Consider the following 44,707-nt stretch of genomic DNA (forward strand, 5'->3'; position numbering starts at 1 on the left):
CCACCGCCGCCGGCAACGACTGAGCAAGACCACCGACGACGCGAGGGTCAGAACTCAACCGACCAAACTGGGTCACGGTTCAACCGCCGCCGACACACGGGGCGGCTCTGCCTGCAGCACCGGGGAGCGGCAGAGGAACGCGAAGGGCGGCTCCACACGCTGCGGCCAGAGCGCCGATCGCCTACGTGCCCGCTCGATTCACCGGGACGGCCATCTGGATCACCGGCTCAGCAGCGCCGGCCCATGGTTCCGCGCGTCCCCACGCTTCGAGTCCCCCGCTGGGGGCACCCCTTGTGAGGTGCCTAAAGACCCCGCCACCAGCGCGTTCGTTGGGTGCGGGGTCTTGTGGTTTGTGCAGGCGGATGCGGTCGGAAGCAGTATGCCAGTGATCACGTTGTAATAGCGTGTTGATCTTGAAGGGCTTCGCGCAGGTCAGTGGGCATTCGGCGACCGCCTGAGCGTAGTCCTCCGGACCCACATCGCCGACGCGTTGATCTCCTACCAGAGACTCCCGTGATCAGCCATGCTGCATAGCCACTGCGGCGAACAGAACGGCGGCCGCGCCAAGAATGAGCAGGTGCAGAGATCCTGCGATCCACAGTCGCAGCCCCATCAGCCCGCCGCCCACCACCACCGCTACGCAGCCGTTGATCCATGCCCCACGGCGCGCAGCATGAGCAGTACGGATGCCGGGGGATCCGAAGTCATCACCCGAGAACATCACATGCATTCCGAGCCAGACGATGAGCATCGCCGACACCGGAAGAAGGGCGACCGCGAGCCCAAGATCCAACCACACCGAACGCCGCTGCATGCCAGTCAGCGTGCCGGCAGCGCAGCAGATGCGCCTGAGTACAGGTACTCATCCTGGCCACCAACCGACACACCCTCGCGACCAGCCAGTGATCACACGCGGTCGCCCGCACGCAAGTGAACATACGAGAGCCCGCCGGACCGGATGGCGTCCCGCGTGATGGTGTAGCCGATCACCGTGTGGGTGTGCGCGGACGGGTGCCCGGGGCGTGCATCCGGTGACGGTCTCCGCTCCCTGCGCATAAGGCAGGCCACCGTGCAAATCTCGCTGGTGAACGGCCAGTTCAGCCCTGGAGGTGCCCGATGGCATTGTCCCAGTCTGACCTACAACGCCTGCTGGAGTCACTACGCACGGCGGACGGTATCGAGCTCGTCCGCAACGTCGCCGAGCGCATGCTGCAGGAGCTGATCGAGGCCGAGCTCAGCGGCCGGATCAGCGCCCAGTGGAACGAGCACACCGACACCCGCACCGCCTTCCGCAACGGTCACCGGGAGAAGACCCTGGCCACCCAGGCCGGAGACCTGGACCTGGCGATACCGAAGCTGCGCAGCGGCAGCTTCTTCCCCAGCCTGCTGGAACGGCGGCGCCGCATCGACCAGGCCCTGTATGCGGTCATCATGGAGGCATACGTGCACGGGGTATCCACCCGCTCGGTCGACGACCTGGTCAAGGCGCTCGGAGCGGACAGCGGCATCTCCAAGAGCGAGGTCTCGCGGATCTGCAGTGACCTGGACGAACAGCTCACGGTCTCCCGCGGCCGGCCCCTGGATCACAGCCGCTTCCCCTACCTCTACGTGGACGCCACCTACTGCAAGGTCCGCGTGAGCCATCCGCACCATCTTCATCCAGCCCACCGCCGAAGCCGTCCATCACCAGCTCGATGCGGTGGCCGACATGCTCGGGCAGCAGTTCCCCAAGGTCAGGCAGATGCTCCTGGACGCCAAGGAGGACCTGACCGCCTTCGCCGCCTTCCCCATCTCCCACTGGAAAAAGATCCAGTCCTCAGAAGACGTTAAGTCCGTTTCCTGTAGAGGGCTTCCGGGCTGGGTGAGGATGCTTGGGCTGCCGAGTCAGCCGGGTGTCGGCGGCGGTTGAACTCGGCCGTCGTCGAGACCGAGTCGGGAGCGGGTGACGTTCACCGTGGAATCAGCTTCGCGGCCAGGGCCGAGTCGCTTACGCGGCACCCTGCCTTCCCTGCGACCTCGACGGATCGACAGCTGTGAACGTGGAGAAACGGCAAGTCAAAGGACTGCTCAGCTACCCAAGGCTTGCCACTCCGGCGCCAGCACCGACCAGACCTCGGCGTCGTGGCGGATGTCGCGGTAGAGGTAGGTTTCGCGCAGGACGCCCTCACGGGTCATGCCGAGTCGCTTCGCCACGTTGATGCTGGGCGTGTTGTTCGGCGACACCAGCCACTGCACGCGGTGGATGCCGCGTTCGTTGAATGCCCAGTCGATGATTAGCCGTGCGGCACGTCCGACCAGGCCCCGGCCTGTGGCGGCAGGCTCCAGCCAGCAGCCTGCCTCGCAGGTGCCGGCGGCGGCGTCGAATTTCGGGAAGGAGACGCCACCCACGAGGGTGCCGTCGAGCCAGATACCGTACAGTCGGCCGGTGTCGGAGGCTGCCTTGTCGGCGTAAAGCTGGAGATAGCTGCGGGCGGAGTCCAGGTCTGCGGCGAGGTCGGGCAGCTCCATGTGCGCACCGATGAAGTCACGGCCCCGCTCCATGTGCGCGAGGAACTCCTCGGCCCGCCACGGCTCCAAAGGCCGCAGCTCGGCCCCGTCCCCCAGGGAAATCGCGAACATAGCCATCCTTCAAGGTGCGCTTATCCGACCGTTGGATCTTCGCACGCCCACCCGCTACGGACGGCGGCGGGGGCTTGCTGCGTCATAGGGGGTGTTGCGTCCGTTTCTGGTAGCGGCCTCGTCCGGGTTGGGTGAGGAAGCCTTGTCGGACGAGGCGTCCGAGGCGGCTGCGGGTGACGTTGACGGTCGCCTCGTCGGTGGGCATGCCGAGGAGTTCGTGCAGCTCGCGGGCTCGGAATGCCCGGCCGGGGTGCTGGTTGAAGGCGTTCACGATGGCCCGGTAGGCGGTGTTCGTCTCGGGCGGATCGGGCTCGGTCCCGGGCGGGATGCGTTCGGCGATGATCTTCCGGGTGGTGGCCAGGTCTGCGAGTCGTGCTTCGGTCTCGGCCAGGGCGGCAATCAAGTGGTCGATCTGGTCGTGTAGTTCACCGGCCCGGGCCGTGGTTTCGTCGTGCTGGTCCTGAAGGTCTGCCAGGAGCTCGCTGATGTTCACGCGGCCAGCCCGAGGGTGTCGCGCCAGGTGGGGGCGGGTGTGGTGAGGCGGCGGGCCATGTTCGCGATGGAAGCCCAGTAGACGCGCGAGGCGGAGGTGTCGGGTCGGTGGTCGTACTCGCGGGCGAGGCGGCGGTGCAGCATCAAGGTGCCGTTGACCTGCTCCACGATCCACCTCTTCGGTTGCGGGACGAAGCCTTTGCCCTGGTCTGCGGGGTTGCGGCGGACGACCTCGACGTCGATGTCCAGCAGGGCGCCGTGGATAAGAACCTCGTCCTTGAAGCCCTGGTCCACCAGGGCCTTCTCCAGACGCATCCCGCACCGCTCGGCCGCCTGATCGAGCAGGGCGGTGCCGGCGGCGTTGTCATGGGCGGAGGCGGCCAGCACCACGACGCCGATGACCAGCCCCAGCACGTCCACGGCCAGTCCCCGCTTGCGCCCCGACACCTTCTTGTTGGCGTCCAGTCCCGTCGTGGTCTTCGGGACACCCGCGGCCGCGCGGACGGACTGGGTGTCGATGATCACCAGGGACGGGTCCTCTAATCGCCGGGCTCTCTCCCGCACCTGGCAGCGCAGGAGTTCCTGGATCCGCTGGTCGAGCCCGTCCTCGCGCCACAGGCCGAAGTAGTAGAACACCGCCGACCAGGCCGGGAAGTCATGGGGCAGATAACGCCACTGGCAGCCCGTCCGGTTCTGATAGAAGATCGCGTTCACTACCTCCCGCAGATCGCAGGACCCGGGATCTCCGGTCGCTGACCGCGCCACCCTCTCCTGCTTCCAGGCCGTGATCATCGGCTCGATCAACGCCCATTGCCCGTCCGCTAAGTCGCTCGGGTACGGCTCTCGCTTCATGCCCCGCATCTCAACATGGACATGCCCAGCAGGCGCCCGGTATGACGCTCAGTACCACGATCGAGCGATCACGAACCGAGGAAGATCGGACTTAACGTCCACTCAAATCCCCTGGAGCGGATCAACCGCGAGATCAAGCGCCGCACCGATGTCGTGCAGGTCTTCCCCAACCCGGCCGCCCTCGAACGACTGGTCACCGCCGTGCTCAGCGATATGCACGACGAATGGATCGCCTTCCCCCGCCGCTACCTCTCCGAGGGCAGCATGACGGCCATCTACGCCGCCGAACACATCGGCCACACCACCCCTGCACTTCCCAACACCCCGAACACTACGGACGATTGATCGCCTACACCATCACAGGGGACGTGACCCCGGACCGTGTTCCGGCCAACACCATGCTCACGCATCAGGTCAGCCCACGACGGCAGTACCTCGGCGTTCTCGTCCGCCCCGATCCGCTCCCGTAGCTTCTCTGAGATGACCAGGTAGGTTCAGCGCGGACTGGCCTCCGACACTCGGACTCCTCTCACTGCCGCCACTCCCCGCTGCCAAGAGTGCCAAGAGTGCCACGAGGTGCGCGGGCCAGCGCCGGGGCAGATGGTGTCCCAGCCGTCCGACTGTCCCAGCAATGGGGGTGACCTGCGGAGAGGGGTGGGACAGCAGGACCTACCACTGTCCCACCTGTCCGGCCTGCACGAGGCCCCCCAGAATGTTTCAGCCCATCGAGTACTCAATAATTCCGCAGGTAGCCTTTGATCAATTCGATGTCCAAACGATCCTTGCACCGACCGGATCGCACCTTCCAGTCAAAAACATCCCGAAGAGAGCAGAACGGAATTCCCTCTATAATTTCCGCATCTGCGATCAATTCGTCCGGGCTCTTACCATCTGGAAGCCACCGGTCGAAGACCTCAATAGAACCCTCAAACAGCAGCACCATCTGCCCGTGCCCTGACGGAGCCAACACGGGGTCGGCGAGGTCAAGGGCCAGCTTCCAGGCAGCTCCTCGGGCTACGACGTCGAGATCTCCGACGTCCTCGCGGAGCCCATGGGCCAGTAGGGGGCCACTGCCAGCAACAACGAAGTCGGAGAGAGGCAACTGGAGCGAGCGCAGCTTCTCAATGAGGGGATGCTTGTTCAGCTCCAACGCGCCTCCTACAGGACGGACAGCCCGATCGCCGCGCGAACAGCCATACCCATGGCCAACGATGCGATGACGCTTGCTAGCGTACCGAGCAGGAAGTACTCAGACGCGTACCTGCCGTGGTCGCTAGAGGGTCCGCGTGCGAGAGACTTGGCCGTCAAGGCAAGCGCTGCGGCGTCAGGCTGACCAGCGGCCAGAAACGCAAACAGAAGAGCTCGCTCCAGAATGCCGATGCTTCGGCTGCCCGTCATGAACTCTTCAGCTAGCTGGCGTTGTGGATCGGTGCTCTGAAGAGTGTTGACTTGGCGGCGCACAGGCAATGTTGCGGCCATCGCGAGCGGGCCACCCGCGAACACAGCGACAAGACCACCTGCCAGCACGACAGTTGCCCTGTCGCTCAGCAACAGCTTCTCGCTCACCATGGTCGTCGTTGCGCCGGCGACCCACACGGCAACAACCGACGCAGCCCCGAACATCGCCACACCGATACGTGCGGGCGTCGGTACTGAACCGAACAGGCTTGGGATCGTGATTGACAACCCAGCTGAAGGTACGCCAGAAGAGTTGTAGAGGAACACCACCGAGGCAGCGAGTAAGACCGCTGCAAGCAGCGCCAGCCAGGCCTTTCCCTGACTCCAGTAAGGCCCGATGACGTACCCGCCAGAGATCGCGGTGACGAAGACCATGCTCCATGGCCGCGAGCGCTGCCACCCGAGACCCCAAGGAACCAGCACCGCTGCAGACAGCCCAAAGAAAACCCGAGCAGCTTCCACGTCCCCCGCCTTAACTCCCCTGCCCTACAGGCAACTTCCTCCGCCCCGAGCCCAGCATTTTATCCGTTGCTCATCGGCTCTTCGGCCTGTAACCATCACGCGCCCACCCTGGCACGCAGGCCAGGCATCGCAATCGGGGAAACAGACGCCTTCGGCAACATGTCCCACGTGTCCGACTGCCCGGTAAGAGCGCTGACCTGCCCAAACAGATGGGACAGCGAGATTCGCCAGCGCCCCACCTGTCCGATCTGGGGACAGGGCTGCAACACCCCCGGGGTGTTGCAGCCCTGTCATGTCGTCGCCCTCGTCGGGCCTTGGCAGCCGGAGGTGACCCCCGCCCCCTTCCCTGCTTGCGTGTGAGCGGCGTGTGAGCGAGACGAATTCACACCGCCCCCGAGGCTCCTTTTAGGTCAGGGCCATACTCAGGCATGTCATGAGCATGCTCTCAGGAGCCGGGTGCGCAGGTTCGAATCCTGCCCCCGGACGCCTGCGCGACCGTGGGCAGGTCCGTGCCCGCCGAGGTCAGTCGAGGAGCAGGGGGTTGGGCAGGTCGGCCGCGGGATGCATGCGCAGGAGGGTGTGGAGGACGCCGGCGAGACCGGACATGAGGCTGGGTGAGAACGCCTCGCGGGCCAGACCGCCGACCGGGCCCCGCTGTTCGAGGCCGGTGAGGATCTCCGCGTCGAGATCCGGCCGGTCGCCGGAGTCCAGGGACTTGAGGAACTCCCACAGACCGAGGTCGCCGTGGCACAGGGTGTGGCTCCAGCCGAAGCCCTCCGCGGCACAGGCGCGCGCGGCGCGCCCGGCCATGTCGAGGTGGGCGGGGTCGCCCGCGCGCCGGTACAGGTCGAGCATGCCGACGCCGACCCCCGCGCTGCCGTGGCACCAGCTGGTGAAGAAGTCCTCCTCCGCGCCGACCCGCGCGTCGAGCCAGTTGCCGTGCCCGGGCTGCCAGAGGGACTCCTGGTAGGCGAAGGCCCGTTCGGCGAGGTGGCTCCAGGCGCGGCGGTCGGCGGCGGTACCCGCGTCGCTGAGGGCGAGCCTCGCCAGGGCCCAGCCGATGCCGGTGGCGCCGTGGGCGAAGCCGCCGATGCCCTCGGGGTTGAGCCGGGTCGTCCACCGGGCGCCGCTCGAGTCCTGGGTGGCCAGCCCGACCAGTCGGCGTCCGATGTGCGCGGCGGCACCGAGCCAGCGGTCCTGCCCGGTCGCGGCGGCGAGGCCGAGCAGCGGGACGACGGCGCCAGCGGCTCCGTTGAGCAGGTCCACCTCGATGTCGTCCTCGACGAGCGGGCCCCGGTCCAGCAGCACGGCGCGTCCGGCCGCACGTTCCAGCATCCGGTCCTCACCGAGCACCCGGTGCAGCGCCAGCCAGGTCCACACCTGGGACGCGGCACCGCTGAACGCCCCGGCGGACGGCGTCGGCGTCAGGTCCTCGGTGCCGATCAGCACCCGCAGCGCGCCGTCGAAGGTCTCGGTGACGCCGGGCACTTCGTCGGCCCGGCCGGCCCGCACCTCGGTCAGGTACTCCGCGAGGGTCAGCGCCACCCCGCCCTGCCCGGTGTAGAGGTCGGCGGGCAGCACCCTGATGGACCATCCGGCCGGGGTGAACACCGGGCTGATCCAGGTGGCCGTGCCGTCGTCGCCGCGTACCGCCCCGTCGCACAGCCGCCGGACCATCCGCGCGGCCAGGGCCCGGCGGCGCCGCTCCCGGTCACGGGCGTGCGGGTCCCGGGCGGGGGCCTGGACGCGCGCGGGCAGCGAACGCTCGTTGAGGTAGGCGCCCACCAGGGCGTCCTGGATCACCGCCTCCTCCAGCGGCAGCTCGGCCGTACGCCAGTCCTCGACGGTGTCGCGTACGGCGGCCCGGTCCACGGTGAAGGTGAACATGGGTACGTCGCCGGCCAGCAGGTCCGCGATCTCGGCGTCGACGGCCGCGCGGTCGGTGGGCGCGCCGGGCAGCACCTCGGCGTTGCGCCGCAGGATGTCCCGGGCCCGGTCGACGGCCGCGGGCTCGTCGTGCAGCGACGCCGGGTGCCACAGCATCCGGCCGATGTCGACGTACGCCTGGGTCGGGCGCAGGATCCGGCGCGCCCGGACGCCTTCGAAGCGGCGCAGCAGCCGGTACGGGTCCTCGCCGGGCCGGCGCAGGTGGGCGGTCATCTCCCGGAAGCCGGTCAGGACGCGGTCCCAGTAGGCGCTCAGCACCGGGGCGGCGCTGGGGTGGTTGCGCGCGGCGGGCATCGCGACCAGGTCCACCTGGAAGCGGGCCGCCGCGGTGCCGCCGTCCGCGATCACCGGGTTCGGGATCATCGGCTGCTGACCGGGCAGTGCCCCGACCCCGGAGATGTCCACCCCGCCGAGCGCGAAGCCGGTGCCGCGTACGGGCAGCAGGCCGGTCCGCAGTACGGTGCGGCGGATGGCCGTCGCCGCCACGTCCACCGCGTCGCCCCTGTTGCTGGGCGGGAAGGGGGCGGGGGCGTCGAAGAGGGTCTCGGCGTCCACGATCACCGGCACCGGACCGGCCGCGATCATGTTCTCGGCGTGCATGTCGGTACCGCCGATGAAGCGGAGAACGGCCAGCCAGTGTCCGACGCCGCGGTAGAACGCGGCGAGTTCGGCCTCGTCGGCGCAGTACCGGTGGTGGATGAACTCGGCCCAGCCGTAGCCCTCGCGCGCCAGGGTCCGCGGCACCCGGATCCGCTCGTCCGGCGCCGGGGCCCCGGGGAAGTCCGCGAACAGCTCGTCCAGCAGGTCGCCGAGTGCCAGGTCGGCCCCGGAGGGCCGGGGTTTGTACATGACGCTTCCGGAGACGAAGTCGACCCGGCTGACGGTCAGGCCGCCACGGTGGCTGTCGCCCGCGCCGAAGGTGACGGCACGTATCTCCCCGGCGGCTCCCCCCAGCAGCGGCCGGAGCAGCGACCGGTCCGCGGCCAACCGTTGCGCGAAGCCCGCCGTCGCCGCCAGCCACAGCCGCGCCACCGACGCGACCCGCGGACCGAGCGTCGGGTACCGGCCGGCCAGCCGGTCGAGGTAGCCCTCCTCGGCGGCCTGCTCGATGAACGCGGCCCAGGTGTCCGTACCGGCCGCGGTCACCGAGCTCCCGGGGGGCCGGACGCCGCCCGCCGCCAGGCGCAGCGCGTGGAGCTCGATCAGGAACAGGCGGGACAGCTTCGCGTGCAGGGACCTGACCAGGGCGGTGTGGCCCGCTTCCAGCACCACGTCCCGTTCCTCCCGGCCCAGGGCGCTGATGCCGGCCAGTCGCCGGGCCAGCTCCTCCCGCCATGGGCGGGCGACGGTGCGTACGGGTGGGGTGAACCACTCCGTGTCGTGCCCGTTCTCCAGCCTCGATCCGCTCACCGTCCGCCTTTCCCGTGCCGCTGTCCCGCGCCTTCAGGGCGCCCGGAGGGAGCGTGGGGAGCCATTTCGCCGGCCCGGACGGCACGGCCGTTCCCGGGTACGCGGGCGTCATGGCCCGGCGGTGGTTCCCCACACTCCTGCTGGTCGAACTCGAAGAGACCCCGCCCGGCGCGGGCACTCAGTGCCCAGCCACCCGCACCGGGGCTGTCGGCCCGCCGTGGACGGTCAGCAGCAGAAGCTGCCGTGCGAACCACTCGGGCTGGAGCAGAAGCCGTAGAGCGAGTCGCTCGGGTCGGTCAGCGCGGCCTCGGCCGCCGTGCCGCCGACGTAGAGAGGGCCGGCGGGGTTGGACTGGCCGTACGCGCTCTCGGCGCCCGACAGCCAGGCTTCGATCACGGTGGAGTGGGAGACACGGGTCTGGGGCATGGGTGGCCTCCGGACGTAGGGGGTTCGGGCGGATTGCCCAGCCCTGAGTATCGCGGTCCGTGACCACACGTCAGATGACCGATTCGGCCACGTTCCTGTGGGCTTCCTGGGACGCCGCGCCACTCGCGGGCCGGATGGGAGGGTGTGGGGGCGCACGACGACGCCTGCCGCGGGGGGCTCCGGCGCGCGGTCGGGCGGTGACGCGGCGCGTGGTGGACGCCCCGCCCCAGCGTTCGGCGTACCCCTCCGAGTCCTGCCAACCCGCCACCGTGTGCCAACGCTCTACCGGTTCAGCCGGACCATCGTCTGGACCAACGGCTGCCCGCCACCGCCCAGCGGTTCCACCCGTCCCCATGCCCCGAGTCCCCCGCCACGGGCATCGTGTCGACCGCGGGAGCGAAGCAGTGCCTGAAGTGAGCGGGCGAGTACCGGGGGGTCTTGCCCTGACCATGGCATTGGTGGCTCTGGGTTCGCCGAGCGCCTGGGCCAGTGCCCCGTCTGACGGCAGTCGGGAAGGCGACACGACTGCGTCGGGCGACCGCGAGGGCGACACGCTGTCGGCGACGGTCGGCACTGTCGTGCCTCGTATGTCCCCGCGTCGCTGCGTGCAGTACATCAATTCCGCCGTATCGGGTGCCGACTGCTGACGGATCTGGACGGGGGGACGCGAGCGTTTCCGGAGCAGCGGTTCTTCGGGTCCGCGAAGAACCCCGCCCCACCGCCTTCCGGTCTTCAGGGCCGCTTGGGGCCGTGCTCGGTCACGATGACTTTACCGGACGGCGCGACGACGAAAACGTTCCCCAACTTGGCCTTGGCCTGTTCGGGCATTTGGTTGACGGCGTTCTGGACCACGTTCTGAATATCAGCGTCAGTAATGGTGCCCTGCTGCATTCCCTGCTTCAGTACCGGGACGTTCATGGCGTCTGCCACGACGTGCACCAGTCCCTTTGCCGTGTTGTACGTGCTGACCTTGTCCTTGATGCTTTTGGCGAGCTTATTCTGGAATTCCGACAGGGTCTTGCCTGAGGTGACGCGGACATGGTCGCCCACGTCACCGCTGTCGGTGAACTCGTAGTCAGGTTGCGCGCCGCCCACACTCTTGTCCCCGGCCCTTAGGGTGCTGTAACCCAGCTCATGGAGCCGTTTGGCGTTTATGGGCTCGAGAACCTCGGTGAGGATGGTCGTGGGCAGGCTCGACTCAAGCCTGTCCCTGACCTCCTTCGAGAGGTGTGCGTCCGGCGGGAAGGCCTCCTTCATGCGCTGCAACTTCTCGTAGGCGTCGGCAGCCGAGAATTTCGGTGACGCAAGGGTGTCGATCAGGCCCTGCGCAAGCGTCTGGAACTCTCCTTCTTGCCCTCTGTGATGGGCGAGCCAGCTCTTGACGCTATCGTTCTGGAGGCTGAAGATGCCCTTTCCCTGGTTCAGGTCATTAACAGCCTTCGCGAAATTGTTCGTCCACTTGGCTCCGGCCTCGGCTGTCAGCCCGGCAGGGGATGCCACTGGGGGCGGAGGCGAAACCGGGACGGCTTCCGGTGCGGGTCCGCCGGCCTTTCCGGCGGCCAGGTTGCCGTGGGTCCCCATGATCCGGTCGAACATGGAACGGTCCAGCCCGCCTGGCGCTTCCTCGCCGCCTCTGTGCTCCGGGGGCGTTTCGCCCTGGAACACGATGTCCGGCGGCCGGGTCATCGACTGCGGGCGCAGCGCCTTCGTGAAATGTTCGACCTGCGGGTCGACGGCGGCGGCGGACGGCTCGACTTGCGGTGGATCGGTGGACTCGGCCGCGCCGGTTACCGTCGCCTGTTGCGGCTCTGCGTTCACGTCGCCCGCCGAACCGGCCTGGTCGTCGGGTTGCTGGGGGATCACTGCGGAGTTCGCAGAGTCCGTCGGCCCGATCTTCTCCGGGGCTACCCCGGGGGCTGTGAAGTGCTCCGCGAGGTCGTTGGTCGGGGCCGAGGGCTGCACCGCCGACGGTACGTCCGGCCCAGTCGTGGGCTGCTGGGCGGGCTCCGCCGTCTCGGCGTGCTCCGAGGCAGCGGTATCGGGACCATGCGGGGTGGCGGGGGCGGCGCTGAAGCCTGCCGCCTGCGGTTCGGAACCGTCGTTGCCAAGGGGCGGGGTCGGTGACGTGCTCTCCGGCTCCTTCCCGACCGGTGGAGCGGCCGGGTTGTCGGCGGATCCGCCCTCGTTGGCTGCCGTGTTCCCCGGCCCGTCCGGCGCGGTAGCGGCGGACGGCGCCGAGGTGGCGGCGCCCTGGTTGTGCGGCGGCTCTGCCGGGGCGGCGGTCGCCGGATCGTCGGGGAGCGGCACGGGAGACACCGGGTCGGCTGCCGTGGGCTCTGGCGGGAGGTTGTCGGCGACATACGTCGCAAAGCCTTCGACGACCTTCTCCGGGGAGACGGAACGCTGTCCGCCACCGGTGACCTGTTTGAAGTAGTCCTGGATGCCGCGGATCTGCTTTCGGATCGCGGGGAGATCGCCCTTGATGGTGAACGAGACCGCCGGACCGACATTCGATCCCGCCATGGCCACCTGCAACTTGAACATCCCACTGGCTGTCTCGGTGTTCTTCGGTAGCACAGTGCTCATCAGGTGTTCGAACGAGGTGATCGACGAGAAGTCTGCGGGCAGCCCGTACTCGGAAGAGTGCTTGGCGTCGGCGAAGAACTTGATCTTCCCGTCGAAGAAGCCGCCGAGTGGAATGGTGACGAAACCGGCCAATTGCGCGGTGTAGACATGGGCGTCCGACAGCAGCGTGCCAGCTGACGGCTCCTGGGCAGAACGCTGGGTCAGGACTTGCTTGTGCAGGAGGTTTCCGTCCCTGTCCCGCACCGTCCAGGTCAGTTTCTCCCGGACGTCGGCGGGACCGCCGAGGTTCGGCGCCGAGATCTTCTGGCCTTCGTCGAACCGTACGGTGACCGAGTATGATCCCCTGCCGTTCGGGAATAGCCCTTCGAGAATGGTGTGGTTGCCATTCCCGGGGGTGAGCACCGGGCCGTCAAAATTGACCAACGAGTCAGCCGGATCGGACTTCACTGCGTCGCTCACCGTGACGGTCAGGACCTCCGCCTTGACTACCCTGCCGTCCTCCGCGTGCCTGGCGGTGTACCTGTCCAAGGAACGCTCAAATTGCGTATTACTCACCCCGGCCAGCACACTCAGCAGGTGTTCGACTGACTTCGGCCGCAAGTCGGGGACCGACAGGCTCAGATCGAAGAGCTTGGGGCTTCGGGTCACCGAGTGCCCTGCCGCCTCCGCCTTGTCCACGAACTGCTCGACCTGAGACTTCAGACTGGCCGGCCCAGAGGCCTTTGCCGGGACGCCGGTGCCCTGCTGCCAGGCCTCAGGGGCCGCTGACGCCAGATGCTGCTCGAACTCGTCAGCGCTGAGTCCCTGACCCGCCCCTGACTTCGGGAAGACCCGGCCGCTCTGGTCCTGCAAGGCCTGTTCGGCGGCGGCCAGCGGAGTCTCCGGGTCCTGGCCGATCCGCGCCTCCTGTTGCTTCTGCTGCTCGCGGTGTTCACCGCGCATTTGCTCCAAAGCCCTGATCCGGGCCGTGAGCTGGGCCGTCTCGCGGTCGGTTATTCCGAGTGCCTCGCCGATCGTCTGGGCAAAGTTCTGGACGACGTTCTTCTTCTGCGCGGCGACCCGCTGATCGACCTCGTTGGGCACCGCCGCGGTGCCGGTCAGCTTGTCCTGCAGATCACGGGCCGCGCTGCCGAGCTGGTCGACGAGCCGGTTTCCGGCCGGATTGCCCTCACGGATCTGGTCGTTGGCCATACCTTGCAGGGCCAGGTTCTTACGGTGGTTCGCCAGGTCCTCCTGTGCTTGAACCTGGAGCTTGATCAGGTAGGACTCCCTGCTGACATCCTGGACCGTCTTCATATGCTCTTCGAGCGTGATCGCGGTGGCCATCGCCTCGATATCGCGAGGGTCGGTCCCCATCTGGTCCAACAGCTCGCGTACGCGCTGCGTGAAAGGGCTCTCCTCCGACGTCCTGACCTGCGCCACGACCTGTGCCATGGCGTCGAGTTCTTCTTGTGCCTGCCTTGCGATGTAGGCGGCGTTTTCCTTTTCGCTTGGGTTCTTTGCCGTGCGGACCTCCTCAAGCGCCTCTGCGAGAGTTTCGAGTCGCTGCTCCTGGTAGTTGTCCAGGCTTTTGGCGAAGTCGAGCGCTTTCTTGATGCGTGACACCGTGAACCGGGCGTCCGGGGCAGGTGCGGTTGGCTCGGCTGCAGTTGGCGCGGACGCCGTCGGCTCGGGTGCCGCGTGTGCGGCCGATGCCGCGTGTTCGGACGGTGCCACGGGCTCGGACGGTGCCACGGGCTCGGGTGCCGTCAGCTCGGGTGCCGCAGGCTCGGACGGCACTTGCACAGCTGCGGGCTGTTCCGGCGCCGTCTGCGCAGCCGGTGCCGCTTGGTGCTCGGGAGCCGTCGGCTCGGGCGGTGCCTGGGTGGCCGACGCCGCCGCCTCGACCGGAACCGCCTCGACGGGCGACTGCTGGACCGGGGCGGGTTCCAGAACGGGCTCCGGTGCGGACTGCTGGGCGCCGGTCACCTCCTCAGGCGGTCCTGGGGGCCGGCTACCGGCCTCCGGTACGCTGTCGGGCCCCTCCGGACCGCTGGGCTGCACGGGCGTGGGTTCGGATCCGGAAGTGTCACCGGACACCGGCCCGGCTGCCCCATCCTCAGAACTTCTGTCATTCCCCTCGGCCAGAGTGGTGTCTGGCGGCGTTTCCGCCGTGGGCTCATCCGGACGGTTACCGCCCGCCCACTTGTTGGCCGGGTTGCTCCTGAGGGACCGGTGCAAGCTCAGGGGATCGTCGAAGAACGAGTCGTGTCCCAGGCCTCCCCTGTTCTGGTCGCCGCCGTGGAAGGAAGGCGGCGTGCCTTCGTTTCTGATGTCCGGTACGTAGCCTTTCCACTGCGGGTCGATCCTTACGTGGCCGCCACCCCCGGACGACGGTTGGAGGGCTTGGGGAGCATGCGGAGTCTCGGGGGGCGCCATCGCCGCCGAGGCCTCCGCGCCGACCAGCTCTGCGACCGGCCGGCCTGCCGTTTCGCCGTTCAGGGCGGCGCGGAACAGATCGGCGGCGCTGGGTTCGTGGGGGACGTCGCTGTTCTGCGGGATCGTCGTCACGGCCCCGGGCGTCGTCGTGGGGGCGGCAGCTGGTTCGGACGGCGGTGCCTCGACGGGCGCGCTGCTGACGTTTTCGGCTTCCAGGCCTGCGGCCGACTGCTCGTTTGTGCCCCCGGCCAGGGCGAGCGGGGTCTGAGTGCCGTCCGGCAGGGTGAGCACGGGACCGGGCTCGGCACCCTCGCCCACCAGGCCGATCCAGCCGGACTCGACCACGTTCCAGCCGTCGGGGCGGAAGACCGTCCCGTCCGCCTCGACGCGCATCGAGACGTTGCCGAACCGGTCACGGTAGAGGGTCGTGCCGTCCACGGATTCCTTCGTGCCCCAGAACCGCAGCGGACCCCCGGCCTCCTCACGCTGGTAATACGTCGTCAGGGTCGGGCTGGACGGGACGACTGCCGCGATCACCTGCTGGTCGACAGGCGCGTCCACGCGGATGCCGCGCGCGTCGAACTGGGCCTGCTGGTTGCCGTAGTCCGGCATCGAGTACAGCCTCGTCCCTTCCGGCAAGAGGGCATCCGCGACCGGACCGTCCAGGCTGCGGAACGTGCCGAGCAGGCCGTGCGCCGTGCCGGGGCTCGCGAGCGAGGTCCGGTCGACGGGGATGAGCGTGGGCTTCTGTGTGTCAGCGACGATGAGCGACGCCTGGCCGTTTCCCCCGAAGTGGATCTGTTGGCCGTCGGGCGTGGTGAAGGTCGCCGAGATCCGCTGGAACGCGCTGGATGCCGGCTGGCCTTCGACGCCCGGACCGGCGGCCTGCACCGCGTAGCGTTCGACGATGTTGGGGAAGTTCGGGGTGGACGACTCGACGGTCATGGTGGTGCCCGACAGGTCGATCGTGCCCGGAGGCAGCGGTCCTCGGCCTGACCCCTGGGGCACCAGGCCGGTCTCTCCGGTGTGCGTGGGCTCGGAAACGGACGGGCCCTCCGTCCAGCCGCCGCCAGTGGTGCTCTGCGCCGCCGGTTCGGCGGGCCCCTGGGCATGCTGTGGCAGCGTCTGCTCCGGCTGGGTGCTGCCGTCGCGGACTGGGACGGCCGTTCCGTCACTCTTGATCAGGTACGCGTCGCCGCGGGTGCCGTCCGAATTCACCTGGTGCAGGACGCCGTCTTCCAGGGTGCCCTGCAGCACCGTGTCAGGGACGAGCGGATTTTTCGCGTTCTCCCTGGTGATAGCGACGTTGACGGGGCCTACGGAATTCTCGGCCTGGCCCGGCGTGGTCGTTGCGTCGGGTTCCGGCTGGGGCCGCGCTTCCGGCTGGGGTGTGCCGGGGCCGGCCGCATCGGTGACCGGAAGGACGCTCACGGGACCCGCCGCCACATCGGCGGGACCGCCGCTGGGCGTATCCGTGCCGGCGCCGGCGGGAGCGGCTTCCGGCTGGTGTCCGCCGGGCAGGGCCTCGGTGATGAGGCCCATGCCCAGGCCGAAGACCAGGCCGCCCTTGACGCCCTCCCACATCACGTCGCCGAGCGACTTGCCCTGGTTGGCGCTTGGGTCGTGCACAGCGTTGAAGCCGTACTGGAGGGCGTTGAACGCCGTGCCGGACACGATGCCGTTCGCGGTGCCGTAGGCTGTGCGCCCGGCTTTGTTCGCCGGGTTCTGCAGACTCTCGGCCACTGCCGGAGCCCACTGGCCGAGCGCCTTGCCGGCACCCCAGCCGACGCCTTCCGCGAAGAGGCCGAAGGCCAACCCGCTGCCGGCTTCATTGAGCACACGCTGCCCGTTGAACCCCTTGCCGTCGTTGTGGCCGTTGACGAGCTGGATGGTCTGTGTGATCGCGTCCGGCAGCGCGGCGAGCGCCACCGCGAAGAACAGTCTCCGCAGGATCGCGCCGATGCCCTCACGGGCGAGGAAAACGGCGAGCGCGCCCTCGGCCATGCTCTCGCCGCCGGTGACCACGGCGAGGGCGATGTCGATGGTGAGCTGGATGGCGAGCAGGGTGAGTTCGATGATGACCGACCACTTGGCGAACTCGGCCTGGTTCGAGGCCTCCAGCGCCAGAGCGGCGGTCTGGCGCGCCTGCTGGTACATCTCGTCGAGGTAGGAGTTCGGGCCGGTCCACTTGCCCCAGTGGTCGTTGAACGCCTGGAGGGAGACGCTCTGGACCGAGTAGTTGAGCATCTCGGCGGAGATGTTGCCGGCGTCGCCGATGGCGCGGATCCCGATCATCGCGTCGGTCCACGCCTGGCCCGCCAGGCGGCCGAGTTCCTCGTCGAACTCGGGCCACTCCATGCCGACCAGGCCGAGCGCCCATCTCAGCTCGGCGGGAAGTTCCATGCCCATCGGCTGCTCCCGGTCCTCAGCGCGCCCCGTCGATCTCGGACCTGAGCTGGGTGGCGTCCGTCTCCTCCGACTGGACCTGATCGTCGTATGTGCCGGCCCAGCCGCTCACGGCGTCCGAGATCCCCGGCAGACCCTCGTAGCCGACGACACCGGCCTGGCCCATCCAGGTCGTGACGGCGGGGAGGTACTTCTGCTCGAACGTCTTGCCCGTGGAGTCGCCGCCCCAGAAGTCCCCAAGCGGGGCCAGGTCGCTCGCAAGCTTGTTGCCCACAACCGCGGCTGCCTCGGCGGTCTGCTGGAACTGCTGGGCGGCCCTGTTCATGCCGTCCAGGTCCGCCGTGACGCCGTCGCCGGCCATCAGTCGTCCTCTTCTTGCGCCGGGCGGCCGAAGTTCGCGCGCCACGCGTCGAACGTCTCGTCACTGACGGGCTGGTCGCCGAGCGTCGTCAGATCGGCCGCACCGCTGATGACGTCCTGGTAGGGGATGTGCTTCGGCAGGAAGGGCCCCAGGATGCCCTCCATCTGCCGTGCGGCGTCGGCCGTCGCCTCGTTGGACAGTGCCATGATCCGCTCGGCGAGTTCCGTCGGGCCGCATTTGCGGTACGTACTCGGCTCGATCTCCAGTCCGAGCAGGCCGCCACGCGAGTTGACGGTGACCTTGATACCGCCGTCCGCGGTACGAGCGGTGCCGCGCACCTCGCGGGTGCTGGCCCGCACGTCGTTCAGCTTGGCCCGCATCCGGCCGTACTCCGCGAGGAGTTCCTCGGCGCGGGCCCGCATGGCGGCCCGCGCCTCGTACGAGCCGGTGCCCGGGGTCAACTGGACCCGCCGATCACAGCGGGGGCGGGGTCGGTGCCGGTGGACCAGAGGTCCTCGTCCTCGTCGAGCCAGGCGTTGCGGCGGCGCTCGTCACCGTTTCCGCCTGCGCCGGCGCCCGCCATCGGGGACATCGGCATGTACGGCATCCCACCGCGGGAACCTCCCTGCGTCGCGGCCTGCTCCTCGGCCGCGGTGGCGGCCGCCGCCTGTGGGTCGGTGATGAGGCCGTCCTCAGTGCCCGTGCCAGTCCCGGTCCCGGCGAAGGGGCTCTCCAGCAGGCCGTCGGAGCCGCTCGTGCCAAAGGACTCACCGTTCAGCCCCGCACCGCCACCGCCGAACCCGGCAGCGCTCGGGATGTACGCCGAGCCGGTACCGAGGCCGCTGGTGCCGGTCCCGAGGCCGGACACGGACGCGGGGGTGGTGAAGTCGGTGGGCGGGATGGTCACCGGAGGCACGGTGGGGATGGTCGGGCCCGTCGACGACCCGCCGGTCCCTGTGGTCGAGATCGGCGGCACGGTCGTGGTCGTGCCCGTACCGCTGTTCAGGCCGGGCACCGACGCCGTGGGCACGCTGGCCAGCGACGTCCCGCCGGTGCTCGCCTCGGCGGCGTTCTTGGCCGCGTTCTGGGCTGCCGCCGGGGTCGCGGTGGCGCCCTTCTGCTGCGAGGCCTGCGGGGTCTTCGGGGTCTGGCTCGCGCTCTGGACCGGGGTCTTGGGGGTCTGCGTCCCGATCTTCCCGCCGCCGAGCGCGGGGACGGCGCCCGGGGAACCGCCAGTGGCCCCGCCCTTCTTACCCGCCTTCACACCGATCTTGAGAGCAGCCGGCCTGGGGCTGCGGAGTTTGTCCGACGCCGTCGTATACGCATCGGCGACCGGCTTCAGAGCGCTGCGGAGCAGGGTCAGGTACTGGTCGACGTTCGCCTTCTGGACGTCCGGGTCCTGGACGGACCCGGCGGCCTTGCTCACGGTCGTTTCCTGCGTCTTGGCCCCGTCAGTCAGATTCCGGGCACTCGGCAGGAGGTTGATCTGCACCGGCTGGACGACGATCTGCGGCGCGGCCGTCCCGGAGTCGTCACCTGCCGCGACCGTCCATGTCATGGTGACTTGGCAATGCGCTCGGCTCTGGGCCTGGAAGCCGCTCTCGGTGTAGGTCGGCATCATCTGGAGCGTAAAGGTCTCGACGGTGACCGTGCTGAGAAGCCCCGGCGTGGTACGAACACTGACGTTCTCGGTCTGCGTCGCCCCGAGCGAACCGTTGCCATTGCTGCTGGTGCCGTTGGTGAGAAATTGCAGAACTTCCGCATCGAGATTATGAAAATACTGGGCCGCCTTCCTGGTGAAGGCATACCACAGCGGAGAGAACGTTTTGTATGTGGTCATGGCCGTCTGCCTGACAGGCACCAGGCTTCCCAGGATGCCCGCCATCGATGAACTGTCGGCCGTCGTACCATTCGCCACCTGTTGCGACGAGCGGTCAGTGAACACGTTAGCCAAGCCAACACCCCAGGCCCTCACCTGGTCGGAGTGGTTGTACAGCGCTTGGGCTCCACCGCTCTGCCAAGTCTGGTGCAGAGTCTGGTCAATGGCCTTGAGTGACCCTTTGCCGCCCTCCATGATCTCTTTGACGGACGTGCCGAGGTTCTGCCACGCGGTCGCGGCTGTGGACAGCGCGGCCTGCGAACTCTCAAGTGCCGCAAAGGCACTTTCGAACTGCTCGGAGGTCATAACGGGTATACTTGGGTCCGCCATGGCTCAGCTTCCTCCGAGTCCCGGTGACGACAATGAGGACGGGAGCGTCGTTGAGGCGACGGCGTCGTCAATGACCTTGGCGGCATTGTACTCGGACAACACCTGCTGATCATATTCATCCGAGGCCGTCTGTGCGGCAGTACCAAGGACACCGAGGTAGTCCGCCAGGTCATACAACGAGGAGTCCCCGGTCGCGATAAGGTCCTCCGTTCTCTTCAGGTAAACCTGGTGCAACGTGAGCGCCTCGGTGAAACCGCCTTTTTGACTGGCTTCACCGAAGAGTGGGGTCTGGCGTCCGAGGAGCGGTGCAGCATCGGTGCCACTGAGCCCCGTCACCTGTCCGGCGAGCCCGTTCCGTCCTTCGCCCACGTCACTGCAGTACTTTCTGATCGCGGCGATATCGGCCTGCAGACTGCCGTTACCGCCGCCTCCGACCGTGTCCGCCATCAGCTACAGCCCTCCCGTCACGCGGTCCACTGGCCGACGACCTTGGCGTCGGTGAACGGCCAGTTCTCGGCCTGCTGGGCGGTGAACGCGTGGCCCTGCTGCATGAACGCGTGGAGCTGGGTCATGTCGGCCATCCACTGGCTCATGACCTGCTGGAACTGATCCTTCGCGGCGCTCTCCCAGTACGGCATCTTCGTCTTCGCCGACAGGTCGTTCATGATCTGCTCGGCGTTGTTGATCAGCTGGTTGAGCTGGGTCGCGGTGTCACTCAGGGCTGCGTACTGCACATTGATGAACTGCTCGTCCATGAGAACCTTCACTCCTCTTTGCTGCGGCATCGGCGGGCGCGGGCGGGAACGCGGCCTACCTGGGGCCGGAGGCCGGCGTGCCGGAGGCCATGGCGCCGTTCAGCGCGTTGGACAGCTTCCGCGCCAGCTCGTCTTCCGCCTGGACGCTGGCCTGGTACGTCTGGGCCGACACGCCGAGGGTCTCGGAGATGTTGATGAGCCGCTTGATGGTGGAGTCCAGGTCTTGGCCGAAGATCTCCATGGCCTGGAAAAAGACGTTGGAACCGGCCGTCTGCCAGTTGGGCGCCACGCCCGCCATCAGGTTCTGCAGCTGGGTGAGCACCCCTTGGAGCTGCGTCGCCGCGGTTTCCACGTCATTCGACGCACTCCCCATCTGGGCAGTCTGGGTAGTGACGAAGTTCCCGGCCATGCGTGCACCTTCCTGCCCCGGCCACGTGCCCCCCGCGCCGGACTTCCCAGCGCAGGTATCACGTCAACAGGCGGAAACCAGAGGCGAGTTGATGAAGAGTCATATCTGGCGATCAGCTTAGGGCGGCCCCTGTCGCCACGGAAAGTGCATGAGACACCCACCGTTGTGAACATGCAGTCAAATCTCGGCCAAAGATGATCAGTGCGACGCCGCCGGGACCGGGATCTGCGGCTGCGGGCTCCCGTTGTGGTCGGGCAGGACGGGGACCGTCTCGGCCGCGTCGTGGGGGTCGAGGTCCGGGCCGGTGCGCAGCAGGGACAGGATGCCGGTGGGGACCGGGACCGGGGTGACGCCGGCCAGGCCCAGGGAGGACAGGACGGCGGCGTCCGGGAGCGGGTACTTGACGCCGAGGTCGGTGACCAGGTACAGCGTGCCGCCGGTCAGGCCTGGCGTGGGGAGGGCGCGGGTCAGGGCGGCGTGGCCGGAGGGGACGGTGACGGTGTCCGCGAGGGGGCCGCCGTCGGGGGATGCCGGGGAGGTGCCTGCCGGGGTGCGGGCGAGTTGGTCGGGGGTCAGGACGCGGGTGGTGATCGTGACGTTGGTGCTGGCGCCGGAGGTGTCGGTGAAGGCCGCGCAGACGGCGACGGCCTCGCCGGTGGAGTCGATGAGCCCGGGTGGTGTCGGGGGCAGGCCGCTGGTCACGCGGCGGGACGAGACGGGTGCCTGGCTCGCCTCGGCCGCCGTCAGGCTCTGAGCCGGGGCGGCGTGCGGGGCGTACAGCAGCAGGGCGGCCTGGGTCTCGGTGACCGGGGCCAGGCCGTCGGCGAGGGCGAGGTAGTGCTGGGTGCCCGAGCCCACGTTCGTCACTGAGAAGACCTGGCCTATTTTCGCGCGCTTTCCGCCGACCGTGGGGCCGGGCCGTCCCTTGTCGCTGACGGCGGGGGCGGCCAGGTCGGGGCCTTGGGGGACGGTGTCCAGCCACGCGGCGCCGACGCCCAGGGGACGTGCCGCCGCGTAGCCGAGGGCGGCCGGTACGTAGCTCGGCCCGATCCGGAAGCGCTGGTCGTTCCAGACCAGGTACAGGGTGCCGTCGGGTGCCTCCACCAGCAGGGCTTGGGCCTGCCCCAGCGGGGTGCCCGCGCTGCCGTCCGGGCCGAGGGTCAGCCGTACGTACGGTTTGACGTTGCCCGCCGCGTCGTTGGCCGGGACCGAGCAGGCGGTCCAGGGTGCGGCGAGCAGTGCGCCGGTTCCGGGGATCTCCTCGGGCGCGCCGGGGATCCCGACGGGGAGTCCCCGGGGCACGGTGCCGAGTGAGGAGGCGGACACCGAACTCGTCGTCAGGCCGTTGCCCAGCAGCAGACGCGCAGAGGTGTAGTTGAGCACCGGGTGCAGGGCGCCCCCGGCGTAGATGAACCGGCTGCCGGTGCCTTTCTCCACGATCAGTGCCTTGCCGTTGCGCCATGCCGTGGCGCCGCCCGGTGCGAGCAGCCCGAAGATGCCGAAGCCGGCCAGGAGCAGCGCGCCGACGAGCAGGCTGGAGAACATCGCGGTGCCGAGCCGGCGTACCGAGGAGTCCGGGCCGTCCGGGTCGCCGTGCAGCAGCGAGGCGGTCTGGCGGCGGTGGAGGAAACGGTACGCCTGGGCCTGGTCCCGTCGTCCTGCCATGGCTCAGCCGCTCAGCGCGCGGACGGCGGAGTACGCGTGGAGCAGCTGCAGCGCGAGCGGCACAAGGGCCAGCGTGACCAGCAGCTCGGCGAGGTCGGACACGCGGGCCCAGGGGGCGGCCACCCGCAGTTCCGGCTTGACCGCCCAGGCGAGCACCGTGCCGGTGGCGGCCAGCGAGAACAGCACGACCAGCAGCATGGCCGGCGGCCCGAACCAGGACGTCAGCCGTACGGCGAGGCCGGCCAGGACCGCCAGGCCGCTGCCGAGCAGCCAGAGCCGCTGGGCCAGCCCGGCGAACAACCGGGCACGCAGCACCAGCAGCACGGCGCAGATCCCGCACATGACGGTGGCCGCCCATTCGTCGCCCGTCCAGGCGCGGCCGGCGAGCATGACAGCGGCGCACCCGGCGGCCACCGCCCCGGTGGCACCCGCCAGGGCGGTCAGTGCCCGGTCGGCGGCCAGCGCCCGGCGTGTGATGTCCTCGCCGGACAGCGGCTCGCCGTGGCCCCGCAGTTCCTCGGCGGTGAGCGGAAGGGCGGGCGGTGGCAGGCCCGCCGCCCGGTAGGCCAGCCGGGGTGCCAGGGGGGTGAGGGCCAGGGCGGCGGTCACCGCGACGGCGGCGCCGGCTACGGCATCGGTTGCCATGGCCGTCAGCACCCCGGCCGCCGAGAGGACGGCGGCGGCGGTGATCCCGGTGAGGACCGCTTCCATGCGGTTCAGCGCGACGGCCCCGGCCACCGCCGCGACCAGCGCCGCGGCCACGCCGAGCAGCAGCTGCGGCGCCGCGAGCCGGCCCAGCGTACGGGTTCCGGCGAGGGCCAGCAGGCCGGCGACGAAGGCGAAGCCGGTGGCGGTGGCGGTCAGCGCCGTCCCGGCGGCCGCGCGGTAGGCGCGGGAGACCAGGGCGCCGGCACCGGTCAGCAGGACCGCGGTCACCGCGCAGGCCACCGCGGACCAGGTCCAGGGCGGGCCGGTCAGCAGCGCGGACGCGGACGCCGCCAGTCCCAGGACGGCCGCGGCCGCCAGGGCGGTGGCGCTGGTGGCCGCCTGGCTCCAGCGAAGGCCGCCGTCGCGCAGGGCGGTGCCGATGGCGTCGACCGGGTCGTCGAACGCGACGGCGGGCAGGGCGTCCTGGCGCGGCCGGACGTACAGCACCTCGCCGTCCCGGATGCCGAGGGCGGTGAGGTTGCGTTCGAGGTCCAGGGGGGACTCGCCGACGCGTTGCAGCAGCCAGCCGCCCTGGGCGGCGCCCTCTTCGACGGCGTCTTCGCCGAGGAGTCCGAGCAGGGCCGGCAGCAGACCGGCCAGCGGCACCGTGGCGGGCAGGGCGACATCGAGCCGTACGCGTGGCGCGGCCAGGGTGACTCGGCACAGATCGGCCCCGGACTGCGTAACCAACCCCGACCCCTCCCCGGAAGAGCCACCGCCGGTCCCGTGTTCCGCCGGTTCGCCGCCGGGCAGCTTAACCGACGCGTGTGACGCATTGGACGCCTGCGGCCACGGTCATCCCCCTTACGTGACACACTTCTTGATGAACCATCAGCGATCGGGCCGTGACTCGTTCCGCCTGCCCGGTTCCCAGTCTGGTGCTCTAGCATGGCCCGGCCCGCAGGTGCACCAATGCCGCCGACGCTGGAGGGCCGCCCGCTTGGCATCCGTCATGTTCCGTCGACCGCCGAGGCGGCCCGGCCCGGAACCCCCCAGAGGGGAACTGCTGCTCGCCGCGCCCCCCGATCTCCCGGAGCACCAGGGCGGCAATTTCGGCCAGCTGCTGACCTACCTGCCCATGGCACTGGGCGGCGGAGCCATGGCCTTCATGTATGTGGGCGTCGGCGGCAGCGCCGTCACCTACCTCGTGGGCGGCATGTTCGCCCTCTCCTCGGTCGGCATGATGTTCGGACAGCTCGGCCGGGGCAGCGGCGACCGGCGGCGGCGGATCGACGGGGAGCGGCGCGACTACCTGCGCTATCTCGGTCAGGTCAGGCGCCGGGCCCGGACCGCCGCCCGGCGTCAGCGTGAGGCCCTGAGCTGGAACCATCCCGAGCCGGACGCGCTGTGGTCGCTGGCGATGACCAGCCGGCGCTGGGAACGGCGGGCCGGCGACGCCGACTTCGGCGTGGTCCGGATCGCGACCGGGCCACAGCGGCTGTCCCTGCGGCTGATCCCGCCGGACACCAAGCCCGCCGAGGACCTCGACATCGTGGCCGCCCCGGCGCTGCGCAGCCTGATCCGGGCCCACGCCGACGTCCCGGCGCTGCCGATCTCCGTGGCGCTGCGCACATACTCGCGAGTGGACCTGGACGGCGACGAGCAGACGGTGCGGGGCCTGGTCCGGGCCACGCTCTGCCAGCTGGCGACCTTCCACGCCCCGGAGGACCTGCGGGTGGCCGTCTGCGCCTCGCCCGCCCGGCTCGCCGAGTGGGCCTGGCTGAAATGGCTGCCCCACGCCCATCATCCGCGGGCCAGCGACGCAGCCGGGCCGGTCCGGCTGATCAGCGAGGACATGGGCGATCTGGAAGACCTGATGGGCGCGGAACTCGCCGAGCGTCCCCGGTTCAAGCCCGGCGGCCCTGGCGGCGGCTCGCACCTGATCGTGGTGATCGACGGGGGCTTCGTCCCGTACGACGCACAGCTCGCGGTGGGCGACGCCCAAGGGGTCACCGTGGTGGACCTGTCCCGGGCCGTCGGGCATGACACCGACCGGAACCTGCTGCGGCTGTCGGCGGAACCCGACGAGCTGTTCATGATCGGCAAGGACCCGCAGGGCCGGGACAGCCGGCGCACGGTCGGCCGTCCGGACACGCTCGGACCGGCCCAGGCCGAGGCACTGGCCCGGGTGCTCGCGCCCTACCGGACCGGCGAGGACGCCCAGGCGCCGCGCCCCCTGGAGGCCCAGTACGACCTGCCGACCCTGCTCGGCATCGCGGATGTGGAGCAACTCGACCTGGAGCTGGGCTGGCAGCGCCGGGCGGTACGGGACCGGCTGCGCATCCCGATCGGGGTCGACCCCACCGGCACCCCCGTCGAGCTGGACCTGAAAGAGGCCGCCCAGGCCGGCATGGGACCGCATGGGCTGATCATCGGTGCCACGGGTTCGGGCAAGAGCGAACTGCTGCGGACCCTGGTCACCGGGCTCGCGCTGACCCACTCGTCGGAGGAACTCAACTTCGTTCTCGCCGACTTCAAGGGCGGGGCCACCTTCCTCGGTCTTGAGGAGCTGCCGCACACCTCGGCGGTGATCACCAACCTGGCGGAGGAACTGCCGCTGGTCGACCGTATGCAGGACGCCCTGCGCGGCGAGCTCGTCCGCCGTCAGGAACTGCTGCGCGCGGCCGGCAATCTCACCTCCATCCACGACTACGAACGCCTCAGGCAACGGGACGGCGAGGCCGGCACCCTCACCCCGCTGCCGACCCTGCTCGTCATCGTCGACGAGTTCAGCGAACTGCTCGCCGTGCGGCCGGAGTTCGCGGAGCTGTTCGTCATGATCGGACGGCTCGGCCGGAGCCTCGGAGTCCATCTGCTCCTCGCCTCGCAGCGGCTGGAGGAAGGCAGGCTGCGCGGCCTGGAGACACATCTGTCGTACCGCATCTGCCTGCGGACGTTCTCTGCGATGGAGAGCCGGATCGTGCTCGGTGTCGCCGACGCGCACGAACTGCCGGGTGAACCGGGCAACGGCTACCTCAAGGTGGACGTCCATTCCATGATCCGGTTCAAGGCCGCATACGTCTCCGGGGCCTACCGCCGGGCGCAGCACGGCGCCGTGCCGGCGGCGCTCGTCCAGCAGATCGTCCCCTACACCGCCGAGCCGGTGCCGGTGCAGGTGCCGGACCAGCCGGCGGCCGCCGAGCCCGACGGCGCGGCCACCGTCCAGACCATGGAGGTCGTGGTGGGCCGGCTGCGGGGCGCCGGACCGGCCGCCCACCAGGTGTGGCTGCCGCCGCTGGGCGAGTCCCTGACCGTGGACAGCCTGCTCGGCCCGCTCGCCGAGGACCCGGAGCACGGCTTGCGGGCCTTCGCGTGGCCCGGATGCGGCGCTCTCGCAGCGCCGCTCGGTGTGATCGACCGGCCGTTCGAGCAGCGCCGGGACCTGCTGGTGGCCGACCTGTCGGGCAGCGCGGGCCATGTCGGGGTGGTCGGCGCCTCCCAGAGCGGCAAGAGCACCCTGATCCGGACCCTGATCACGTCGTTCGCACTGACCCACACCCCTCAGGAGGCACAGTTCTACTGCCTCGACTTCGGCGGCGGCACACTGGCCCCGCTGGCCGGGCTGCCGCACGTCGGCGGCGTCGCGACCCGGCTCCAAGCCGACGTCGTACGCCGTACCGTCGCCGAGCTGACCTCGCTGCTGGAGGCCCGTGAGGCGTCGTTCGCCCTGCACCAGATCGACTCGATGGCCGCCTACCGGGAGGCCCGCCGGACCGGCCAGGTGACCGGGGACCGGTTCGGTGACGTGTTCCTGGTGGTCGACGGATGGACGACAGTCCGTCAGGAGTTCGACTCGCTGGAAGGCCCCATCACCACCCTCGCCGGACGCGGGCTCGCCTACGGCATCCATGTCGTCGTCGCGACCAACCGCTGGGCCGACTTCCGGCCCGCCCTCCGCGACCTGCTGGGCACCCGGCTCGAACTGCGCCTCGGCGAGCCCTTCGAGTCAGAGGTGAACCGCCGCGCCGCCGAGAACGTCCCACTGAACACACCGGGCTGGGGCCTGGACCGGCAGGGCAGCCACTTCATGACGGCACTGCCGAGGATCGACGGCTTGGCCACCGCCGACGGCCTGGTGGACGGGGTGCGCGGGCTGGTCTCCGCCCTCGACACGGCCTGGTCCGGACCGAAGGCCCCGTCGGTACGCCTGCTGCCCGCCGAACTGCCGCACGCCCGGCTGCTCGGCATGGTGCCGCCGGAACTGACCGGCATCCCCTACGCCGTCGCCGAGGACGACCTGGCACCGGTCTACACCGAATTCGACGCCGAACCGCACTTCCTGGTCTTCGGCGACAGCGCCTCCGGCAAGTCCAACCTGCTGCGCGTCCTGGCGACCGGCATCGCCACCACGTACACCCCGGAACAGGCCCGGCTGGTCGTGGTCGACTACCGCCGCACTCTGCTCGGCGCCATCACCACCGACCATCTGATCGGTTACGCCCACTCCGCCGACCTGGCCCGCTCCACGCTCTCCGCTCTCGCGACGGCGATGCGCGAACGCCTGCCCGGCCCCGATGTCACCCCGGCCGAACTGCGGGACCGCAGCTGGTGGTCGGGCGCCGACCTGTACCTGGTCGTGGACGACTACGACGTCGTCGGCACCCGGGAGTCCAACCCGCTGTTCCCGCTGCTGGAACTCCTCCCCCACAGCCGGGACATCGGTTTCCACCTGATCCTGGCCCGCGCCAGCGGCGGCGCCGGCCGCGGCCTGATGACCGACCCGGTGCTCCAACGGGTCAGAGAGTACGGCGCGCCCGGCATCCTGCTGTCCGGCAGCAAGGACGAGGGCAACCTCCTCGGCGACGCCAAACCGGTCCGGCTACCGCCGGGGCGCGGGCTCCTCGTCGGACGCCGGGGCGGCAGCCGCCTCGTCCAGACCGCCTACCTGCCGCCGCCATGAGAGACAGGTACCGTGCCGTCGCGGGTCCGTATCCTGCGCACCGCCACCGCGACCATGGGCAGCAGGACCGCCAGCGCCGCGCCGCCGCCCGCCAGGCCCAGCGCCGTCTCGGCGGTCCGGTCGCGGACGGCACGGACCGGCTGCGGCCGGGCCTGGCCGGGAGCCTGCGCGACGGCCTTGGCACCGCCCTCCTCGGGCAGCACGGCGGTGAGCGCGGCGTAGGGGTTCACCACGCCCCAGCCCCAGTGGCGGTCCGGCAGCGCCCCGGCCGGGTGGTCGGCGGTGGCCTCGATCCGGTGGACGATCTGGGCGGGGGTCAGGTGCGGCAGATACGCGCGCACCAGCGCGACGACCCCGGTCACGTACGGGGCCGCGAAACTGGTGCCCTGGTTGCTGACGAAGCCGGTGCCACCCGCTCCCGGGCCGACGATGCCGGCGCCGGGCGCGACCACCGAGACGGGGCTGCCCGTGGAGGAGAAGGAGGCAGGCTGCCCGTCAGCGCCGATGGCACCCACCGAGAGCACGCCCGGCAGAGCGGCCGGGTACTGAGGCTGATCGCCCTGCTGGGCGTCATTGCCGGCAGCGGCGACGATGACCACCTTCTGCGCGAGCGCGTACTTCACGGCGGCGACCAGCGCGCGGGTGGGCGTGGGCGCCACGATCGACACGTTGATCACCTGGGCTCCGTCGTCGACCGCGTCACGGATGGCGGCGGCGAGGTGATCGGTGGTGCCGTCCGCGTGATTGTCCGCCTGCCGGACCGGGAGGATCGTGACGTCGGGCGCGACCCCGGCGAAGTCGATGCCGGTGCGCCGCTTGGCGCCGATGATGCCGGCCACCAGAGTGCCGTGCCCGTCGCAGTCGGTGTCCGCGTGGTTGCCGTTGACCTCGTCGATCCCCGGCAGCACATGACCGCTGAGCGCGGGCTGCCGCGCGTCGACCCCGGTGTCGACCACGGCGACCTTGATGCCGCCGCCGGTGGTCAGCGGCCAGGCGCGCTCGAAGTCCAGCCGCGCTTGCGCCCACGGGCGGCCGGTGTACGAGCTGGTGGCGGGCAGTTGGCACACCGTGTTGGGCGGCAGGTCGGCGTACGCGGCGGTGGGCAGCGGCGGCAGTACGGCCAGCAGAGCGGCGAGCAACGCGGCCGAGCCGACGGCCTGCGGCAGCCGCATGTACCCGGACAGAGATCGCACGCGGTCAGCTCCTCGATAAACTCGTGTCACGGCCAACGGTATCCGTCGGAGGTAGAGCGTGCCTGACGCGCCGGAAGGAATCGTCGCCGAAGAGCGACTCGCCGAGGACGAACTGGGCGTCAGCTACCGGGCCCATACCGAAACGGCGGACGACGACCTTCTCCTGACGGTATATCACCCCGTGGTCGCCGACCGGCAGCAGCGCCGCCGGCTGAAGTCGGCGCTCGCACCGGGCGCCGGGCTACGGGGCCTGCCAGGGCTGCTCGCCGAAGAGAGCACGGGCTTCACACCCGAAGGGCATCCGTACCTCGCCACCGCACTGCCGGACGGCCCCGACCTCGCGACTGTGCTCGCGACGCGCGGGCCACTGCCGGTACACGAAGTAATCCGCGTCGGCGTCGAGTTGGCGTCCGTGCTGTCCGCCGCCCACCGCAAGGGCGTCCTCCACCTCGACGTGCGGCCGGGAAACATCTGGCTCGACGGGCCGTCGTCCCAGGTGCTGCTGCGCGGCATGGGCGTGCTGCGTGCGCTGCGCACCGTCGCGGGCATGACGGTACCGCCGTCGCTGCTCGTCCACGCACCGTCGGAGTCGCTCGGCTGGCAGACGCCGAGCCCTGCCACGGACGTCTACCAACTCGGTGCCACGCTCTACACGTTGCTGGCCGGTACCGCCGCGTATGCCGCGGAGGCGCGGCTGAGCCAGGCGGCCCTCTACCACCGCGTCCTGCGCGGCGACCCGCCCCGGCTGGCCAGACCCGACGTCCCCGCCGACCTGGCGGCCGCGGTCTACGGCGCGATGGCCGTCGACCCGGCGGCGAGACCGGACCTGGCCGAACTCCACGAAACGCTGACTGCTGCGGTTGGTACGGCCCGCCGGGAGACCGGCACGGACCCCGACACGACACAGCCGGCCACACCGGCGGCACCCACCATCACGACGGCCGCGCCGGGCACGGCGGCCGCAGTCCTGGCCTCGACCGGCACCACACAGCCGGCCGCCCCGGCGGCACCCCCCACAGCACCCACCGCCACAGCACCCACCGCCACGACGGCCGCGCCCACACCCGACCCCGCGGGGACTGGTGCCGCTCCGGTCTCCGCCCCGGAACAAGTCGTGGCACCGGAGTCAGCAGCCGGGGCCGCGACGGCCCGTGCGTCGCGTGGCGGTTACCTCGGGCTCGCTCTGCTGGTCGGGCTCGCGGTCGTCGCGCTGCTGGCAGGGTTGGTGTGGGGCGCGGCGACCCGCGGGCACGGTACGACGGCGGGCGCCATGGCCACGTCCCGGCCTGAGCCCACGCTCTCCGCCTCCCTGCTGACGGAACCGCTGCAGGACAAGTACCTGGCGACCAAGGTCACGGCCGCCCCGGAAGACGGCGGCCGGCTGCTGGTGAGCTGGCAGAGCCCACAACGGACTGACGGCATCACGCAGTTCATCGTCGTGGCCCAGGTGAACAACCGACCGGCCTCGGACCAGACCGCCGGCCCCGGCGGCCGGAGCGTCGAGTTCAGCGGCCTCGCGCGGCACCAGAGCTTCTGCTTCCGGGTGACAACGGTCGTACGCGGCACCGCCGGGAGCCCGCCTGGCTACGCGCTCACCCAGCCAGTGTGCGCGGTCTCCGGCTGAGGGGCCGGGGCCGGGGGCTCCGGGCTTGGGGTCATGGACCGTACATTCACGTGCGTGACGGGTCGTCCGCAGCGGTGCCCGGAATCCCGCACACACATACACGTCAGCGTCCAGGACCCCGACCCTCCGCCCCCGACCCCGTCCCCTCACCGGCGTTCGTCCCCGGCAGCGTCCTTGTCGCGGGCGCCCAGCGCCGGTGTGACGGCCCTGCGTCGAAGAATGTTGCTCCGCGCGGATCAGGTCGGCGACCGCGCGAAGTCGGCTCTGCGACGGCCAAGCGATCACTGTTGTCACGGGCGGAGCATCCAGGACCGGCACGGCGGCGAGATCCCGCCGCAGGCCGGTGCCGGCGGACTCGGGCGTGTTCACGGTGCGGCCGAGCGCGATCAGCTGGAAGAGCTGTGTCAGGTTCCGTACCTCTGCTCCGTGGTCCTTCCGGGTAGCTGCCGCCGGGACGGAGCCAGCGACGCCCCCTGCCTTCGGCGGAGGTACCCCCACTCCCGGAGGCCCCGGCCCCGCCCCACCGACCGGCCCCGACAGCCCCGTCAGGTCATCGCCTGAACCGCCGACGCACCTCGTCGGCAACCCTCCAGGCCTCCGCCGCGTCCGTGACCGTGGCGAGCGGACCCCAGTTCCCCTCGGCGAAGACCACCCGTTCGGCCAGGACGCCCAATGCCACCACCCGGTCACGCCGCTCCGCCGCCGTGCCCGCCGCCGCACGGGCCGCGATCTCGGCGGCGGTGCATGCCTCGACCGGTTCGCCGGTGCGCCGTTCGACCGACTCCATCACGTCGTGCCAGGCGCCGACCGTCCGGCGGCTCGGATCCGGGTCGCGCCGTCTGCGCCGGCGCCGGGTCATCCGGCGCACCCGGGGTACGAGGGCGCGTACGGCCAGCACGGCCACCGCTGCCAGGGCCAGCGCGCCCAGTGCTTCAGCGGCGTCCCGCCCCCATGCCCGGTGTGCGGCGGGCCTGGCCGCCTGCGGCCGGGCGTGCGCCCCCGGTGCCTGCCGCCGGGCGCCGCCGGGCTGGCCCGCGGCGGCGACCTGCTCGTCCAGCGACTGCTGCTGCGCGGACTCGCCGACGGACGACGCCGACACCCGGCCGGCCGCCGACGGCACGGGGTAGAACGGCCACCACCCGAGCCCGGACAGGTACACCTCCGGCCAGACCAGCGCGTCGGTGGTGCGGACCTCGTACCGCCCGTCACCGACCGCGTGTCCGGGGCCGAAGCCGACCGCCAGCCGGGCCGGAAAGCCGGCTGAACGGGCGAGCAGCGCGAAGAGCGTGGCGAAGACGTCCTGGCTGCCGCGGTGAGTGGTGGTCACCGCGAGTGCCAGCGCCCCGTAACCCTGGCCGGGGAAAGCCCGCGTGTCGTAGGCCAGCAGTCCGCGCAGCCGGTTCTGCAGCAGGATGAGCTGCTGGTACGGGTAGCTCGCGCCGGCCATCGCGGAAGTGCCGATCGCGGCGAGCTTCGGCGGCAGTCCGGCCGGGACGTCGAGGTCGGCGGCGAGGTCCGCGCCGCTGCCGGGTACCGCCTTGGCGAGTCCGGCGACGGTGGGCCGCGGGATCCGGGACATCACCGTGTAGGTGCGGCCGCGGGCCGCGCTGCCGTCGTCGGTGGCCAGCACGCCCAGGCTCGCGGTGGAGACCTCGGCGCCGGCCACGTGGCGCGGGGTGGCCGCTGCGGGGAGCCATGGCCCGGGCAACCCGGACACCTGGATCCGCTGGGTGACGGTGACGGACGGTCCGGCGTCCGTGGCCGTGTCCGCGCCGGCGTCAGCCGGGAGCGTGCTGCCGGACGGGCGGTAGAGCGCGGACGAGGTCCAGCCGGTGCCGTCGTACCGGTCGAGGACCAGCCAACGGGTGTTGACGCGGCCCCCGGCCGCATCCCCTGCGTCCCGAACGGTGAACAGCGTGCGCGGGGGCGCCGACACCCAGGCGGCCACCTGGCCGAACGCGTCGCCCAGCGCGGACGGGCTGGCCGCGGGGTGCACCAGGCGGCGCGGGTCGGCGGCCGGCCTGGCGCCGAGGCCCGGCGCCGCCGGGACGGCGTAGGCGGCGACGGCGGCCAGCGCGACGCCCATGGCCGCCGCCGGGAGCCGAGGACCGGCCGACCGGGCGGCCAGCAGCACGACCCCGGCGCCGAGCAGCAGCGCCGCCGCCGGCACCGAGCCGGGGCTCGCGGCCGGCACGGTGGCTGCGGTGCCGGCCGCGAGCACCACCGCCGGGCCGCAGAGCGTCGTCAGAGGCCCGGCGCCGCGTACCGCCGCCTCGGTGGCGCCTGCCGCCGCCCACCAGACCAGGGTGCCGATCAACAGCAGCAGTCCGGGCGTCACCGGTGCCGGGAGCGAGCTGACCAGCAGTTGCCGGGGGCCGCCGGGGAGCCCGGCGACCATGGCCGCCCAGCCCCGGGGCCCCGTCCCGGGCGCGGCCAGCGCCCGCGCGGCGAGCGGCAGCAGGGCGGCCCAGGCCAGCACAGAAGCGGCGGCTGTGACGGCGAACGTCACGCCGCGCCGCCGTGCGGCGCATCTGCCGAGCGCCGCCACCGCGCCCGGCACAAGGGCCGCGACCGCGCACAACGGGAGCAGGGTGCGCACCGGAACGGCCCCGTCGAAGGCGAGTCCCGAGGCGGCGGCCGACACGACGGCCACGACGGCGGGCAGTACCGTGCTGCCGGTCCAGGCCCGCGTCACAGCGCACCCCGCTCCGCCGCCGATTCATCCCCAGCGGCCCGCCGAAAGCAGCCGACCGACGCGAGCAGCCGCCCCACGGCGAACCGACGGACGGCACCCGAACTCCCCGCCCAAGCCCGCGTCACAGCGCGGCCGCCGCGTGCCGTTGCCAGCGGCGGCAGAAGTCGGCGGCCAGTGCGGTGTCGATCACGGTGAGCGCGGGCTCCTCGGCCGCCGGTTCGTCCCCGGCGGTCCGCCGGAAGCGGCCGACCAGGGCGGGCCGGTGCCCCACGGCTAGCCGGCGGGCGGCGGCCAGGTCGGCCTCGGTGGTTTCCCCGCATGCGATGACCAAAAGGCCCCGCGACCGCACGCCCCGCATCCGGTCGGCGATCCGGGGCAGTCCGCCGTCGTCTGCCACTTCGACGGCGGCCAGTTCGTCCAGGGCGGCCCGGATGTCGCGGGGGCCGCCGCGTCCGGTGGTCATCGTCTCGCCGGTCACCAGGCGGGCCGGGATCTGGGTGTCCCCGGTGGACATCAGCACGGACGCGGCCGCCTCGACGGCCTCCTCGAACATCTCCGGGTCCGGATAGGCCGCCTGGTCGGTGACGAGGACGACGGTGACCTCGGGCCGGGTGACATCCACGTTCTGACGGACCATCAATTTGTTGGCGCGGGCGCTCGACCGCCAGTGCACGCTGCGCAGGTCGTCACCGGGCACGTACTCCCGCAGCCGGTGGAAGGTGACCGAGCCGTCGAGGACGGTCTCGGCGCCGCCGCCTTCCCGGTCCATCGAGCGGGAGGCGGCCAGCAGGTCGAACGGATGGGTGCGCGGGTGGATCAGCAGCGTCTGCCGGTCGGCGGCCTGCCCGTCCCTGACCAGCAGGCCGAACGGGTCGCTGATCCGGGTGTCAAGCGGGCCGAGCCGGGCGGTCCCGCGCCGGTCGGTCGGGATCGGGTACCCCGACTCCGTGACTCCCTGGCCGGGCAGCTGCGGCAGCGGTACGGCGATCCGCCCCTGCCTGCCGCCCAGTTCGTGCCGGTCCCACACGGTGACCGTGGCGCTCCGCCGCCGCGCGGTGCTGCGGGCGGTCAGCAACCCGACCGCGGGCTCACCCCGGGTGACCCGGTCAGGGAACACCTCCCGGGACAGCTCCACCTTCGGGCGGGCGGCCAGCGTCACCGCGGCCACCGCCAGCACCGCCAGCGCTCCCGCGCCCAGCAGGACGAACGCCGGGTAGCCCAGGGCGTACCCGGCACCGGTCAGCAGCAGCGCTGTCAGCGTGAGACGCCGCCCGAGCGGAGTCAGCCTCATCAGGATCTGCCTTCGACGTCGTGGGGCACCTCGACGGAGGCGAGCGCCCCCTCGACCACGGCCGTGGGGGTGAGGCCCTTCACATGGCCTTCGGTGGTCAACAGGATCCGGTGGGCGAGCACCGGCACCGCGAGCGCCTTGACGTCGTCGGGGGTGGCGAACGAACGCCCCTGGGACGCCGCCCGTACCTGGACCGACCGGAGCAGGGCGAGGCTGCCGCGCGGGCTCGCCCCGAGTCGTACCTGCGGCACGTCCCGCGTGGCGGCGACCACGCGCACGATGTACCGGCAGAGCGCGTCCGCGACATACAGCGACTCGGCCGCGCGGATCATCTGCTGGACCTGAGCGGCGTTCGTCGCGGGCTGGATGTCGGAGACCCGCCGTGCTTCCCGGCGTCCGTTGAGGACGGCGACCTCGGCGTCGGTGTCCGGGTAGCCGACGGAGATCCGCATCAGGAAGCGGTCGAGCTGGGCCTCCGGCAGCGGATAGGTGCCGTCCATGTCCACCGGGTTCTGGGTGGCCACCACCACGAACGGCGCGGGCACCGGGTGCGCCACGCCGTCCACCGTCACATGGCGCTCCTCCATCACTTCGAGCAGCGCCGACTGGGTCTTGGGCGAGGCACGGTTGATCTCGTCGGCGAGCACCACCCCGGCGAACACCGGACCGGGCCGGAAGACGAACGTGGCACTGCGCTGGTCATAGACGGACACCCCGGTGACATCGGAAGGCAGCAGGTCCGGGGTGAACTGGATGCGGCTCCACGGGGTGCCCACGGCGGCCGCCAGCGACCGGGCGATGGTGGTCTTGCCGACCCCGGGCACGTCCTCGATGAGCAGATGCCCCTCGGCAAGCAGGCAGATCAGCGTGAGTTCGACGGTCTCGGGCTTGCCCCTGACGACCAGGCAGACGGCCTCGCACAGCCGCCTGAAGCGGGCTGCGAACTCCTCCGGCGGCAGCGGGCGAGCCGGCGGTACGGGCGCGGCGGCGCCGGCGGCGGCGCCAGGGGAAGCAGTGTCGCTCGTCACAGGGTCCTCGAGGTCATCGGGATTCTCGGGTTTCTCGGGGTTCTCACGCTCTACGGCACCGGGGCGATCGGCGTCCGGCAGCGGAGCAGGCTGTCCGCGTCATCCGGGTTCGGCAGCCACAGTTTGCTGGCCCACCCGAAACTCCGGCCGTCCGTCACATACATCCAGGTGGAGTTGTAGGCGCCGTCGTCCTCGATCTTCTGGCCATTGGCGTAGGTGCAGTAGGCGGTGTACTTGTCGCCCTTGGCGGCGCTCCAGGCCACCGAGGAGTCCTCGGTGTAGCTGGAGTAGATCTTCACGGCCTTCTGCATCGTCACGGACTTGGTGTCCTTGCTTCCCGGTACCGCCGTACGGCTGCTGGCCGGGCCGGCGCCGGCGTCGTCCTCCGCCTTGACCTGGAAGGTGTAGCTGTGGCCGGGGTACAGCTCGCTCACCGTGAGGCTGGTCCCGGAGATGGTGGACGAACCCGTCGACGCTCCGGACCAGCTCACCACGTACCGCACCGAGCCCGCTCCCGTGGCGGTGACCGCCTTCCAGGCCAGGTCAACCACGCGGGTGTACGCGGGCCGCACGGTGGCGGTGAAGCCCGCGGGGGCGGCCGGGGCGCGGCAGGGGTGTGCGGTGACCGCGCCGGCCGGTACCTTGCGGCCGTCGGTGCCGACCGAGCTGACCGTGAAGGTGTACTTCACCGAGCAGGTCAGCCCGGTGACCCGGATCGACGTGGCGGACTGCGTGGTCTGGGTGCCCGCGTGGGGCGCGACCGCCACCTGGTAGTCCGCGATGGTGCCGCCGGAGGCCGGGGCCTTCCAGGTCACGTCGACATACCCGCTGCCGGGCGTGGCAGCCACGTCCGCCGGGGCCAGCGGCGCCACATCCACGGTCGTGGGCTTCGAGGAGGGCTTCGGGGTATGCGGCGGAGCGGACGTCGGCGGCGACCCGCCGCCGGTCCCCGGCGAGCTCCCGGACCCGGTTCCCGCTCTGCCCCGGGTCTGCGTGACGACCGGCGCGGAGACCGGCGGAGCGGCGGAGGTCGGCACGGACGCGGGCCGGGTCGACTGGTCCGGCGTCGATGAGGTGGTCGGAGAGGGTACGACGCCGTCCGAGAAGCGGTGCCGGCCGTCGGTGACCGGAATGCCCTGACCGACCTTGGCGACATGGTGCACGGTGCCGTCCGACCCCACCGCGACGGCGCCGGTGTCCCCCGGGGAATTGAAGTAGGCGACGTCGCCCACCACTTCGGCGTCGAACTGGCCGGGCTTGCCGGTGACGGTGACCCGGCCGCCCAGCGTCGCCGACGACAGGTCGTATGTCAGCGCCTGCCCCGTGGTGTAGTCGGGGACGTAGACCCGCGAACCGGCCTCGACCGGCGCGCCGAGCCGGTCCGACCCGACGTCGGATCCGAGCGGGACGGGATGCGAGGTCCCGCCCTTGACATCGGTCAGCACGAGGGCGGGCGTGCCGCCCTGGTTGGCCACCATGGGCACGGTCGTGGTGTCCGAGCTGGACGGGACCAGCAGGTCGGCCCCGGATCCGGCGATCCCGGACGGCAGCGCGATGGTCTGGCCTCCGCCCCGTCCCACCGGCATGACCTGGCCCGAGGTCTGGTCCACCGCCACCGGGGTGCCGCCCGCCAGGGTCATCACCAGGCTGTCCGCCGCGCCCTTGCCGCCGACCTGCACGGCCGTCCCCGGGCCGGTGCTCCCGACGGGCAGCACGGTGCCGTCGCTCAGCACGGGCAGCCAGAGGGTGCCCTTGGTGTCGACCACCGCCTGCCGGCCCAGGGTGCCGCGCACGTGGTACGGGGCGGCGGTGGGGCGCATGCTCACCGGGTCGATACGGGTGACGGTGCCGGCCGCGTAGTCGACCAAGTACGCCACATGCCGCCCGGGGAAGACCTCGGTGCCGTGCCCGATGCTGAGGGCCGGCCCGGCGGTCAGCTGATCGGTGTCGATCCGGGTGACGGTGCCGGACACCGGGTCGGTCACCAGTACCGTGGAGGCCTCTTGCCGTACGGTCAGCTCGTGGCCTTTGGCGCCCGGTATGTCGAGCTCCACACCGGTGCGGCCGGCGGCTCCGTTGACCAGGCTGACGGCGCCGCGGCCCGTCGTGGGCAGCCATGCGTCGTCCGAACCGGTGATCATGCTCAGCGGGGTTCCGCCATGCCCTAGGGCGAATCCGACGGTGCCCAGAAGCAGGGTGACGACGATACCGAGGCCGACCAGCCGTGAGGAGCTGAAGCGCCCCGATAAGCGCCTCGCGAAGCGCCCGAGAATTCCCACGACACCCACCCTGGCCGTCGAACGCCCTGCCGATTCAGCTGACGGGTTCAGCGTAGCGGTCACCGAAGCGAACTGACAGCCCGTAAGGCAACCTGTGGATCAGCGTTACTCCTTGCCCCGTCCGGCCGGGGCAAGGGGCTGCCGTGTTGCTGTCAGGCCTTGCCGCTGCCAGGCCTTGCCGCTGTCAGGCCTTGCCCTGGAGCCGCATGGTGCTGCCGGAGGAAGAACAGGCGGTGGCAGCGGTGGCGACGGCGGCCACGGTCGCGGCGACGGCGATCAGGCGCCGTCCGGTGGGTCTGGACGAGGTGCGGGTGGGTGACATGCATCTCCACGGTGAGAAGTTGCGCGTCATCGAGGAGCTGCGCCGCAACAAGGATTTGTGGTTCAGCATCGAGGTGCGCATCACCTACCTGGAGCGCCAGTCCGAGCTAGGGATAGGGGAGACCCGGAAGGCTTTGGAGCGGTACCGCAAGCCGTACCGGACCTGGGCGCTGGCGAAGACCGCTGCCGAGAAGGACGCGCACGACGGACCAAGGAGGAGCGCTGGGCCTTGCTGGTGGAGGACGCATTCTCCCTCCTGAGCGGCGCGGCCCACGACGACCCGGGCACCACAGACCGGTTCGAGTGGTCCGGCTCCGAGGCCATCACGCTCAACGCCCTGGTGGCGGGCGTACTCACCCAGCTGGCCAACGACCCGGAGCAGAGGGCGCTCTGAAACGTGTGCGGGACAGGTACATGAAGAGGATCACGAAAGCGTCGCTCGTCACCCTCTCGGCTGCCATCGTGGCCTTGGGGCAGACGGGAGCCGCACACGCCGATGCCCACCACTGGAACAAGACCAAGAAGTGCCATCAGAAGGACCTGGACGGGCGGAACATACCCATCCGTATCGGCAACAGCGAACTGGGCTGGGCGCATTTCTCCAGCAATCACAACATCCGCACCTGCCGCATCGTCAACGCCCCTCTGAACGGCAAGGCGGACAAGAACGACGGCAAGGGGGGCCTGGAATACTGGGGCTACGCCTTCGACGGCACTCACCCCCAGGTGAAGATCATCGTCAAGGCGCAGGTCACCCGGCGTACGCAGGACGATCGGTACGACGCCGGAAGCGGGCAGATGATCGGTGTCAACACCGCCTGCTGCAAGGGCATGAGGAAGTGCCCCGACTGGATGAACCAGTCTGCCGTCGAGTTCAAGCGCCGAGCGGGGAGACACCCGCAATGACGCCGTGGGAAGTAGCCGTGGCACAAGCCGACGTGACCGGCCACCTGATCCTCTACACGCAAGCACCGATCGTGAAGAAGATGCGCGTCCGCGGCGTCCTCCCGAGCCCTGGCGGGACGCCGGCCGTGCGGATCGCGCTCGGCCGACGGAAGGCGACCGTCACCGACCTCCTCACCATCTACGAGATCCCGCTCTTCCGGCAGGACGAGGTACTGCTCCCGTGGGAAGCAGTCAGCCGCGTGCGGCATGAGGCGGGCAGGGTGCGGTTCTACTCCGGCGGTCAGGTGGACCACGTCTTCGACGCTCCGCTGATCAGGCTCGCGGAGGAGGTGCCCGCCGAGGAGCTGCCGGAGGACCGGGCACACATGCTTCTGACCGCGCTGAACTGCCCCGTTCCGGGCTATGAAGAGCGGGAGAAGGCGGAGTCGCTGCTGGTCGGCTTCCTGTACCTGAGCAAGGGCCGGATGCGGCTGTACGTACGCCACCAGGGGGACCCCGACGCCGTGGCCTGCGACGTCCGGCTCGCGGAGGCAGGGCCGGCCGTGATCGCGGAAGTGTTCTCCCGCTCGCGAGAGCGGGAACTCTACGAGGAACCGGAGGACGATCCGCACTGCACAGCCGTGCTGGACCTGACGCACTGAGCTGACGACATCCCATGGGGATCAACGGAACCCCACGCCCTGGGCTCTGGCTGACGCGGCCCGCCTCTGCCTGGCCTACGGCACCGAGTAGCGGCGCACCGAGGCCGCCGAGCGTGACCCTCTGGAGACCCTGGCGGCTTACTCCAGCCTGAAGGAACCACCCTGCATGGCACGGACGAACCCACGGTCGCCTGCGGAACTTCAGTTCCCGGCCATTGTGGCGGGCGGGGTCTGACGGTACCCCGCCCACCGCAATCGGTACTAGAATCTGTACAGGATCCTGGCTCTACATGGGTACGGTGACAGCATGGAGATCCCCGAAGTCGTGACCGTCAGCGACGCGCGCGCGAGGCTGTCGCGGATTCTGAGTGACCTGTCGGAGTCCGGCGCGGACGCCGACCCCGTCCTGATCGGCGCCCACCGCAAGCCCCAGGGTGTCCTTCTGTCCGTCGAGGCCTTCGAGGCGCTGAGCGGCCGGGCGGCGCGACGTGCGGCCGTCGCCTCGGCCACCGGCTCCATCGAGGCCGAGGGTCTCCACGCCTCTGAGGCATCCGACCGCGACACCGAGGCGTACGTGAAGGGCGACCTCGACGCGGACACCCTTGTCGCCCGCGCGATCGCCCGCCACCGGCAGACCTCGGAGCGGCGGGCAGGGTGAACGATCCGTACGCCATGCCCAACGGCGTGCTGCGCAACAAACTCGGCATCACCGACCATCAGTTGTTGGCGGCAGCGGAGGCGGACATCACCCGGGCACGCCTCGTCATGCTCGCCGAACGCCCCCTGCCCGGTGCGTACGACCTCGGCCATCTTCAGGCATTCCATGCAACGATCTTTGGTGACATCTACTCGTGGGCAGGCGAGTTACGCACTGTGAACATCGCCAAGCGCACACCGTTCTGCCCGGCGAGAAACTTGGTGGCGTACGCCGACGAGGTCTTCGACCGTCTCGCCTCCTCCGGTCATCTGCGGGATCTCCCCCGGCAGGAATTCGTCATCCGGCTGGCCGAGCTGTACGGCGACATGAACGTCCTGCACCCGTTCCGCGAGGGCAACGGTCGTGCCCAGCGGGCGTTCCTGGGTCAGCTGAGCGCCGACGCGGGATACGAGCTGAACTGGTCGGGCTTGGACCCCCAGCGCAACGAGGACGCCTCGGTGAAGAGTTTCCTCGGCGACAACAGCCTCCTGGAGCAGGTGCTCGACGAACTCGTCCCCATCACGGGGTGAGGCCTCCATCTCACGACCGGCAGGCGCGGCGCCCGGCGCGAGTCAGGCCGAAACAGAGTACGCCGGTTCCCCGGCCTCGCGATGCATCAAGCCGAAGCCGAGCAGCCCTCATCTGCTCCCGGCGCACATGTCCTGGGACCTCATGCACCGATGCCCCCGAAGCATCGGCCGACGCCCTGGACGACTCCCCCACTCGTGGTCGTCTGGCACTTCCAGCTCGGAGTCGAAGATGCGGAGTGAGCGTCACACGGATGCTTGTTCCGCGGGGCACCGTGCGCGGCGATCAGCGGTGATTTCAGCCTGATAAATGGGGTGATATTCCCTATGTCAGGCGTATGCCGTGCGTGGCAGTATGGCTTGTGTGGCTATTGGCGCTGCAGACCGGCGAGAGGGGTACATCATGATCGCCAAGCTGCTCGGCAGGCTGTTCTTCACCCGCCACTACGGTGCGTACGGCGTCCACGAATGGGACGCGTACGCCGGCGACGACTAGGAGCGAGCGCACTGGCGGCGGGCGCCCAAGGGCGTCCGTCGGCTTACGGTCGCGCTGTCGGCCACATCGGCCTCATCGGCCTGGACAGATGTGAGAGCCGGGGACGATCTCATGGGCCCAAGGGATGAGCCGCCGCGGCTGCCCGAAGGCGGCTTCGCGGCCTGGAGCAGCGACCGGCTGGCGATGGCGCGTCGTGGCGCCGAGGAGTGCGGGGACGTCTGGCAGCTGGAGCCGGGGGTCTATGTGGCCGCCGCGGCCGGGCCGTGTGAAGCGGTGCTGCGGCGCGCGCAGGACTTTCCGAAGGCACCCTCGCCGCTCTTTCCGCCGCTGAAGCGGTCGCGGTCGAAGCGGTCGGGCGGAGCGCCGACGCCCGAGGAGCGTGCCCACGCGCACGCCGCCCGCATGCGCGGGCTGCGCGCGCAGGCGGTCGCGGCCCGGATCGGTGAGATCGCGCCGGGGACCGCCCGGTTCGCCGACCAGTGGCCCACGGACCAGGACGTCGAGGTTCTGCCCCTGGTCCGGCACGCCCTGGCGGAGATCGGGGTGAGTTTCCTCTTCTCCGAGGACGCTCCCGCCCTGCTGCCCCGCGCCGCGCAGCTCTTCCTGGCCCGGGAGGTGCTCGTACGCCCCTCGCGCTGGATCTGGCCGCGCTGGATCCCCACACCGGCACGGCGGTTCCGCACACGGCAGCAAGTCGCCTTCACCGACGCCCTGCGGCCGGTCGTGCGCCGGCGTCGTTCGTCGGGCCATCTCGGTGACGACGTGCTGGGGCAGATGCTCCGGCCCTCCCCCCACTACGGCCTGCTACCGGAAGAGGCCGTCCTCGACACCCTCCCCGGGATCACCGTCGCCACCTTCGAGACCCCGTCCCGGGCAGCCGGCTGGATCCTGCTCCACCTGGCCCGGCACCCCTGGGCAGCGGACCGTGTCGCGGCCGAAGCCGCCTCGCTGCCCATGGATCCGGCCGCGACGACCAGCGCCCACCTCGGCGACCTGCGGTTCACCCAGGCCGTGGTGAGTGAGGTGCTGCGGCTGTACCCGCCGAGCTGGCTGCTGACCCGGCGTGCCCCGCGGCAGACCCGGCTCGCCGACTACACCATCGACGCCGGGTCCACCGTTCTCGTCTGCCCCTACACCGCCCACCGCGACCCACGGGAGTTCTCCGAGCCGGACCTTTTCCGGCCCGAGCGGTGGCTCGAAGAACCAGGGGCGTCGGCGGGATCTGCGAAACCAGGGGTCTTCCTCTCTTTCGGCACCGGGCCGCACGGCTGCGAAGGAGCCGCGCTGGCCATGACGGTGTTGACGCTCCTGACGGCGCACACCGCCCGCCGCCACCACGTGAGCGAGCCGCCGGGACCGGAGCCCACCTACCGGGTCGCCACCCTCGAAGGTCTCGCGACCGTCGGCCTGCGGCTGCGCGCCACCCCGCGTGGCTGAGGCCGTAGGAGCAGTGCTTGGTTCACTGTGCGCCGGCGGTCGTGTGTCGCCGGTCGAACTCGTCCGCGAGCATCCCCATCATGACGAGGTCGTGGTGCCGGCCGGCGAAGAAGACGTGTTCCCGCAAGCGCCCCTCCTCGGTGAAGCCGAGGCGACGGAAGAGTGCCAGCGATGCCTCGTTGTGGGCGAAGATCGCCGCCAGGCATTTGTGATAGCGCCGCTCGGCGAACATGAAGCGCAGCAGCAGCGCCACGGCTTCCGCCGCGTAGCCCCTGCGCCGGTGGTCAGCGCCGATGGTGACCTCACACTCGAACCAGCCGGAACGACGACCGGTGCGATGCGAGCCGACGGTGCCGACCAGCTCTCCTGTGTCCGTCGCCTCGACCGCCAGCCGGAAGCGGTCGTCATCGCCGTCGGCCACGGCCTGCTCCCTCGCCCAGGCACGGTAGCTCTCGGCGGACCGGGGCAGATCCAGTCGGCTGCCCGGGCCCCCGCCGTGCTCGGCGAAGCGCATCAACGCCGTCCAGTCGTCGGGCTCGACAGCGCGGAGACGGATCCGGTCACCGGTCCAGGACGATGCCATGCCCCATTTGATCAGCTGCGGTGCGGGCGAGACCGGGAGGCGCACCGAGGCAGGGCGAGGGTCCGACGGCGTGTCGGAGGTGCGGCGCGAGCAGCGTCGAGGGACCTGCGGCCGTCTCGTCGGTCAACGCCTGACCGGCCTGGCTCGGCGCCGTCGTTACGCTGGTGCTCCTACGGTTCCGGCACGCCGCGCCACACGGTGCCGCACGCTTTTCGTCGAAACGGCAATCCGGAAGAGCGCCGCTTTCGTATCCCATTTGTCTCCCGGGCATGACTCGGGATGTCTCCTGGGTCGGGCACCGGTTGAACGATCGGCCTGGGCTCGGTGATTCGCTCCGTTCTTTCCATGGTGTCGCCTGAGCGCGCCGGCTCCAGCGGCGTTCCGGCGGCGCCCGGCGGCGTTCCGTAGGCCCGGGGAGGAAACGCTGATGTACGACCCGGAGTCCGATGGCAACCTGCGTGCGTTCCGGCGTGAGGGCCGCATCGTGGTCGTCGGGGCGTCGCTGGCGGGGCTGCGGGCCGCGGAGGCGTTGCGGGACGAGGGGTTCACCGGGTCGCTGACGATGATCGGTGACGAGCTGGGTGAGCCCTACGACCGGCCTCCGCTGTCCAAGCAGGTGCTGACCGGGTGGGTGCCGGCCGGGGGGACCCGCCTGCCGCGCCGGCGGGAGCTCGACGCGGAGTGGCTGCTGGGGGTGCCGGCGACCGGGCTGGACCTGGCCACCGATCACGTGCGCCTGGCCGACGGGCGTGAGGTGCCCTTCGACCGGGTGCTGATCGCCACCGGGGTGCGGGCCCGGCCCTGGTTCGTGGAGTCCGAGGCGGCGCTGGAGGGGGTGTTCGTGGTGCGGACCCGGGAGCACGCGGAGGGGCTGCGGCGGGCGTTGGCGGCGGGGCCCTCGCGGGT

33 protein-coding genes and 3 pseudogenes are annotated in these 44,707 nt (G+C 70.6%); 12 read left to right on the top strand and 24 right to left on the bottom strand.

The features are described 5' to 3' along the window. Nucleotides 1-517 precede the first annotated feature (517 nt). Nucleotides 518-814, bottom strand: coding sequence for a hypothetical protein (locus AB0M11_RS28565; protein WP_365710425.1), 297 nt, complete (start codon nucleotides 812-814; stop codon nucleotides 518-520). A 302-nt stretch (nucleotides 815-1,116) separates the two neighbouring features. On the opposite strand from AB0M11_RS28565, the pseudogene AB0M11_RS28570 reads away from it, so the two are divergent. Next, a pseudogene (locus AB0M11_RS28570) lies at nucleotides 1,117-1,840 on the top strand (transposase); the annotation flags it as partial. A 227-nt stretch (nucleotides 1,841-2,067) separates the two neighbouring features. Here the strand turns inward: AB0M11_RS28570 and AB0M11_RS28575 are convergent. The 3 genes from AB0M11_RS28575 to AB0M11_RS28585 form a co-directional block, all read right to left on the bottom strand. Next, nucleotides 2,068-2,619: a GNAT family protein gene (locus AB0M11_RS28575; protein ID WP_365710427.1), complete on the bottom strand. Its 552-nt coding sequence runs from the start codon at nucleotides 2,617-2,619 to the stop codon at nucleotides 2,068-2,070. An 82-nt stretch (nucleotides 2,620-2,701) separates the two neighbouring features. Further along, nucleotides 2,702-3,112 (bottom strand): hypothetical protein, encoded by a 411-nt coding sequence (locus AB0M11_RS28580; protein ID WP_365710429.1) that lies wholly within the window; start codon nucleotides 3,110-3,112, stop codon nucleotides 2,702-2,704. Next, nucleotides 3,109-3,963: an IS5 family transposase gene (locus AB0M11_RS28585; protein ID WP_365710431.1), complete on the bottom strand. Its 855-nt coding sequence runs from the start codon at nucleotides 3,961-3,963 to the stop codon at nucleotides 3,109-3,111. Before AB0M11_RS28585 ends, AB0M11_RS28580 begins: the two co-directional genes overlap by 4 nt. 102 nt (nucleotides 3,964-4,065) lie before the next feature. Here AB0M11_RS28585 and AB0M11_RS28590 point away from each other — a divergent pair. Further along, nucleotides 4,066-4,308: pseudogene (locus AB0M11_RS28590) on the top strand (transposase); the annotation flags it as partial. Nucleotides 4,309-4,696: 388 nt separating this feature from the next. On the opposite strand, the gene AB0M11_RS28595 reads toward AB0M11_RS28590, so the two are convergent. The 13 genes from AB0M11_RS28595 to eccD form a co-directional block, all read right to left on the bottom strand. Beyond that, on the bottom strand, nucleotides 4,697-5,113 hold the full coding sequence (locus tag AB0M11_RS28595) for a hypothetical protein (protein WP_365710433.1): 417 nt from the start codon (nucleotides 5,111-5,113) through the stop codon (nucleotides 4,697-4,699). Between the two features lie 8 nt (nucleotides 5,114-5,121). Next, nucleotides 5,122-5,796, bottom strand: coding sequence for a hypothetical protein (locus AB0M11_RS28600; protein WP_365710435.1), 675 nt, complete (start codon nucleotides 5,794-5,796; stop codon nucleotides 5,122-5,124). A gap of 609 nt (nucleotides 5,797-6,405) precedes the next feature. Continuing rightward, the gene (locus AB0M11_RS28605; RefSeq protein WP_365710437.1) at nucleotides 6,406-9,240 is read right to left on the bottom strand and encodes a type 2 lanthipeptide synthetase LanM family protein; all 2,835 of its coding nucleotides are present in this window, start codon (nucleotides 9,238-9,240) and stop codon (nucleotides 6,406-6,408) included. 225 nt (nucleotides 9,241-9,465) lie between these two features. Beyond that, nucleotides 9,466-9,666, bottom strand: a complete 201-nt coding sequence (locus AB0M11_RS28610) for a DUF6229 family protein (protein ID WP_208105964.1) — start codon at nucleotides 9,664-9,666, stop codon at nucleotides 9,466-9,468. A 732-nt stretch (nucleotides 9,667-10,398) separates the two neighbouring features. Further along, nucleotides 10,399-17,079 carry a hypothetical protein gene (locus tag AB0M11_RS28615; protein WP_365710439.1) on the bottom strand — a complete coding sequence of 2,227 codons (6,681 nt, stop codon included), beginning with the start codon at nucleotides 17,077-17,079 and terminating at the stop codon, nucleotides 10,399-10,401. Between the two features lie 16 nt (nucleotides 17,080-17,095). Then, complete coding sequence (locus AB0M11_RS28620; RefSeq protein ID WP_365710441.1) at nucleotides 17,096-17,437, bottom strand: hypothetical protein; 342 nt, start codon at nucleotides 17,435-17,437, stop codon at nucleotides 17,096-17,098. After that, entirely contained in the window at nucleotides 17,437-17,898 is a 462-nt protein-coding gene (locus tag AB0M11_RS28625) for a YbaB/EbfC family nucleoid-associated protein (protein ID WP_365710443.1), read from the bottom strand. The genes AB0M11_RS28620 and AB0M11_RS28625 overlap by 1 nt, the downstream gene beginning before the upstream one ends. After that, a complete protein-coding gene (locus AB0M11_RS28630) occupies nucleotides 17,895-19,622 on the bottom strand; it encodes a hypothetical protein (protein ID WP_365710445.1) in 1,728 nt (575 codons plus the stop codon). The genes AB0M11_RS28625 and AB0M11_RS28630 overlap by 4 nt, the downstream gene beginning before the upstream one ends. 27 nt (nucleotides 19,623-19,649) lie before the next feature. Next, the gene (locus tag AB0M11_RS28635; RefSeq protein WP_365710447.1) at nucleotides 19,650-20,093 is read right to left on the bottom strand and encodes a hypothetical protein; all 444 of its coding nucleotides are present in this window, start codon (nucleotides 20,091-20,093) and stop codon (nucleotides 19,650-19,652) included. Nucleotides 20,094-20,110: 17 nt separating this feature from the next. Continuing rightward, on the bottom strand, nucleotides 20,111-20,401 hold the full coding sequence (locus AB0M11_RS28640; RefSeq protein WP_365710449.1) for a hypothetical protein: 291 nt from the start codon (nucleotides 20,399-20,401) through the stop codon (nucleotides 20,111-20,113). 55 nt (nucleotides 20,402-20,456) lie between these two features. Further along, nucleotides 20,457-20,810 carry a WXG100 family type VII secretion target gene (locus AB0M11_RS28645; protein WP_365710451.1) on the bottom strand — a complete coding sequence of 118 codons (354 nt, stop codon included), beginning with the start codon at nucleotides 20,808-20,810 and terminating at the stop codon, nucleotides 20,457-20,459. Between the two features lie 198 nt (nucleotides 20,811-21,008). Then, entirely contained in the window at nucleotides 21,009-22,475 is a 1,467-nt protein-coding gene (eccB, locus tag AB0M11_RS28650) for a type VII secretion protein EccB (protein ID WP_365710453.1), read from the bottom strand. Between the two features lie 3 nt (nucleotides 22,476-22,478). Then, nucleotides 22,479-23,873: a type VII secretion integral membrane protein EccD gene (gene eccD / locus AB0M11_RS28655; RefSeq protein ID WP_365710455.1), complete on the bottom strand. Its 1,395-nt coding sequence runs from the start codon at nucleotides 23,871-23,873 to the stop codon at nucleotides 22,479-22,481. A gap of 262 nt (nucleotides 23,874-24,135) precedes the next feature. Between eccD and eccCa the strand changes: the two genes are divergently transcribed. Then, on the top strand, nucleotides 24,136-28,083 hold the full coding sequence (gene eccCa, locus AB0M11_RS28660; protein WP_365710457.1) for a type VII secretion protein EccCa: 3,948 nt from the start codon (nucleotides 24,136-24,138) through the stop codon (nucleotides 28,081-28,083). Here the strand turns inward: eccCa and mycP are convergent. After that, nucleotides 28,065-29,276, bottom strand: coding sequence for a type VII secretion-associated serine protease mycosin (mycP, locus tag AB0M11_RS28665; protein ID WP_365710459.1), 1,212 nt, complete (start codon nucleotides 29,274-29,276; stop codon nucleotides 28,065-28,067). The genes eccCa and mycP overlap by 19 nt on opposite strands. A 58-nt stretch (nucleotides 29,277-29,334) precedes the next feature. Between mycP and AB0M11_RS28670 the strand changes: the two genes are divergently transcribed. Continuing rightward, the gene (locus AB0M11_RS28670; RefSeq protein WP_365710461.1) at nucleotides 29,335-30,900 is read left to right on the top strand and encodes a protein kinase; all 1,566 of its coding nucleotides are present in this window, start codon (nucleotides 29,335-29,337) and stop codon (nucleotides 30,898-30,900) included. A gap of 231 nt (nucleotides 30,901-31,131) precedes the next feature. On the opposite strand, the pseudogene AB0M11_RS28675 reads toward AB0M11_RS28670, so the two are convergent. The 5 genes and pseudogenes from AB0M11_RS28675 to AB0M11_RS28695 form a co-directional block, all read right to left on the bottom strand. Further along, nucleotides 31,132-31,348, bottom strand: a pseudogene (locus tag AB0M11_RS28675) (LysR family transcriptional regulator); the annotation flags it as partial. Between the two features lie 102 nt (nucleotides 31,349-31,450). Next, nucleotides 31,451-33,595 (bottom strand): transglutaminase domain-containing protein, encoded by a 2,145-nt coding sequence (locus AB0M11_RS28680; RefSeq protein WP_365710463.1) that lies wholly within the window; start codon nucleotides 33,593-33,595, stop codon nucleotides 31,451-31,453. Between the two features lie 121 nt (nucleotides 33,596-33,716). Then, complete coding sequence (locus AB0M11_RS28685) at nucleotides 33,717-34,886, bottom strand: DUF58 domain-containing protein (RefSeq protein ID WP_365710465.1); 1,170 nt, start codon at nucleotides 34,884-34,886, stop codon at nucleotides 33,717-33,719. Beyond that, on the bottom strand, nucleotides 34,886-35,914 hold the full coding sequence (locus AB0M11_RS28690) for a MoxR family ATPase (RefSeq protein ID WP_365710467.1): 1,029 nt from the start codon (nucleotides 35,912-35,914) through the stop codon (nucleotides 34,886-34,888). Before AB0M11_RS28690 ends, AB0M11_RS28685 begins: the two co-directional genes overlap by 1 nt. Nucleotides 35,915-35,964: 50 nt before the next feature. Next, nucleotides 35,965-38,055: a fibronectin type III domain-containing protein gene (locus tag AB0M11_RS28695; RefSeq protein ID WP_365710469.1), complete on the bottom strand. Its 2,091-nt coding sequence runs from the start codon at nucleotides 38,053-38,055 to the stop codon at nucleotides 35,965-35,967. A 344-nt stretch (nucleotides 38,056-38,399) separates the two neighbouring features. Here AB0M11_RS28695 and AB0M11_RS28700 point away from each other — a divergent pair, with 344 nt between their 5' ends. From AB0M11_RS28700 to AB0M11_RS28730, 7 genes are all read left to right on the top strand, one after another. Continuing rightward, nucleotides 38,400-38,774, top strand: a complete 375-nt coding sequence (locus AB0M11_RS28700) for a hypothetical protein (protein ID WP_365710471.1) — start codon at nucleotides 38,400-38,402, stop codon at nucleotides 38,772-38,774. Continuing rightward, nucleotides 38,744-38,908 (top strand): hypothetical protein, encoded by a 165-nt coding sequence (locus AB0M11_RS28705; RefSeq protein WP_365710473.1) that lies wholly within the window; start codon nucleotides 38,744-38,746, stop codon nucleotides 38,906-38,908. The genes AB0M11_RS28700 and AB0M11_RS28705 overlap by 31 nt, the downstream gene beginning before the upstream one ends. A 20-nt stretch (nucleotides 38,909-38,928) precedes the next feature. Then, entirely contained in the window at nucleotides 38,929-39,420 is a 492-nt protein-coding gene (locus tag AB0M11_RS28710) for a hypothetical protein (RefSeq protein ID WP_365710475.1), read from the top strand. Nucleotides 39,421-39,437: 17 nt separating this feature from the next. Further along, nucleotides 39,438-40,061, top strand: coding sequence for a hypothetical protein (locus AB0M11_RS28715; RefSeq protein WP_365710477.1), 624 nt, complete (start codon nucleotides 39,438-39,440; stop codon nucleotides 40,059-40,061). Between the two features lie 307 nt (nucleotides 40,062-40,368). Next, a complete protein-coding gene (locus tag AB0M11_RS28720; protein WP_365710479.1) occupies nucleotides 40,369-40,719 on the top strand; it encodes a type II toxin-antitoxin system Phd/YefM family antitoxin in 351 nt (116 codons plus the stop codon). A gap of 14 nt (nucleotides 40,720-40,733) precedes the next feature. Next, nucleotides 40,734-41,288: a Fic family protein gene (locus AB0M11_RS28725; protein WP_365710481.1), complete on the top strand. Its 555-nt coding sequence runs from the start codon at nucleotides 40,734-40,736 to the stop codon at nucleotides 41,286-41,288. Nucleotides 41,289-41,892: 604 nt separating this feature from the next. Beyond that, a complete protein-coding gene (locus AB0M11_RS28730) occupies nucleotides 41,893-43,218 on the top strand; it encodes a cytochrome P450 (protein ID WP_365710483.1) in 1,326 nt (441 codons plus the stop codon). A 22-nt stretch (nucleotides 43,219-43,240) separates the two neighbouring features. Here the strand turns inward: AB0M11_RS28730 and AB0M11_RS28735 are convergent, their stop codons facing one another. Beyond that, complete coding sequence (locus tag AB0M11_RS28735) at nucleotides 43,241-43,801, bottom strand: GNAT family protein (protein WP_365710485.1); 561 nt, start codon at nucleotides 43,799-43,801, stop codon at nucleotides 43,241-43,243. A 427-nt stretch (nucleotides 43,802-44,228) separates the two neighbouring features. On the opposite strand from AB0M11_RS28735, the gene AB0M11_RS28740 reads away from it, so the two are divergent. Then, on the top strand, nucleotides 44,229-44,707 hold a 479-nt coding region (locus AB0M11_RS28740; protein ID WP_365710487.1), incomplete at its 3' end, for an FAD-dependent oxidoreductase.

The sequence above is a fragment of the Streptomyces sp. NPDC051987 genome, from assembly GCF_040680735.1.
GTDB lineage: Bacteria > Actinomycetota > Actinomycetes > Streptomycetales > Streptomycetaceae > Streptomyces.

Excerpts from the sequence above, each read along its gene's own strand:
- AB0M11_RS28630 (WP_365710445.1), bottom strand. The coding sequence starts at position 19,622 with ATGACCTCCGAGCAGTTCGAAAGTGCCTTTGCGGCACTTGAGAGTTCG.
- AB0M11_RS28585 (WP_365710431.1), bottom strand. The coding sequence starts at position 3,963 with ATGAAGCGAGAGCCGTACCCGAGCGACTTAGCGGACGGGCAATGGGCG.
- AB0M11_RS28615 (WP_365710439.1), bottom strand. The coding sequence starts at position 17,079 with ATGGGCATGGAACTTCCCGCCGAGCTGAGATGGGCGCTCGGCCTGGTC.
- AB0M11_RS28565 (WP_365710425.1), bottom strand. The coding sequence starts at position 814 with ATGCAGCGGCGTTCGGTGTGGTTGGATCTTGGGCTCGCGGTCGCCCTT.
- AB0M11_RS28635 (WP_365710447.1), bottom strand. The coding sequence starts at position 20,093 with ATGGCGGACACGGTCGGAGGCGGCGGTAACGGCAGTCTGCAGGCCGAT.
- AB0M11_RS28640 (WP_365710449.1), bottom strand. The coding sequence starts at position 20,401 with ATGGACGAGCAGTTCATCAATGTGCAGTACGCAGCCCTGAGTGACACC.
- eccB (WP_365710453.1), bottom strand. The coding sequence starts at position 22,475 with ATGGCAGGACGACGGGACCAGGCCCAGGCGTACCGTTTCCTCCACCGC.
- AB0M11_RS28700 (WP_365710471.1), top strand. The coding sequence starts at position 38,400 with ATGGTGCTGCCGGAGGAAGAACAGGCGGTGGCAGCGGTGGCGACGGCG.
- eccCa (WP_365710457.1), top strand. The coding sequence starts at position 24,136 with ATGTTCCGTCGACCGCCGAGGCGGCCCGGCCCGGAACCCCCCAGAGGG.
- AB0M11_RS28710 (WP_365710475.1), top strand. The coding sequence starts at position 38,929 with ATGAAGAGGATCACGAAAGCGTCGCTCGTCACCCTCTCGGCTGCCATC.
- AB0M11_RS28685 (WP_365710465.1), bottom strand. The coding sequence starts at position 34,886 with ATGAGGCTGACTCCGCTCGGGCGGCGTCTCACGCTGACAGCGCTGCTG.
- AB0M11_RS28575 (WP_365710427.1), bottom strand. The coding sequence starts at position 2,619 with ATGTTCGCGATTTCCCTGGGGGACGGGGCCGAGCTGCGGCCTTTGGAG.
- AB0M11_RS28600 (WP_365710435.1), bottom strand. The coding sequence starts at position 5,796 with ATGGTCTTCGTCACCGCGATCTCTGGCGGGTACGTCATCGGGCCTTAC.
- AB0M11_RS28610 (WP_208105964.1), bottom strand. The coding sequence starts at position 9,666 with ATGCCCCAGACCCGTGTCTCCCACTCCACCGTGATCGAAGCCTGGCTG.
- AB0M11_RS28725 (WP_365710481.1), top strand. The coding sequence starts at position 40,734 with ATGCCCAACGGCGTGCTGCGCAACAAACTCGGCATCACCGACCATCAG.
- AB0M11_RS28645 (WP_365710451.1), bottom strand. The coding sequence starts at position 20,810 with ATGGCCGGGAACTTCGTCACTACCCAGACTGCCCAGATGGGGAGTGCG.
- AB0M11_RS28735 (WP_365710485.1), bottom strand. The coding sequence starts at position 43,801 with ATGGCATCGTCCTGGACCGGTGACCGGATCCGTCTCCGCGCTGTCGAG.
- AB0M11_RS28730 (WP_365710483.1), top strand. The coding sequence starts at position 41,893 with ATGGGCCCAAGGGATGAGCCGCCGCGGCTGCCCGAAGGCGGCTTCGCG.
- AB0M11_RS28620 (WP_365710441.1), bottom strand. The coding sequence starts at position 17,437 with ATGGCCGGCGACGGCGTCACGGCGGACCTGGACGGCATGAACAGGGCC.
- AB0M11_RS28695 (WP_365710469.1), bottom strand. The coding sequence starts at position 38,055 with ATGATCACCGGTTCGGACGACGCATGGCTGCCCACGACGGGCCGCGGC.
- AB0M11_RS28720 (WP_365710479.1), top strand. The coding sequence starts at position 40,369 with ATGGAGATCCCCGAAGTCGTGACCGTCAGCGACGCGCGCGCGAGGCTG.